Source organism: Leisingera sp. McT4-56 (assembly GCF_020514995.1).
GTDB classification, from domain to species: Bacteria; Pseudomonadota; Alphaproteobacteria; order Rhodobacterales; family Rhodobacteraceae; genus Leisingera; species Leisingera aquaemixtae_A.
The window spans coordinates 169398-222967 of record NZ_JAJALF010000004.1 but is presented as its reverse complement, the minus strand read 5'-3'; the positions used below and the strand labels follow the sequence as shown (position 1 = coordinate 222967).

The following is a 53570-nucleotide window of genomic DNA, read 5'->3' as shown; positions in this document are numbered from 1 at the left end:
CACCAAAGCCCCGGCCTCAGCGCCGGGGCTTTTGTATTTGTAATACGAATGCAGATCTCAAACCTCGCTTTGAGCCCAATTTACTCCTTTCTGCAACGCAGCTATATTACGAATATGAAATGGATTGCCCTTATTTTTGGAATATTACTCATCTTTGCAGCTTGGCTAATCGTCCAAGTCGGCAAAGGCGTGTTATTCACCCATAGCGGTTTCGAAGAATGGGATGACGCATTTTATGCTGCATACAGAGAATGTTGCTTGGCGACAGACTTGCGCACAGCAGCTCCATTTGGCGCACTCGGCTTGGCTATGATATTTTTCGCGGCATGGAAGTTCGTGCGGAATTAGGCGAACCGGTCGCCGTCATCTTACCAAGAAAACAACTTCCGCTCTGTCCGCAATGCGGTTGCGGGAATGATTGGAGCCACGGTACGCGCAATATCTCCGGCGCAAACCCAAGTTAAAAGGGAGCGCCCCCGCCCCCTTTTCACCTTTCCCAAAATACTCACCTGCGCCACAGCCGCCGCCAGCACCCCGCCAGCGGCGGCGCCATGCCAGCGGCGGCTCGCCGGTCAGTACTGATACCCGGGCGTCGAGGCCGACAGCGCCTGCTCCGCCTCATCCATATCCGCCGGGATGCCGTCAAACAGCGGCGTCGACAGATAGCGCTCGCCGGTATCCGGCAGCACCGCCAGCAGCACAGAGCCCTCCGGTGCGGTCTCGGCCACCTTCATCGCCGCCGCCAGGCTGCCGCCGCTGGAAATCCCGGCCAGGATGCCTTCCTCCGCCGCCAGCCGCCGGGACCATTTGATGCTCTCGTCGCCGCTCACCGGCTCCAGCGCATCGAAATAGCCCTTGTCCAGCGCCTCCTGCAGCACCAGCGGGATGAAATCCGGGGTCCAGCCCTGGATCGGGTGCGGGGTGAAGGCCGGATGGGTCGCCGCAGGCTCGCCCTCCTCATTGCGTTCCTGCGCCTGTCCCGACTGCACCAAGGCCGCATTGGAGGGCTCGCTGAGGGTGATCTTCAGATCGGGGCGCGCGCCCTTCAGCACCCGCCCCAGGCCCGAAACCGTGCCGCCGGTGCCATAGCCCAGCACCACATGGTCCAGCCGCTCGCCGTCGAAATCGCCCAGGATCTCCCGCGCAGTGGTGCTCTCGTGGATGTCGGCGTTGTCCTTGGTCTCGAACTGATGCGCCAGGAACCAGCCATTGGCCTCCGCCAGCTCCTTGGCCTTCACCACCATGCCGACCGCCTTGTCTTCCTTGCGGGTCAGCACCACCTTGGCGCCCAGCATCCGCATCAGCTGCCGCCGCTCGACCGAGAAGCCGTCGTGCATGGTGATCACCAGCGGGTAGCCCTTGGCGGCGCAGACCATGGCAAGGCCGATGCCGGTGTTGCCGCTGGTCGCCTCCACCACGGTCTGGCCCGGCTTCAGCCGGCCTTCGCGCTCCGCCGCCTCGATGATGTTCAGCGCCAGCCGGTCCTTCACCGATCCCGCCGGATTGAACGCCTCGAATTTCACATACATGGCCACATGCGCCGGAGCGATATTGTTCAGCCGGATCGCGGGCGTGTTGCCCACCGTCTCCAGGATCGAGCCAAACAGCCGCCCGCGGCCTTCGGTTGTATAAATCATGATCTGTCCCCCAAATCGAAACTGCAGATAACTATCGTGTTCCACAGGAATATGCGCGCCGGCGCAGCCAGGTTCAAGCCAGCCCGGGGCCGCGGGCAGCGATAAGGACCAGCCTCCGCCGCCCATGCCGCAATGCGGAACCGCAGCGGCCACCTGCCGCGCCGCGCAGATCATTTGCCGCCGCCAACACGCTATTAGAAAACAATTTTCCCGGACAGGCCAGGCAGGCCGCACAGAAAAAAGGGGCGCATTCCACGCCCCTTCTTCTTTGCAAAATACGCGTTGCGCCAACGCCGGCGGCGCAGGCCTCAGTCGCTGCTGGTGCCGTTCGGGAACCGCTGGTCCATGTTGACCGAGGGCTGATCGCAGCCCGCCTCGCCGACGATGCGCGCCGGGATTCCTGCCACGGTTTTGCACGGCGGCACCTCTGCCAGCACCACCGAGCCGGCGGCAATCCGGCTGCAATGGCCGACCTTGATATTGCCCAGCACCTTGGCGCCGGCGCCGATCAGCACCCCGTCGCCGATCTTCGGATGCCGGTCCTCTTCCTCCTTGCCGGTGCCGCCCAGCGTCACCGAATGCAGCATCGACACGTTGTCGCCCACCACCGCGGTCTCGCCGATCACGATGGAATGGGCATGGTCGATCATGATCCCCTTGCCGATCACCGCCGCCGGATGGATATCGACGCCGAAGATCTCGGAGATCCGCATCTGGAAGAAATAGGCCAGGTCCCAGTCGCCCTGCTGCCACAGCCAGTGGCCGATGCGGTAGGCCTGAACCGCCTGATACCCCTTGAAGTAGAGGATCGGCTGCAACAGCCGGTGGCAAGCCGGGTCGCGCTCATAGACCGCCATCAGGTCGGCGCGCGAGGCTTCGACGATGCCGGGGTCGGACTCATAGGCTGCATCGACGATCTCCCGCAGGATGGTCATCGACATCTCGTTGGAGCACAGCTTGGCGGAAATCCGGTAGGACAGCGCCTTCTGCAGCGATTTGTGGTGCAGGATACAGGCATGGATCAGCCCGCCCATCAGCGGCTGCGAATCGACAGCGTCCTGGGCTTCCTGGGTAATCCGGTCCCAGACGGGATCCAGCGAGGCGACGGCTTGCTGCGTTTTGAACATGGCGATGCATCCTTTCTCCGCTCAAGATAGCCATCTAAGGTCTTTTTGGGCAAACGCAAACCCGTGATGGGCTATATTTCTGATATGAATGACCCGGATCAGCAGCGCCTGCAGGCACAGATCACCGCCCGGCTGGCAGAGCTTGCGGCAGAGGACGCCCGCGGCGCAGAGGCGCAGGGCGTGGTGGCGCTGGACCAGCAGATGGTGGGACGGCTGTCGCGCATGGACGCCCTGCAGATGCAGGCGATGGCCAAGGCGCAAGCCGCCCGCCGCCAGCTGGAAACCCGGCGCCTGAAGGCCGCGCTGGCCCGCATCGCAGAGGGCGAATACGGCTATTGCGAGGACTGCGGCGAAGACATCGCCCTGAAGCGGCTGGCGCTGGACCCGGCGGCGCTCAAATGCATCTCCTGCGCTTCCGGATAGGCCGGCCTTGAGGTTTTTCGCTTCGGGCTTTGCCGAAACAGCCCGCGCCGCGCGCCTGCGGCGGACGGCGGAGGTGCCGTGCATCCGCAGGTATGGTCAGCCGCTTGGCCGGAAGACAGGCAGCGCCTGATGGTGCAGAGATTTTGCTGAGAGGCGCTTGAGCGCGCATTCTGCGTCCTCAAGACGCCTGCCCAAGTGTATAGCCAGTCTGACAGCCTCAAGGACAAGCCGCGCCGGGGCGCGGGGGCCTGCGGCCCTCCTTGACCCCGCCAGCCTGACGGGTGGATGCCTCCCCGCCCGTCTCCAGCACTACCGACAGTTCCCGCAGCACCAGCCGGGTGCAGCTGAGATAGGCCGCATCATCCAGAAACGGCTCCTCCGCCAATTCGAACCGCCGGGCCGCTGCGCTCAGGCTGCCGTCGCCCCAGCTCCGGTGCAGCCTGCCAAGCACTGCGCAATGCGCTGCCGCCTCCGCCGCACCGCCAAAAATCCGGCGGCAGAGGGAAAGCCGCTGATCCTGCGGCACCCGCAGCAGGGCCCGCGCCACCGCCGACACATCACCGGGCAGCACCGGCTGCCTCATGCCAGCACAACCGTCGCTGCAAGGCCCGCGCCGAACCGGGCAGACCGCTGCGCCACCTCGATCACATCGCCCGCCTGCACCCCGTCCGCCGCCTGCCAAGCGGCCGGATAGCTCCAGGCGGTGCTGGCGGAAACCGCCTCACGCAGCACCGCGGACCCGCGCAGCACCCGGATGCGGTAGGATTCGGTCTCTTCGCCCAGCGGCACCTCCTCCAGGTCCCAGCTGTCGCCCTCGATCCGGGTCCGGCGCACCCACGAGACGCCTGTGTCCTGCCCCAGCCCCCCGTCCAGCCGCAGATGCACCGGCGCATAGGGCCTCAGGCCGATGCCCTCAAAGGCTTCCTGCAGATGCAGGTAGGACGGATCCTCCAGCCCCCGCTGGGCCGGGCCGATCCGGTAGTGCCGCAGCCTGCGGCGCTGCTCCGGCGACAGGTCCATCTGCACCGGCGTGCCGTCCAGCAGCACGACATACGACCCGGCAGGCCAGACCTGCGGCATCAGCGCGTCGCTGCCCAGCTGGCCGCGCAGGCGGCCGCGCAGAAGATAGGTCTGCGGCGCAATCAGCTCCGCCTCGCGGAACTGGAACAGCTCCCAGTTGCCGGCCGTGCCGTCGCCGATGGCCGCGGCATTGGCGCCGTTCAGCACCGCTTCGGCGCTGCGGCTCTCCAGCGTGCCTGAGATCAGCTTTACCTGCAGATCCGCGCCCAGGTCCCAGCGCCCGGGTCCGGCCGCAAACAGCGGCGTCTGCGTGACGCCAATGACCTGCCGCGCTGCAACCACCTGTTCCAGAGCGTAATTCTCATCCGCTTCCGATCCATAGACCGCCACGCTGCCCGGCCAGGCCGCGGCGGTCAGCGCCAGATGCGGCGCATGCGGCACCTCGTCGCCGCGCATCAGCGGCAGGTCCATGAACAACGGCAGCACCGGCCCGGGCGCGGCAAAGGCATTGACCCCCGGCAGCTCCTCCGCCACCGCGGCCAGGTCATAGGTGCCGGGCTCGATCCGCACCGCCTCCAGCATCTGCGCTTCTGCCTGCTCGACCCGGTCGATGCGGTAAAACTGGTCCTTGCCGTCCACCGGCAGCGAGACCACATCCCCCGCACCAAGATGCAGCATCGAGGGCGGCAGCGCGAACCGGACCGTGTCGCGGGAGATCCGCGCCTCTGCCAGCCAGCGGCTGACGGTCTGGCGCGCCTCGGCCCTTGTCAGCGACAGCGGCAGCTCGTTCTGGCTGACGCTGTGCGTTGCCTCATCCGGCAGCACCGCCTCCACCGAGCGCACGGCATGGTCGCCGCCCCACTCGGTGAACCGCAGCCGCACCCTGCCCGCCAGCTCCGCCTCGCTGGCGCGGCTCAGCTCCAGGCTGCTGTCCATCTCATCGCTCACCGCCAGATGCTCCGGCAGCAGCGACGTGCCGCTGCTGCCCTTGCGGGTCCGGAACATCAGGACGCCGCCGCGTTCCACCGCGTCAAACCCGTGCCGCAGCATCAGCGGCTGCAGCACCGCGCGGGCGTCGGCCACATCCGGCACGACATAGCCATGCACCACGCCGTAAAGCTGCGAGACATCAATGTCCTGCAGCCCGGCACGGCGGCACACTTCCTCCACCACCGAGGCCAGCGTGCGCTGCCCGGCCCGCCCGTTCAGCCAGTGGCCGCGCAGGTAGTTTTCGCCGTCGTTCCAGACCTTGCTGCGGCTGGGAAAGGCCGGAAACGGCCGGGCGTCCCAGGCCCAGACATAGGCATTGGCCATGTCCAGCATCGGCCCGCCGTATGCCTCGGAAACCGGATTGTTTTCCGCCGCACCCCAATAGCCCAGAATGGCCCGCAGATACTGGATCTGCATCAGATCGTCCCGCATCCCGTTGGAATGATACGGCAATCTGGATTCTGAGCTTTTCGGGTCCAGGAATTTGTTGGGCTGGTTGGTGCCCTTGTCGATGGCGGCGCAGCCCAGTTCGGTGAACCACACCGGTTTCGACTGCGGCACCCAGGCGGTGGGCGCCTCCTGCCGCACCCCGCCGGTCCGCTCGTGGTGCGGATTGCCCCACCAGCCGCGGATGTCCTTGTAGCGCCACACCCAGGGCTCGCCGTGCGCCCCGTCGGTGATCGGGGTGCGGATCTGCGCCGCCCGCGCGCCGCCGGATCGGTAGTACCAGTCGAACCCCTCGCCGCCCTCCACATTGCCGCGCAGGTAACCAAGGTCATAGATGGCCGGCACGCCCGCCTGCGCATCCAGATGATCCTCGCCGCCGCGCCAGTCGCTCAGCGGCATGTAATTGTCGATGCCGATGAAATCGATGTTGTCGTCCGCCCACAGCGGGTCGAGGTGGAAATACCGGTCGCCCTCCGGCGACTGGTAGCCCCAGTACTCCGACCAGTCGGCGGCATAGCTGATCCTGGTCCCGGCCCCTAGCAGCTGGCGCACCTCTGCCGCCAGCGCCCGCAGCCGGGCCACCGCAGGAAAGCCATTGGCGCCGCGGATCTGGGTCAGCCCCCGCATTTCGGAACTGATGCAGAAGGCCTCGACCCCGCCCGCTACCTTGCACAGCGCCGCATTGTGCAGGATGAAGCGGCTGAGGGTCCATTCCTGCGGGCCGCTGTAGCTGACGCTGCCGCCGCTGACGCTGAAATCGCTGGCCGTGACGCTGCCAAAGAACGCCGCCACCTGCGCATCCGCCGCGGCGGTGCCGTCGGGCGATCCGGGCTGGCCCGGTGCTGCGGACAGGGTGATGCGCCCGCGCCAGGGCAGATGCGGCTGGCCCTCGCCGCCGGTCCAGGGGTCGGGCAGGCTGTTGCCCTCCGCCTGGTCCATCAGGATGAACGGGTAGAACATCACCCGCAGGCCCCGCTTGTGCATCTCCTGGATCGCCTGGATTACCGAGCCGTCGGCCGGCGTGCCGCCGTATTGCGGCGTGCCGTCCTTGGTCAGCACCCGCTCCGCCGCGCTGCGGCTCAGGCCGCTGACGGACCACGGCATGTCTCCCTCGGCGTCCTTGTGCTCCACCTTGGGTTTCAAGCGGCAGCTGCCGCAGCGCAGGTCATTGCCGAACCACGACACGATGAGCGAGGCCGCGCCGCAGCCCGGCAGTTCCTTGCGCAATGCGGTCAAAGAGGTCTTGAGGTCGGACATCCCGGCGTGCGTATGCTCATTGGCGGCCTTGGCATCCCCCGGCCCGCCGGAATAGGTCACGCGGCCGGCAGCCAGCGCGTATTCGCCGGTTCCCGGCATCAGCGCCACGCCCTGCACCAGCTGGCCCAGATCCTCTGCATGGGTGCTGCCGGCGGGCTGTTCGGGGCGCAGCACATCAAAGGAGAACTGCGGCACCCGGTTGCCGAAGCGCGCCAGCGGCACATCCTCCATCACCACGTAAGCCGTGCCGCGGTAGGCTGGCACCTTGCCCGCGCCCTCGACCGCCTCCATCACCGGGTCAGGCAGCTGATCGGCGGTGCCGCGGTAGACGCGCATGTTCAGATCCTTGGGCGACACTTCCTCGCCATCGGCCCAGACCCGCGAGACATGGGCCACCTCCCCCTCGCAGAGCGCAACCGCCAGCGACACGGAGTAGCTGTAGGTGGTCACCTCCGGCTCCGGCGGCCGCGGCCGCCCCTTGCCGCCGCCCCCGCCGCCGGTGGTGGTGGAGGTCTCCAGAAACCGCGAGGACCAGATCACCTGTCCGCCCAGCCGCATCCGGCCATAGACCTGCGCCACCGGCTCTCCTTCGCTGGCCTGGGTCAGCCGGAAACGGTCGACCTTGCCGGTTTCCACGGCTTCGGCGCCGCTGCCCATCAGCCGCTGGTCGATGAGCCGCCCCAGGGTGGCGCCCACCGCCCGGCCGATCACCGCAGAGGACAGGCCCATGACGCTGCCGCCGATTGCGCCGCCAATCGCCGCGCCGGCGGCGGAAAGAACTATGGTTGCCATCAGATCAGCTCCTTGGGGAATTGAAACCGCGCCACGATGCGGCGCTGCCAGGGCGGGCTCAGCAGGCTTTCGACAACCCCGTGGCCGGCATAGGCGTGGATGAAGGCGGGGCCGCAATCAGAAAGGCCCCGCCCGGCAGGCGCCGCCTTCGCGTTTGGCTCCGAAACTCGGGACTGCACCCCCAGATGCTTGGCCACCGATCCTTCGCGCATCCGGAACAGGATCACATCGCCGGCGGCGGCCTCATCCAGCGGCTTCGCCGCCAGATGCCGCGCCGCCGCCTGCCACAGCGCCTCGGCGCCCTGCGGCTCCGACCAGTCCATCGTATAGGCGGGCGGCGCTTCGGGCTCAGCCCCGTAAAGCTCGCGCCACAGGCCTCGGATCAGCCCCAGGCAATCGCATCCCGCGCCCTTGCACGACGCCTGGTGCACATAGGGCGTGCCGATCCAGCCCCTTGCCGCTGCCACCACCCGGCTCATCGCCTGCTGCCCCCGGTGTTGGAGCCCGAGCGGCGCGGCACCGCCATCACCCAGTCCTCGCCGGGGATGTCGGGAAAGCCTTGGAAATTCAGGATATTGTTGAACTTCAGCCGGCAGCTTTCCAGCCGCTTGTCGCAGCCGGCCTCCAGCCGCACCAGATCGCCCGTCGCGACCTGTGCACGGATCGGCTCCCACAGCGAAACCCTGCGCCCCGAGGCGTCGGCCTGATCCGCCTTCACCGCGGCCCACAACCCCTCTGCCGCACCGCTCAGCACCGTCAGGCGGCCATCGCCGAACCAGCCCGGCTCAAACCCCGGCAGCGCGTCCCAGCGGAAATCCTGGCTGCGCACCACCTCTGCCGCTTCCAGCTCCGCGGCATAGCCGGGCGTCTCCAGATCAAAACGGCAAGCAGCATCGCCCAGCACCGCGGTGCAGGGCTTCTGGTAAACCCGCCCCAGCGGCTGGTTCAGCGCCTCAGTGAGCCCGCGCAGCTCTGCCTCAAAGGCGCCGCCGGCGCGGCGGATCTCGCCGATGGAGCCGCGGAACTGCAGCCAGCGCATCGAAACATCCCGCCAGTTGACCAGCCAGCAGCGCACCTCAGCCCCGTCGAACCGGCCCGCTTCGATGTCCTCTTCGTGCACTGCGGCATCGCTCAGAACCCCCAAGGCCTCGGTGTTGTCGACCGACAGGCCGGTGGCCTGTTGCACCGCCCGCGCCGTCAACCCGCTGCCGGGCTGGAACGCGATGCCGTCAAAGGACAGGACGCAGTCGTGGTCGGTGAATCCCAGCACCGCGCCGTCGCGCCGGGTCAGTGCCCAGGCGCGGCAGACGGTGGTGATTCCGGATTGAAGATGGGCGCGCAAATCATTGGAAACACTACTCATACCCGCACCTCCACCACTGGAACCGCGGGCGCCTCGCCGGCCTGAAAAGACGCCACGCTGGTCTGGATGCTGGCAGTGTCAAAGCGCACCGGCACGTCGAATTCAAACCCGGCGCTGATGCTGAGGCCCACCTCCGGCGGATGCGCCAGGATGATGAGGCCGGTGGCGGTGTCCAGCTCGTAATCCACACCTTCGCGCAGCTCGTCCTGCTCGATGCCGACCCGGACGGTACCCGCCACCGGCTTGGCAATCGGGCGCTGGTAGGTGAACTCACCGGACCGGTAGGTCTTGGCGAGCTGGAACGCCACGGTGCTGCCGTCACCCGTTGCGATCACCTGATCGTCGAACGCAACCCCGGCGCTGGGCCGGGCGGATTTGTAATCGCTCCAGTCCTTCCAGCGGAATCCGTAAAGCTGCCCCTGGCGCGCCTCGAAGAAGGCGATCAGCACCTCGATATCCTCCAGCGCACGCAGGCCCAGCCCCGCGTCATAGCGGCGGCGGGAGTGCGCCCAGGGGGTGTTGCGCTCCTCGAAACCATTGGCCAGCGTCACCACATCGGTGCGCCGTTCGGGGCCGCCGACAGAGCCGAAGCTGAGCGAGGCGGGAAAGCGGACTTCGTGAAAATTCATAGTGTTACCCTCCATCCTTAACGGTTGCGCCCGCCGCGGCTCAGCGCCCGCGACAGCTGCGCCGCAATCTGGCTGCGGCTGCGTTCAAAGCCTTTGACGTCGGGGGTGGAGACATTCATCACCACATTGACCGCGCCGCCGCCCTGGCTGCGCACGCCCAGCGAGCCGTCGGCGCCGCGGGTCAGCGGCAGGATCGCCTCCGGCCCGGCCTCGCCCATCAGCCCGGTGGCGCCGCGCATCGGAAACGCCACCGGCCCGGTGACGATGCCGCCCTTGGCAAAAGGCATCACCTTGCCCTGGCTGAAGGCGGCCCCCTGGGCAAAAGGCAGGATGGTTCCGATGAGGCTGCCGATGCCGTCGGAGATCAGCCCGCCCACATGGTTGGTGACCGGTTTCATCGCCGCGTTATAGGTGGTGCGGATCATGCTGTTCCTCAGCGTGTCCATCGCCTCTGACAGGCTGGTGCCATCAAACACCAGATCGTCAAAAGCGCGGCGCAAGCCCTTGGAAAGACTGCGGTCCAGGATCTGCGCGTCGCGGCCTGTCTCGGAAAACCCTTCCTTGACCCGCGCCAGCACCTCGGCAAAGGCGGCGGCCATGCCAGAGGCCCCGTCAAGCGCTTCTCCCAAGGCCTCGCCCTGCAGTTCCAGTTCCGCCATCGCGGATGAGTCAGTCATCTGTTGTCTCCTTGTCCTGCGGGCTTGCCGGGCTGGCGGCGTCCGGGAAGGCCTCCATCAAGGCCGCCAGCCGGTCGCGGCCCAGCGGCTGCGGCGCAGCAGCGTCGCCCAGCATCAGCCGCAGCTCAGCCGGCGTCAGCTGCCAGAAGTCGCGCGGCAACAGTTTCAGCCCTGCGATCCCGGCGCGCATCAGGGCGGGCCAGTCGAGCGCGCTCATGGGCTGTCCGGCACGGCAAAGCTGCGCACCAGAAGTTCCGCCGCCACCCGTGCCGCCTGCATCGGGCCGCCGTCTATGGCGGCGGAGGCGAGGTCCTCGCGGCTGAGCTCATGCCCGCCGCCCTGCAGGCCGGCCGCCAGCAGCGCCAGCACGTCGCGGGCCGAAAACCGGCCCTGCTCGAACCGCTGAACCAGGTCGACAAGCGTGCCTTCCTCCAGCGCGGCCTCAAGCCCTGCCAGCGCGCCCAGCGTCAGCTTCAGCGTGTAAGGCTTTCCATTCACGAGCAATTCTGCCTCGCCTGCCTGCGGGTTCACCATGATCACACCGCCGCAAAGCTGAGCTGGCCGGCGCTGGCGAGCGAGAGTTCATAGGTCGCCTCGCCATTGTGGCTGCCGGCGTATTCCAGCGCGGTCACCTGGAACGGCCCCTGCACGATGCCGAAGTCGGGAATGATCACCTGGAACTCCGGCGTGAGCCCGTCAAAGAACAGCTGCCGCGCGCGTTCGTCCGTCGCCTCGTCGCGGAAGATGCCGGAGCCGGAAATGCTGGCGGAGCGGACGCCGGCGCCGGCCAGCAGTTCGCGCCAGCCGCCCTGGCTTTCGAGGCTGGTAACATCGACGCTTTCGGCGTTGAAGCTGATCCTTGTGGCGCGCAGGCCGGCGATGGTTTCGAACAGGCCGGCGCCGTTCATGTCCACTTTGACCAAGAGGTCCTTGCCGTTTTGAACTGTCATGGGTTTTCTCCAATGCTTTCAGTGCTGCAAGCGTCCCGCCCGGCGGCACGCCGGGCTGCGCCTGCCTGCCCCCCGGCAGGCGCTTTCGCGCCCGCCCTGGCAGCCGCAGCCCTTGTTTTCATGTCTCAAACGTCATCCACCCGCGCCCGGAAGCGCAGGGTGATCTGCCTGCCGCCGGTGCTGAGCCGCTCCGCCTTGGCCCGGTCGAACCAGAGGCCCGTCAGCTGGCCGCGCGGCAGCGGCACTGAGGCGCCGACGAGTGCGTCGCAGACGGCGGCGGCGGCGGATTTGGCGGTGGCAAAACCGGCCATGTCGGTGGTGACGGTGATGAAAAACCGGTGCTCAGCCCCGCCCGCGGATATGTCGGAGCGGTCCAGCACTTCCTCCGACCCCAGGGCCACATAGGTCTGCGGCAAGGGGCCTGTGGGGATGGCGTCATAGATCGCGCTGCCGACCAGTGCGGTGAGGGCCGCATCGCCGGTCAGATGGGTGTAGACGGCGGATTGCAGCCCGCCTGCGATGGCGTAGGTCATGTGCTCACCTCCTCAACCGCGAAACAGGTGAGGTAACGGCCTGCGGGCTCGCTTTCCGCAACCGCATCAATGCGGTAGAGGCGGTTCCCGTCGCGGAAGCGCTGATCAGGGCGCGGGCGGGATGCAAAACCATCCGGGCTGGCGCGCAGGGTGATGCGGTATTTCTGCAAAGACAGGCTGTCGCCGTTCAGACGGCCGCTCAAGGGGTTCACCTCAGCCCAGAGGGTGCCAAGCGCGACCCAGGCTTCCGTGTAGCCGCCGGCGCCGTCGGGGCTGCGCTGGGGGTCCTCCAGCACCAGCTTGCGGGTCAGGTTCGGGGGGCGTTTCATGCCAGGCCTCCCAAGGTCAGCCGCAGGGTGCGGTAGCGTTCGATCAGGCTGGTGACGCCAAAGGGCATGCAGCCGCCATGCAGGCCGGTGTCGGCCCGGTATTCGTAGTAATGCGCCGCCAAGAGCATCACCGCCTGGGCCAGATCGGCGGGCAAACCGCCCCAGTCCGCGGCCATGCCGGCCTGCAGGGTGATCCGTGCCAGGCCGCCCGCGGGAATGGCCGGAAGCAGGCTGGCGGTTGGGCACAGGTGCGGGCGCTGGCTATCGCGCTCCAGATGGTAGGCGGCCGGGTCCAGAACCGTCTCCGCACCGCTGGCGTCGCGGACCATCACCTCTGTCACGTCCTGTACCGGGGCGATGGGGAACACCATCCGGGCACGGTCGCGCCAGTGGCGGATCTCCAGCTCGAAATCGCGTGTAATCAGCGCCTTGCCGGTCCTTCCTTCGATCGCGGCCAGGGCGGCGCGCAGAAAGCCAAACAGCACCTCGTCCTGCAGGCTGTCCTCGCCAAAGCCGGTGCCCAGGCGCAGATGCGCCTTGAACTGGGCCAGCGGCAGGGCGGCCTCGGGCACGGGGGTCACTTCGCTCAGCATCATCATCTCACTCCTGCGGGCCTCCCCCTGAGCCGGCCCGGGTCTGCTGTCCGTTTCCAAGGTTCGGCCGGCACGCACCGTTCCCTGCCGCTCGGACGGAGGGGGAGCAGCTAGACGGCAAGGAAGTATTGGGTGCGTGCCAGCCGGCGGACCGGGCTGCCGGTCCGCCATCAGCGCAAGCGTCAGCTCACGCCGAATTTCATCAGCTTGATCGCGGCAAAGTCGCTGACGTCGCCGCCGACGCGCTTGGTCGCATAGAACAGCACATGCGGCTTGGCGCTGAAGGGATCGCGCAGCACGCGCAGGTCCGGGCGTTCAGCGATGGTGTAGCCGGCGCGGAAGTCGCCGAAGGCGATGGAAAAGCTGTTGGAGGCCGGATCGGGCATGTCCTCGGCGATCAGCACCGGGTAGCCCATCAGGCGCGCAGGCTCCGCCGCGGCCAGCCCGTCGGACCACAGGAAGCGGCCATCGGCGTCCTTCAGCTTCCTGAGCATTCCCGCGGTCTTGGAGTTCATGATGAAGGTGGCATTGGCGCGGTATTCCGCCCCCAGCGCATAGACCAGGTCGATGACCGCATCGCCGTCGCCGACGTCGGCATCGATGCCGGAGGCGATGTAGCCGAGGTTGCCCCAGGTCCAGCTGCCGTTTTCGGCCACAGTGTAGCTGAGGAAGCCGGTGGGCTTGTCGATGCCGTCGCCGTTGATGAAGGCATCGGCCTCGGACCGCGCGAATTTGTCGGCGATGCGTCCGGCCAGCCAGCCCTCGATATCAAAGGCGCTGTCATCGAGCAGCCGCTGCGAGGCCTTGGGCAGCGCGCTGAGTTCGTGCAGCGGGATGGTGATGCGGTCGATCGAGCCGGTGGCGGTTTCTGCTGCGGGGTCCGTTTCGGTCGCCCAGCCGGCGCCCATTTCGCTGTGGTCGATCAGCACGTCATAGGAGGTTGCCTCCACATGCACCACCGAGGCCACCGAACGGATCGAGGCGGAGGCGTTCAGCACCGATTTCACGGTCTCCGCGGTCTGCGGGTCGACCAGGTAGCCGCCGTCGCTGTTGACGGCCGTGGACATTGCCTTGCCGTCCAGTTCGAGGCCGCGCAGGCCGTCGTCGTCGCCGCTGCGCAGGTAGGCGTTGAACGCCTTCTGATGCGGAGCGCCGGCGTCCTGGCTGGCGGCCAGATGGGGGCGGTTCGGAGAGATTGTCTTACGGTCCAGCATGTTCACTCGCTCTTCTGCCTGTTTCAGCCTTGATTGCACGTCGTCCTGAAACCCCTTGAATTCATGAAGAAAGCCGGTAATGGCCTGTTTCACTTCATGCGCCAGGGGCGCTGCATCCCCGGTTTGGGCCGGGAGGTCTTGATTGCTCATGATGAGTGTCCTGTTCTGAGGTCACGGGTGATCTGGCGCAGGCCGTCGGCCAGGGCGCGCAGCGCTTGCGCTTCCGCCTCCAGCGCGGCGGAGGATTTGCCCGCCACCCGCGCGGCCGGCAGCATCGGGAAGGTGACCAGCGACACCTCCCACAGTTCCACCTGGGTCAGATGGCGGGTGCCGTCCGGGGCGCGGGTGGCTTTCAAAGTGCGGTAGCCGATCGAGAGGCCGTCAATGGCGCCTGCCTCGATCAGCGCGGCAGCCTCGGCGCCCTTGGGGGTGGCGGTGAGGATGCGGCCTTTTACATAAAGGCCGCGCGCATCCTCGCGCACCTCGTCCCAGACGCCGATGGGCTGGTGCGGGTCGTGCTGCCACAGCATCTTGACGCTGCGGCCCTGATCGCGGAGCGCCTTGAGCGAGGCGGCATAGGCGCCGCGCTCGACCACATCGCCGCCCTGGTCAGTCTGGCCGAACAGGCTGGCGTAGCCCTTGATCTCGGTTGCGTCCTTCAGCGAGAGATCCTCGCCGAAGCGTGCGAATTTATGTTCCAGCTGGGGTGTTCCCTGCATCATGTCTGCCTCGCAAGTCTTTGGAGTTACGGCAATTGCACCGCCAGGAAGGATTGGAAGGCCTGCGCCAGGATTACCGCGGCGACGCCGTAGACAGTGAGCCAGAGGCGTTTTTCCAGCCGCTCCATCATCTGTTCGATCCGGTCGAGGCGGCGGTTCATGGCCTCATGCTGGATCTGGGCCACCCGCTCATGGGCGGACAGGCGCAATCCCGGTGAACAATCGAATGCGTGCATCGGGTGCTCAGTCATCCTGTCCGCCCTCCGTCTGCGGTGCGGCTGGGGCTTCTGTGGGCAACCCCAGCAGCTGCCGCTTTTCCGCAGGTGTGAGGAAATCCGCGGAAGCGACCCGCCGCCACTGCGCCTCGCGCTCTGCCGCCAATGCGGGCAGCTGGTCGAGGTCGGGCTTCAGTGTCAGCGCGTCGCCGGTCCAGGTGGCCAGCCAGTCACCCAACGCGGCGGTCACCTTGGAGACTAGGGGCAGCACGGTCAGCCGGTAGAAGGCGCGGTTGGCCTCCTGGTAATTGGCGTAGGTCGCATCGCCGGGGATGCCGATCAGCATCGGCGGCACCCCGAAGGCCAGCGCGATTTCGCGGGCGGCGGTGTCCTTGGTCTTCTGGAATTCCATGTCGGAGGGCGAAAACCCCATCGGCTTCCAATCCAGCCCGCCCTCCAGCACCATCGGGCGGCCGGCGTTCTGGGCACCCTGGAAATTTGTTTGAATCTCTTCACTTAGGTGGCGGAATTGATCGTCTGACATCTGGCCCTGGCCGTCGGAGCCGGTCCAGACCAGCGCGCCGGAGGGACGGGCTGCGTTGTCCAAGAGCGCCTTGGACCAGCGGGAGGCGGCGTTGTGAACGTCAATCGCCATTGCCGCCGACTGCAGGGCCGAGAGGCCGTAGTGGTCGTCCTGCGGGTGGAAGCTCTTGATATGGCAGATGGGGGAATTGCCGGGTTCGTTGGCGAAGCGGTGCTTGCGCCCGCCCACCACATAGTCGAAGCCTGCGGGCCAGCCGTCCGGCCCCGGCACCACATTCATCCGGTCGGAGCGCAGCACATGCAGTTCTGCGGGCGCGGCATCCTCTGCCGCGACCATCTCGACATAGGCGTTGCCGGACAGCAGCAGGTGGCCGTAGAGCGCCTCCAGCAGTTCGGCCTGGGTCTGCGCCGGGTTGGGGCGCGCCAGCAGCGCCAGCCAGGGGTGGGTGTCATAGCGCCGGCGGTTGTCCTGCAGCACCAGCGGTACTGCGGCGGCGGCCTCGGCAATGAGACGGATCACCCGGTGCGTGACCGGATTGCCGGCAAAGCCGCTGCGGGTCAGGGAGACGGTGTCGCGCGGGCTCCAGGCGATGCGGCCGGCGCCGTGCCAGGAGACCACGCGGGCGGTCTGGCTGGCCTTCTGTTCCAGGCCCGGATTTTCGGGGCCCGGTTTCCGGGGGTCCGGCGTTGTGCGCCGCAGCAGGTCAAAGACCATTGTCCGCTCCTCAGGTTGTTCCTATCCGGCGCTGGATCCCCTTGGGGCTGCTGCGCCTTTGCTGAGGATCATTGATGCCGGAAAGGCCTGAAGATTTGGCAAGCGGTGCGTACGGTGGGTGCGCAACACCCCACCCCAACCATCTGAATAAAAACAGAAACCGCCCGTTGCGCAGCGGGCGGTTTGCGGAGATCACGAAGGGCAGCGCCGGTCCGCGGGTGGGCGTGAAGCGCCCGCCCCATCGTGCTGGAAGCACGCCTCCGGCATGACGGAGGGCGGACGGGCGCTGCCCGGCCTGCGGCCAGGCGGTTGGTTTTGAGAAGTTCTAGAGCACTCTGACCTGCGGCCTGCGCAGGTTGGCAGCCGGCTGTATGATCAGCTCATGCAGCGCCCAGACCAGCGCATCCACCCGGTCGGGCGAGCCGCTGCCGCGGTAGCCTTGCGGGGTCATCTGGCACATCTGGTCCTCCAGCTCTCCAAGCCCGGGAAGGTGAAACACCCGGCCTTGCTCGTATAGGGCTGCCACCGGTTCGGCGCGGGCGGATTTGCCTTTCTTCGCGTGGAGCGCGCGGAACGGCACCAGCGGGTCGGCCTGGCGCAGCACGGTTTCGACCAATGCGCCGCCCTGGTTGACCTCTGCCACCACCCGCTCGGCGCCAAAGCGGTCGCGGGCGGCGATCACCGCCTGCGCCCAGGCGAGCGGCCCCACGCCCTGCACGGTGCAATCGGCCAGCACATAGGCCTGCCAGTCCTGCGGCGGGCCGTGGGTGACGGCCCCCGCCACCACGATGCCGCAGGCGTCTGAGTTCTTGCCTGCGCTCACCGCCGGGTCGACGGCGACCACCACCCGGTCCAAGGGCGGCGCCTCTGCCACCTGGGCCTCCACCAGTGCTGCAGTGGACCAGAGCGCGCCCTGGATGTCCGACAGCATCACCCCGTCCAGCTCCTGCCGCCCCAGACGGGTGCCTGCGTAGCGCGCCCGCACCTCCGCCAGGAAGGAGGGCGCGAGGTTGGCGCGGTTGGCCTCTGTCGCGGCGTGGGTGGTGACGGTGCTGGGCGAGGCCAGGAGCCGTTTCAGCACGGGCGCGTTGCGCGGTGTGGTGGTGACGCAGACACGCGGGTCCTGGCCCAGCCGCAGCGCGAATTGCAGCATGTCCCAGCTCTCCTGCCCCTTCTTCCACTTGGCCAGCTCATCCGCCCAGGCGGCGTCGAACTGGGGCCCGCGCAACGCTTCATGGTCGTGGGCGGAAAACGCCTGCGCCTCGGCGCCGTTGGGCCAGATCAGCTTGCGCTCCGACGCTTTCCACTTGGGGCGCCGGTCGGGCGGCGAGCAGGCCAGGATGCCGCTGTCGCCGTGGATCATCACGTCGCGCACCTGGTCATAGGTTTCCGCCACCAGCGCGATGCGCCGCGCGGTGCCGGGATCATAGGGGCTGGCCCCTTCGGCCAGCGAGCGGACCCATTCGGCCCCTGCCCGCGTCTTGCCGGCGCCGCGCCCCCCAAGGATCACCCAGGCGCGCCAGCCGCCATCCGGCGGGCGCTGGTGGTCCAGCGCCCAGATATGGAAGAGATGCGGCAGCGCGCAGAGCGATTTGCGGTCCAGCTCATTCAAGAAGAAGTTCAGGAGCGAGGGCGGCACGCAGGCGAGAAAGTCCGCGCTCGACAGCTGCGCGCGCCGCGCCGAGATCGAGTTCGTGTTCGGATTTGAGCATGCGGGCGAATTCGGTGCTTTGTTCTGCAATGACTTTCTCCACTTTCTGGCAATCCCGGATCAGGCCCTCGAGGCGGCTGATCTGGGCGTTGGCGCCGGTGCTCTCATCACCGCCGGTGGTTTCAAGCTGCTCCCGAAGCTCCTCCGCCGCGTTGCGCAGGCGGTGCATGCTCTCCTGCAGGGATCGCAGGAGATCGGCGGTGTAATGCACCTGCCGCTGCAGGACGGCGGCACCGTCCTGTTCTGGTGTCTGGTCTGTCATGATGTGCTCTGCCTCATGCGTTTTTGTCCGCACAAGAGAAAGACAGGACGGCCGCCGGCGGAGGGGTCCGGGGCCGTCCATGTTTCTTCCAGCTGCACCACAACCTATACGAGATTTTGCTGCAAAAGTCAAGGTTTGCAGGGAGGGGTGCGTACGGTGGCTGCGCAACGGGGCTGGCGGGTGATTTGACGCGCGCACATGGCTCAGGCAGAGTCTGGACATGGCACAAACCGTATTGCTCGATGTGTCCGGCGTCCTCTACCAGGGCAGCCGGGCAATTCCAGGGGCCGTGCAGGCCCTGTCGCGGCTGCGGGCTGCCGGGCGGCAGGTGCGCTGCCTCACCAATTCCACCCGGCGGCCGAAGCGGCGCATCGTGGCCAAGCTTCAGGACCTCGGTTTCGACATCCAGCCGGAGGAGGTTTTCACACCGGTCGCCGCCGCACTGGCGTGGCTGGAGCGCACCGGCCACAGCCCGCATTTGCTGGTCCATCCGGCGCTTGAGGAAGAGTTTCGCGGCTGCAAGGACGGCGGCCCGCCCGCGGTGGTCATCGGCGACGCTGGCGAGGCTTTCAGCTATGACAACATGAACCGCGCTTTCCGGGTGCTGCTGGAGGGCGCGCCATTGATTGCGCTGGCGGACAACCGTGTTTTCCTGGACGGGGACGGCCGGCTGAGCCTGGACGCCGGCCCGTTCATCAAGGTGCTGGAATTTGCCGGCGATGCCAAGCCGAAGCTGTTCGGCAAACCCGATCCGGAGTTCTTCCGGGCTGCCGTGGCCAGCACCGGTGCAGAGCCGCAGCAAGCGGCGATGATCGGCGATGATGCGGAAAGCGATGTGGCGGGTGCCTTGGCGGCCGGGCTGGCGGCAGGCTATCTGGTGCGGACCGGAAAGTACCGCAAAGGCGACGAGAGCCGCTGCAAACCGGCGCCGACCGCCACAGTTGCGGATGTGCAAGAAGCAGTGGACCGCCTGCTGGCGCAGGATGGCGAATGATCTGCGCCCCTTGCGGCGGTGGACCTTCCAGCCACAAAAAAGGGCGCCCTGCGGCGCCCTTCCCTTTGTCCGTTGCCTCAGCTTCAGTTGTTCTGCTGCTGGGCTTCGATCTCGCGCCATTTGGCCACGTTCCTGTTGTGCTCGTCCAGCGTCTCGGCAAAGGCATGGCCGCCGGTGCCGTCGGCAACGAAGAACACGTAGTCCGTGGTCTCCGGGTTCACCGCGGCCTCGAGGCTGGCAAGCCCCGGGTTGGCGATGGGCGTCGGCGGCAGGCCCTCGATCACATAGGTGTTCCAGGGGGTGGCCTTGCGCAGCTCGCTCTGGCGCAAACCGCGGCCCAAGACCCCCTCGCCCTTGGTGACGCCATAGATCACCGTCGGGTCGGTCTGCAGGCGCATGCCGCGGTTGAGGCGGTTGGTGAAGACAGAGGCGACCAGGCCGCGTTCCTCGGCGACGCCGGTTTCCTTCTCGATGATCGAGGCAAGGATCAGCATCTCCTCGGGGCTGGTGACAGCGGCGTTTTCGGACCGGCCTTCCCAGGCGGCGTTGATGCGCAGCTGCTGGCGCTCCTGCATCTCGGCCAGCACGGCGGCGCGCTCGGTGCCCGGTGTGACCTCGTAGCTGTCAGGCGCCAGCAGGCCCTCGGCCGGGCGCTCGCCGGGCTCGCCGTCCAGCACGTCCATGGCTTTGAGCGCCTCGACCACCTGCCAGCTGGTCACGCCTTCGGCCAGCGCGATGCGGTAGCGGGTGTCGGCGTCCTGGCGGGTTTCGGTGTACTCAGACGGGGCCTCATCCTCGCCGAGGATGAAATCGGCGATGTCTTCGAACTTGTTGGTCGCCGGGTCCAGTTCGCGGACCAGGGTCTGGGTGCGGGTCACGCCGACGCGGTAGACGATCTCGGTGCCGCAGGTGGAGGCGCCGGAATGGGTGATCTCGTCAACGATCCGCTCCATCGAGGCGCCCGGCTCCACCAGGAAGCTGCCGGCCTTCAGCTGGCCGGTCTTCTCGCTGTACTTGGCGCCGAGGCGGAAGATGGTGGCGGAGGACACCGCTCCTTGCGCCTCGAGGTCGCGGCTGACGCGGGCCATGTTGGAGCCGCGCTCCACCCGCAGGCAGATGGCGGTGTCCAGCGGGCCTTCGGAGGTGTACTGCGACTGGCCCCACAGGATGACGCCGCCCAGCAGGAACAGGGCGGCGATCAGGACCGTCAGCATATTGGAGGCGAGGCTGCGCCACATCACTTGGGTTTCCCGAAGATCACCGAAGCGTTGGTGCCGCCGAAGCCGAAGGAGTTCGACAGCGCCACGTCGATCTTGCGCTCGCGCTTGGCGTTGGGCGCCAGGTCGACCGGGGTTTCGACAGCGGGGTTGTCGAGGTTGATGGTCGGTGGCGCCACCTGGTCGCGGATCGCCAGGATCGAGAAGATCGCCTCAATCGCGCCGGCAGCACCCAGCAGGTGGCCGGTGGCGGATTTGGTCGAGGACATGGTGACATTGGCCGCATGGTTGCCCAGCAGCCGCTCAACCGCGCCCAGTTCGATGGTGTCGGCCATGGTCGAGGTGCCGTGGGCGTTGATGTAGTCGATGGCAGAGGCGTCCAGCCCTGCGTTGGCCAGAGCCGCCTTCATCGAGCGCTCGCCGCCTTCACCGTCCTCGGAAGGCGCGGTGATGTGGTAGGCGTCGCCCGACAGGCCGTAGCCCAGTACCTCGGCATAGATCTTGGCGCCGCGGGCCTTGGCGTGCTCGTAGTCTTCCAGCACCACGATGCCGGCGCCCTCGCCCATGACAAAGCCGTCACGGTCGGCGTCATAGGGGCGCGAGGCCTTGGTGGGGTCGTCAGCGCGTTTGGTGGACAGCGCCTTGCAGGCGTTGAAGCCGGCAATGCCGATCTCGCAGATCGCCGCCTCGGCGCCGCCCGCGATCATCACGTCGGCGTCGCCGGATTTGATCAGCCGGGCCGCGTCGCCGATGGCGTGGGCGCCGGTCGAGCAGGCGGTCACGACGGAGTGGTTCGGGCCCTTGAAGCCGAAGCGGATCGAGACCTGGCCGGAGATCAGGTTGATCAGCGCACCGGGGATGAAGAACGGCGACACCCGGCGGGGGCCTTTTTCCTTGATCATCACCGCGGTGTCGGCGATCGACGACAGCCCGCCGATGCCGGAGCCGATCATCACGCCGGTGCGCAGGCGGCTTTCCTCGTCCTCGGGCGTCCAGCCGGCGTCGCGCACGGCCATGTCGGCGGCAGCGATGCCATAGAGGATGAAGTCGTCAATCTTCTTCTGCTCTTTCTTGATCACCCAGTCATCCGGGTTGAAAGTGCCATCCGCACCGTCGCCGCGCGGAACCTCGCAGGCGTAGGTGGTGGTGACGCCGCTGGCTTCGGCGTCAAACAGGGTGATGGGGCCTGCACCCGACTGGCCGTCCAGCAACCGGGACCAGGTTTCTTCGACTCCGCTGGCCAGCGGGGTAACCAGGCCCAGTCCGGTGACAACTACTCGACGCATTCCTTGCTCTCCTTTGCCTCGGCAATCCGTCTGTCCAAATAGCTTGGAATGGCCCGAAGGTGCAAGAGCGGGCGCGCAGACCGTTTTACGGGACGTAACATGCAAAATTGCAGCAAGTTTTCCCTGCGTGAACGCTTCATTAACTACTCCCCTTCAGGTTGACAGCATCCGAACCAAGAAACTTGGCGGCTGAATTCAGTGCCGCCGGTGCGGGCTGGAGCTCTGGGCCATTTTGCCTCCAGCCCGTTCTTTTTTTGCGCGTCCCCTGCTTCAAGTTCACTATAAGCCCCTCCTTATTGCCGGAACGGTGCCGTCCGGCCCGGTGATGGGACGGCGGTGCCGTGCCTGTGCGCACCGGAAGGGCTGTTTGCCGCGGCAGGTCTTGGCCCGCGCCGGATGCAGCCAGCGGGGCGCAGCACACGGAGTTTTTACAGAAATCTTTAATGGCAGGCTTCCGCGTTAACCTCAGATTCGTTTCTGTAGGCGAGGATTGCCTCCGGAGAGATGTAAGGAAGACCCTGCCATGCGCAAATGGCTGCCGACAGCTGCACTTCTGCTGACAATTTTCCTGCTGCCCGCGCGTGCGGGCGCATCCTGCGCCGTGCATCAGGATCTCTCCGACCTGAACCGGGCTTCGGCCGGGTTCCTGACGTTCCTCGATACCGGCCAGGGCGCCTATCACGTCCAGCAGCTGAACAGCTGGCTCAGCGCGAATCCGCCTGCGCCCTTGCGGCAGCGGATGCGGGCGGTGGGCATCCAGTCCGCCGAGGGCGGCACGCTGAAGCTGATGCAGCAGCATACTGTTCTGCTGCAGATGCTTGCCAGCCAAGGCCGCACGGCAGCGCTGGAAAGCGCCCGCCACATGGGCATGTTCGAGCTGCAGGCGGCCTATGGCACGCTGGTCGAGGCGCTGCCCTGCGACCAGTTCAAGGAAGACGGCTATGGCAGCAAGCTGGTGGCGATCAACGCCAATGATGCCCGCCAGCGCCAGCAGATCATCAATGCGGCAATTGCCTGGGTATCGTTCCTGGTGCTGGGCGGCAGCGTTCTGTATTTCCTGGACCGGATCGGCATCCGCAAGATCCGCCGCACCAAACGCTACCCCTGCGCGGTGCCTTGCGTGCTGCAGGCCGGCGGGCGGACCGTGCAGGCGCATCTGGTGGATCTCAGCCGGGCCGGCGCCAAGGTGCGCCCGGACACCCCCTGCCAAGCTTCCGGACGCGTCCGGCTGTCCTTTGGCGGCCATACGGTGGATGCTCAGGTGCGCTGGAAGACGGCCGATTACATCGGCGTCCAGTTTGTGCAGGAGTTCAATTTCATGCAGCTGCACCGTCTGCTGGAGGCCTTTCCGATGGAGGATGGCGGCCTGCGCGAAGAAGTGCGGCTTGGCCTGTGACGCGCAGCCTGCAGCGCGGCCTGTAAGCCGCCCGCCCTTTACATCGCCCCCCTGCCCCTGACGGCGGCTGGCGCCGCCCGGCACCGCTGACACCCGAACACCCGGATCGCGCCGTTTCCGCTGCGCCGCCCGGCCGCAGCGGGTTTCAATTGCCTTTCCCGATTGCCTCTCTCGCCCGGCCAGGATGCCAGCCTGTCCGGCCCTGACGCTTTTACGGCGAATTAACTGTACGCTTAAGTAGCGTTAATAAGTGCGTACACAGCCTATGATAGATTGAAGGGAATTCAGCCGCCTGTAATAACTAACTGACTGTTCTAGCGAGTTCCGGCATGAAACACTGGCCTATTATTTTCGCCGCGCTTGCGGCGCCGGCAGCCGTCCTCTCCGACACCGGTGCGGCTGCAGCCGCCAGGCCGACCTGCTTGCTGCAATCGGACCTTGTGATGCTGCAGCACGAGGCACGCGGCTTTCTCGAATTTCTGAAATCAGGCGCCGACCCGGCCGAGGCGCGCCACCTGCAGCACTGGCTGGACGATCACCCGGAAGTAGCGCTGAGCATGCAGTTGCGGCGCACCGGGATGGAGGGTTTCGAGCCGATAACCATGCAGCTGATCAGCCAGCAGAAAGGCCTGTTGGAAATCTACCGGCAGCACGGCCTGGCCAAGGCTGGGGCCAGCGCCGAGCGGCTGGAGGCGGCTGCGCTGCTGGAGGAGTTTGCCAGCCGCATCATTCCGCTGCCCTGCGACTTCACTCCGCTGGAAAACCTGAAGGACAGCACCGCAGCCGGCATGGGCCGCATCAAGGGGCTTTCGCAGGAAACCGCCATTGCCAGCTCGTTTCTGGTGGTGGTGCTGGGTGCAGCCGGCGCCTTTCTGGCGGAACGGATTGCCCGCAGGCAGCGGCGGCGGCGGCGGCGGCATCCCTGCTCGCTGCCCTGCACCCTGCAATGCGGCCCGTACCGGCTGCCTGCAAAGCTGGTCGATATCAGCCGGCTGGGCGCCAAGGTGCGCATCTGGGACCGCAGCGGCACCCCGCTGACCGCGATGAGAAGCGAGGTCAAAGCCATGGTGCCGGTGCTTGGGGAGGTTGCCGCGCAGGTTCCCTGGCAGACCAGCGACTATGTTGGCCTGAAATTCACCAGGCCCCTGTCCCAGGAGGACTTGCAGGCCTTGCTGCGATGGTCGCCGAGGACCGCCGTTCAGCCGGCCGCGGCCGCCAAACCTGCTTGACCGCCGGACCTGCGGCCAGGCGCCGGCTCCGCCGTCCTGCTGGTGGCGGCAGAGCCAGCCTAGCCCAGAGGCGGTCCGCAAGCGTCTGCGGGCAGAAGTCCGCAGGCGCTTTCTTTGGCTGCTGGCCTTTTACTGGAATTCAGCAACCGGTTCCGGTTCCGGGCGGGCCACTGCCAGCGCTTCCTCGACCGAGAGTGTCTTGCGGAACAGGGCGCGGCCGACCTGGGCACCGGCGATGTTGTGGATGTACTTCAGCCGCGAGATGTCATCGGCGTTGCGCACCACACCGCTGGCGATCACCGGCAGCTTCACCTTGGACGCGAGGTGCGAGATCAGCCCCATCTGCGCCTCGGTATCGGCAACGTCAGCATCGATGTCGGTGATGATGATGCCGGCAAAGGGAGCGCCCTCGAAAGCCTCCAGATAGGCTTCGGGGGTGAACGCACCTGACTTGCGCCAGCCGTCGGTCATCACCTGGCCCTGCCAGATGTCCACCGCCAGCACGATCTGGTCCGGGTGGTGTTCGGCCAGTTCGCGCACCAGATGCGGGTCGCGGGCCGCCAGGGTGCCGATGACGATGCGCCCGGCGCCCTTGTCGATCCAGTGCTCGACCTGTTCGCGCGAACGCATGCCGCCGCCCAGCTGCACCGGGATGCCGGCGCCGCGGATGATCTTCAGGACCAGCTCTTCGTTGCTGCTGTCGCCTTCAATCGCGTTGAAATCGGTGAGGTGCATCCATTCCGCCCCCGCCGCGGCAAAGCCCTTGGCGGTTTCAACCGGATCCACATGCCAGATCTGCGGTTCCTCCAGGCGGCCTTTTTCGAGGGTTACGCAACGGCCGTTCTGAATTTCCATAGTGGGGTAGATCATCATGGTGCCAGTCTCCTGTGTGTCGCCACTTGCGCTCAGATTAGCACGGATTTTTCCGCGCGATACGCCGTATCATGACCATTTATGGAACAATTGCGGCGTGTTTCCCGGGCGTTGATGATAGCGCAAACGGGAAAGCTGCCGCTGCGCCGCCGGCCGCTGGGAAATCAGGGATTCGCAGCCGCGGCAGGCGCGGGTGCCGGCAAAAGAAAACGGCGCCCTCCGCACAGGAGAGCGCCGTGAATTCCGGTCATCCGGAAGCGTGGCTTAGGACGCTTCGGAGATGAACTTGACCGCGTCGCCGAAGGTCTGGATGGTTTCGGCTGCGTCGTCCGGGATCTCGATGCCGAACTCTTCTTCAAACGCCATCACCAGTTCCACGGTGTCCAGGCTGTCTGCGCCCAGATCGTCGATGAAGGAGGCGTTTTCGGTGACCTTGTCCTCTTCAACACCCAGGTGCTCAACAACGATCTTTTTAACGCGATCTGCGACGTCGCTCATGTCTCTTCCTCGTTTTTCAGGGCACTCTGCCCGGTTCTGCCCTTGCCCGTTCGGGCGGCGTGGTTTTTGCCCGGAGCGGGCGGTGTGATCCCCGCGGGACGGGGACAGTGCGGCGTTTCCATTAGGAAATACCAGCGGATATGGGCCGCCTATAGCATAGACCGCGGCCAAGGCAAACGGTTTCGCTTGGTCGCGGCAGCAGGGGGCGGCCCGCATCGCGTGCCTATGAAGCGTGCAGATGGCGCCGCAATCAAGGGCTTGCAAGCCCAAGACCGGCTTTTTTTGCCATTTCCGCCGATATTCAAGTGCTTGGCGGCGCAGGCTGATGGGGCGGCGCGGGGCCCGGCGCGGCAGGCGCGCAAGAAAATTGCCCCGCAGCCGGGCTGCGGGGCAATTCTGCAGGACCGGATCAGGCCCGGCTCAGATCATTGCCATGCCGCCGTTCACATGCAGGGTGGTGCCGGTGACATAGCCCGCTTCCTGGCTGGCCAGGTACAGCACGGCGGAGGCGATTTCCTTTGATTCCCCCATGCGGCCCGCCGGGATCTGGGTCAGGATCGCGTCCTTCTGGTTGTCGTTCAGCTTGTCGGTCATCGCGGTGGAAATGAAGCCCGGCGCAACCGCATTGACGGTGATGCCGCGGTTGGCGACCTCATAGGCCAGCGATTTGGACATGCCGATCATGCCGGCCTTGGAGGCGGCATAGTTGCCCTGGCCCGGGTTGCCGGTGGCGCCCACCACGGAGGAGATATTGATGATGCGGCCCCAGCGCGCCTTCATCATGCCGCGCAGTACGCCGCGGCACAGCCGCATGGTGGAGGTGAGGTTCACGTTCAGAACGGACTCCCATTCCTCGTCCTTCATCCGCATGAACAGGTTGTCGCGGGTGATGCCCGCGTTGTTGACCAGGATGTCGACAGAGCCCATCGCCTCGGCCGCCTGCTTCGGCAGCGCCTCGACCGCTTCGGCGTCGGAGAGGTTGCAGGGCAGCACATGGGCGCGCTCGCCCAGTTCCGCGGCCAGCGCCTTGAGCGGCTCCTCGCGGGTGCCCGACAGCGCCACAGTAGCGCCGGCGGCGTGCAGGGCGCGGGCGATATCTCCGCCGATGCCGCCCGAGGCGCCGGTGACCAGCGCGTTCTTTCCAGTAAGATCAAACATGATTTGTTGCCCTCTTGGCTTCTTAGTCCCGCAGGACCGGTTTGGTCAGGAGACCGTAGCGGTTCACCTCCGCCTCGGTCATTTCGTGAATGTCGGTGGCCGGAGCGGCCTGGATCGTGAACCAGTAGAAATCGTCGCTGCCCAGCATCCGGGTGGTATAGGCCACATAGGGCGCATGTTCCGGGTGGCTTGGCGGGTATGCGCCGGCCGGTTTGTCGCCGGCCCAGGCGTGCACCCCCAGGATAGCGCCGTCCTCCATGGTGCGCTCCCGGCCCGCCAGGAAGATGTCCACGGCGCCGGAGTAGATTTCACTGGCGGCGGTGACATGGGTATCGAGGCCCAGGTCGCGCACCAGATGCCCCAGCCTGAGGTTGGTCTCGTCATCGGCGGAGCCCGGCATGTCCAGCAGCACCAGCCGTTCGGCTTCCGGGTGGCGGGACATGAACGCGCTGAACTGAGCCAGCGAGCGCGCGTTCAGGGTGCCGTTGACCAGGACATCCCGCCCCTGCAGCTCCAACCGGGTGGTCTGCACCAGGTTTTCGGCAATCCCGCAGCCCCACAGGGCTGCGGCAAGGGCGGGTCCGGCCGCGAGAAACGAGAACCGTCTCCGCAAGGTTTAATTCCCGGCTGCGGCCTTGGCGTCCTCCGGGGTGCCGACCTGGCGGCAGGCCAGGTTGCGGTCGATCTTGCGGATCATGCCCGACAGCGCCTTGCCCGCGCCGATCTCCCAGAATTCGCTGACGCCCTTGGCGGCCATTGCCCGCACGCTTTCGCGCCAGCGCACGGAGCCGGTCACCTGCTCGACCAGCAATGCGCGGATTTCGTCCGGGCCGGTGACGGCGTCGGCGCGCACGTTGGCAATCAGCGGCACCGCCGGAGATTTGATGTCAACACCGGCCAGCGCCTCGGCCATGGCGTCGGCGGCGGGCTGCATCAGGGCGCAGTGGAAGGGGGCGGACACCGGCAGCATCACCGCGCGCTTGGCGCCCTTTTCCTTGGCGATCTCAGCGGCGCGCTCAACCGCCGCCTTGGCGCCGGAGACCACCACCTGGGTGGGGTCGTTGTCGTTGGCGGCCTGGCAGACCTCGCCTTGCGCGGCTTCTTCCGCCACCGCGCGCACGGCGTCGAGGTCAAGACCGAGGATCGCCGCCATCGCGCCCTCGCCCACCGGCACCGCGCTTTGCATCGCGAGGCCGCGGGTGCGCAGCAGGCGGGCGGTGTCGGCAACCGTGATGGCACCGGCAGCCGCCAGCGCGGAATATTCGCCGAGGCTGTGGCCGGCCACGAAGGACGCCTTATCGATGCTGACGCCTTCGGCCTCCAGCGCGCGCATCGCGGCCATCGAGGTGGCCATCAGGGCGGGCTGGGCGTTCTGGGTCAGGGTCAGGGTTTCGATGTCGCCCTCCCAGATCAGCTGGCTCAGGCTTTCCCCGAGTGCGCTGTCCACCTCGTCAAAGATGGCCTTGGCGGCCGGATAGGCCTCGGCCAGCGCCTTGCCCATGCCGATGGTCTGGGCGCCCTGCCCGGGGAACACAAATGCGATCGTCATTGATGACCTCGTCCGTTTTAGCGTTTTGCCTGATGTACCCGCCCTTTCCCTAACGTACAAGCAAAGGCGCACGAAACCTGTGCGCGGGCGGACAGCTCTCGTGCGTTGCAACAGGGGGAGCCGTGGTTAGGTTATGGGCAACCGGATCTTGACCAGGAATAACGCCCATGTCCCGTGGCAACACGTTTTCTTCTTACGGCAGCGTCTCCAAAGGCTTTCACTGGCTGACCGCGCTGCTGATCTTCTCTGCCTTTCCGCTGGGCTATTTCGCAAACCAGCTGGCGCATGAGATCCAGAGCCCCGGCTTTGACGGCAGCCAGGCGGTGATCGCGCGGGCGACGCTGCTGTTCTCCCTGCACAAGACCATCGGGGTGGCGGTATTCCTTACCGCGCTACTGCGGATCCTGTGGGCGCTGGGCCAGCCCAAGCCGGGCCTGCTGCATCCGGACCGCAAGGCCGAGGCGCTGGCGGCGGAAATGGTGCATTGGCTGCTCTATGGCTCGCTGGTGGCGGTGCCGCTCACCGGCTGGATCCACCATGCTGCGACCACCGGCTATGCGCCGATCTGGTGGCCGTTCGGGCAGAGCCTGCCGTTTGTGCCGAAATCGGAAGCGGTGGCAGGTCTGTTCAGCGGGTTGCACTGGCTGCTGGTGTGGACGCTGGCGGCGGCGCTAGGGCTGCATATTGCCGGCGCGCTGAAGCACCATGTGATCGACCGCGATGCCACCCTGCGGCGGATGCTGCCGGGCCGCGCCCGCCTGCCCCAGCCGCCGGCCCAGGCGCACAGCCTGCTGCCGCTGCTGGCAGCACTTGCGGTCTGGGCGGGCGTGCTGGGCGGCGGTTCGGTGTTTGGCATCCTGGGCGGCAAAACACCCGCGGAGACTGGCACCGCGGCCCCGGTGGTTGCCGCAGACCCGGCTGAAGCCGCAGCAGGCAGCTGGACGGTGCAGTCCGGCACGCTGGGCATTTCCGTCACCCAGATGGGCAGCGCGGTTTCCGGCAGCTTCAAAGAGTGGACCGCGGTCATCAATTTCGAGGAACCCGCGGCGCCCGGCCCGGCAGGGGACGTGGAAGTTTCCATCGCCATCCCCTCGCTGGAGCTGGGCAGCGTGACACAGCAGGCAATGGGCGCGGATTACTTTGACAGCGCCAGCTTCCCCACGGCTCTGTTTACGGCGGAGATCGAAAAGCTGGCAGAGGGCTACCAGGCGGTGGGCACGCTGACGATCAAGGATCAGACGGTGCCGGCCACCCTGCCCTTTGAACTGGCGCTGGAGGGGGATACCGCGAAGATGACCGGCGCGCTGACCCTGAACCGACTGGACTTCGGCATCGGCAAGAGCCTGCCGGACGAAAGCTCGCTGGGATTTGCAGTGGAGGTGTCGGTGGAGCTGGAGGCCCGGCGGGCGCAGTGACCCGCCCCGGGGGGGCGCGCTCAGGCGCTCCCGCGCCCGCAGAGGCCCCGGCGGTGCCGGCGCATCCTGTCCGGCTTGGGCCCGGCGCCGCGCTGGCGCGCGGCGCGGTGCCATTGGCCGGCCGCCTTGCGGATGTGTTCAGAAGTCCTTTTCCAGGATCACCACGGCAATGTCCGGCAATCCCGCATCCCGGCCGGGAAACACGCCGCGGCCGGTTTTTTGGAAGCCCCATTTTCTGTAGAAAGGGACCGCATTCAGGGTCGCTTCGATCCGGACATGGCCGCCGCCTGCCGTCAGAGCGTCCTTGAGCGCGCGCTGCATCAGCCCGGCGCCCGCGCCAATGCCCGTGTAGCCGGCGGCGACGAACAGGCGTTTGACCTCTCCCGGGACGCCATGAGAAAATCCGACCGGTGTCTGCCCGGCCTCAGCGATCCAGATCTCACCGCTGGCGCAGTCCGCCAGGTAATCCTCGAGAACCCGGCCTGCCATCCAGCTGTCCACCACTTCTTGCGGGTAAGGTTCAGGCGCCAGGCAGCTGACCGAAGCGCCGACCAGATCAAAAACAGCCGCCGCGTCTTCGCGCCGCGAGCGCCGGTAGCGGAGGTTTCCCCCCTGTGCCCTAGCTAACTTCAAGACATGCTCCCATAGGCCGGGGCGGGTATTGCCCTCCCGGCTTCTTGCATGGTTCCCTTGAAGCTGGCAACAATCCTGAGGTGAATTCCCTGCGGCAAATTCAATTAAGGCGCAGCGATCAGTGGCTGTGCCGGTAGTAGCCGCCGTGGCGGGTGCGATGGCGGTGGATGCCCCGGTAGTGGTGCCGGTGGTGTTTGGCATGATGGCGGCCGCCGTAAGGCTTGTAATAGCTGCGCGGATAGTAGGTGCGCGGGTAATAGCCTTTGTTGTGGCTGTAGTGGCGGTGCTTGCGGTCATCCAGGCTCTTGACGATGATGCCCAGGGCAATCAGCCCGGCAAGGGCGCGGGCCGCATCGCCGCCTGTGTCATGAGCGGCAGCCGGCGCGGTAAATGCCAGGTTGGCTGCGAGGGCCAGGGCCGCAGCGGCTGAAGCGAGATAGCCTAAGCGGAACATGGGTGCCTCCTTTCCGAAGTGGCCGGAGGGGCCGCCATCAGTGTGCGCCTTCAGCCTTGGAAACGCCAGTGAACCCCGGTCACAGTTTGGGGAGGAGTGCGCAGGCGCAAAAGAAAACCGCCGGCCCATCGGGAGCCGGCGGTTGGAACTGCACCCGGGCAGCAGCAGGATCAGTTGTCGGCTTTCATCGCCTCGATCGAGATCTGGATTTGCACTTCGTCGCTGACGAAGGGCGCGAACTGGCCCAGGTTGTAGTCGGAGCGCAGCACGGTGGCGGTGGCATCGAAACCGGCCCAGGGCTTCTTGGCCATCGGGTGCTCGCCTACCTGGTTCAGCTTGGCATCCAGCACCACCGGCTTGGTCACGCCGTTGAGGGTCAGGTCGCCGGTGATCTTGGCGGTGGTGTCGCCGGTCACTTCAATCGCGGTGGATTTGAAGCTGACGGTTTCATCCTCGGTTGCGTCGAAGAAGTCCTTGGTCATGAAGTGGTCGAACCGGGCCTGCCAGCCGGTGAACATCGAATTGAGCGGCATCGAGACCGCAACGCTGGAAGCGGCCGGGTTTTCCTGGTCGAAATGGATCTCACCCTCGAAACCCGAGAACATGCCCCATGTGGTCGAATAGCCAAGGTGGTTGTAGCTGAACAGGATCTGGCTGTGGCTGGCGTCCAGGACGTATTTTTCAGGTGCTTGAACGGCAAAGGCGCTGGTGGCAGCCGCGCCGAACAGGGCGGCGGCAAGCAGGGTCTTTTTCATGGGGAAGGCTCCGTCTGAATGAATGTTATGGCAAAGGATGTGGCATCTGGCCTGCGGATTGGAAGCCCGCAAAAACCAACACTATCTGTGAGCGCGCGAACACAAAACCCGGCTGCGGGCAGCCGGGCTGTGTCTCGCGGGAATGTGATGGGCGTTATGTCAGGATCCGCACCGCGCCGCTGAGCTGGTCGCGCAGCTGGCTGCGCATCGCGGCGGAGCCGATCGGCAGCTCGATCAGCAGGCTGCCGTCGCCTTCGTACATCTGCACTGAGGAGGCGGTGAGCCGCACCCCGCCGAGGCTGCCGTAGCTGCGGCGCAGGACGGTGCGCGGGCGGCCCTGGGCGTCGCGTTTCAGCAGCCGCAGCTCGCGGCGCACCGGGTCAAAGCAGGCTTCCGGGCTGCCCGCCGGCTGATGGGCGGTCATCAGCACCAGCCCGGCCAGCAAGAAGGCAACCGACACGCCGATCCGGATCAGGTTCATTTCCGGGTCCGCGCCGGCGCCCTGCACCAGCCACAGCCCGATAGAGCCGAGGATCATCGCGGCGCCCAGCAGGCGCACCATGACAACCCGCACCCGCCAGTTGGCCTGCAGCCGCAGGCGCAGCGGCATCGCGCCGGCCAGGCCGCCCAGGGCGCCGGCTGCGGAGGTTCTGCCGGCCCGTGCGGTGAATTGATCTGTCGCTGCCATCCGTCTGCTCCTTTCCCAAGCTGCCAAAGCCGCCCTTGCGGCCCGCGGCTCCTGTCCGCGTTAAGGCTTCGTTAAGGAGTGAAGACCTGCATTGGGGCAGCAATGGGGCAGGCTTGCGGTTTTGCCGCGGCGGCCTGTTGCTACCGCCGCAAATCCCCTTTTGCCTTGCTCTTTCGGCGCCAGCCTGTATAGGAGGCCCTGCTTCCGCGACTTCTTCGATCCGCGCAGCCTCTCGTGACCGGGCAGCGGAAGTGTGACATGCCCCGTCTATGAAATGCGCCTAGACACAAACAGGAGTTCGCATGCCACTCTATGAGCATGTCATGATTGCGCGTCAGGACCTGTCCAACTCGCAAGCTGAAGGCCTCATCGAACACTTCGGTGCTGTTCTGTCCGACAACGGCGGCAAGCTGGTCGACCAGGAGTACTGGGGCGTCAAGACCATGGCCTACAAGATCAACAAGAACCGCAAGGGCCACTATGCCTTCCTGAAGACCGACGCACCGTCGGCCGCCGTTCAGGAAATGGAGCGCCTGATGCGTCTGCATGATGACGTGATGCGCGTCCTGACCATCAAGGTCGACGAGCACGCCGAGGGCCCTTCGGTCCAGATGCAGAAGCGCGACGAACGCGACGGCCGTCGCGAGCGCCGCTGATCAACGCTTGAGAAAAGGACGCTAAATCATGGCAGCCAAACCGTTTTTCCGCCGCCGCAAGGTTTGCCCGTTCTCGGGTGAAAATGCGCCGAAGATCGACTACAAAGACACCCGTCTGCTGCAGCGCTACATCTCTGAGCGCGGCAAGATCGTGCCTTCGCGCATCACCGCCGTTTCGGCAAAGAAGCAGCGTGAGCTGGCCCGTGCTATCAAGCGCGCCCGCTTCCTCGCCCTGCTGCCCTACGCCGTGAAGTAAGGAGATAAGCAGATGCAAGTTATCCTTCTTGAGCGCGTTGCAAAGCTGGGCCAGATGGGCGACGTCGTTGACGTGAAGCCCGGGTTCGCCCGCAACTTCCTGCTGCCGCAGGGCAAGGCGAAAACCGCCTCCGAGTCCAACATCGCCGCCTTCGAGGCCCAGAAAGCGCAGCTGGAAGCGCGCAACCTGGAGACCAAGAAAGAGGCCGAGGCTCTGGCAGAGAAGCTGGACGGCCAGCAGTTCATCGTGATTCGCTCCGCATCGGACGCGGGCGCGCTGTACGGCTCCGTCACCCCGCGCGACGCCGCCGAAGCCGCAACCGAAGCAGGTTTCTCGGTCGACAAGAAACAGGTCGCCCTGATCGCACCGATCAAGGAACTGGGCCTGCATTCGGTCGCCGTCAAGCTGCACCCGGAAGTGGAAGTCGAAATCAAGCTGAACGTGGCCCGCTCCGAAGAGGAAGCCGAGCTGCAGGCATCGGGCAAATCGATCCAGGAGCTGGCCGCCGAAGAGGAAGCCGCTGCTGAGTTCGAAATCTCCGAGCTGTTCGACGACATCGGCTCTGCCGCGTCTGACGACGACGAAGCACCTGTTGCCGACGCCGCTGGCGAAGAAACCAACTGATCCTGTTCGGGACAGTGAGACATGGGAAAGGCCGCCCTCCGGGGCGGCCTTTTTCGTTCTGCCGGGCAGCCTTTGAAAAGCTGAGGCAAATTGCGCGCAAATCCCCTGCCCCGGAATAACCATCTGTTTGCCGCATTCGGCCAGAATAATCCGGGAGTGGAGTGAAAAAGGGGGATGCGCCATGCAGGACGCATTGGAGAGTGAGGAGCTGGCCCTGCGCCGGCGGCTGTTGTTCCGGCTGCTGCGCGGCAGCGGGCCGGGCCGGACGGCCGCCCGCGCCGAGACCATTTCGGAGCTGGTGCCGAAGGGGCTGATTGCGCCGGGCGAAAGCCTGTTCCAGCGGCCGCAGGCGGCGGAGCAGAAGCCGGCCTGATCCAGCCCTCAGGCTGCTGCAAGGGCTGCACCGCTGCAGGCTGCAACCCGTTTATCTGAACCCGGCGGATGTCCGCGCCAGCGCCTGTTGAGTGCCTGCTGCCGGTGGTTATAGGGACCGCGAAATTTGGGAAACAGCCGCGGTCCCCTCTGCCCGACATGGTCAGCTGCCCCACAGGCGTGAGGGGCAAACTGCCCTGAGGGTTGTTCTGCCTCAATGCGCAACACCAATATGTAGTGGCCCGCCATATTTAACAAACCTCTAATCATTAAAGTTTGAACTACCCGGCGCGCGGTCTGCGGACCGCTTTGGAACCGGCGGAATCCCCCGCAGCGGATGGCGGTTCCCCGCCGCTTCCCGAAGCCGCGGCACGGGCGCCGTTGCAGCCCGCCGCGATGCGGCTAATCTGCCGGTTGTGAGAAACCGCTTTCGGAGGCCGCATGACGCGCCGCACCACTCTGATCTTGTTTATTGCCGCCGCAGTGCTGTCTGCCTGCGCCAGCACCGCCTCCCCGCCCGAGGTGTCCAGAGCCGCCCCGCCGCTCTACCCCAATGAGACGCCGGAACTGCGCCAGAAGATCAACTACTGGGCAGACCACTACGAGGTCCCGCGCAGCCTGGTGCACCGGCTGGCGGTCCGCGAGAGCACCCACAGGCCCAAGGCGGTGAACCGCCCCTACTACGGGCTTCTGCAGATCCTTCCCGCGACGGCGCGGTCGATGGGCTTCAAAGGCGAGCCTCAGGATCTGCTGGATGCCGATACCAACCTGCAATTTTCCGTGAAATACCTGCGCGGCGCCTGGCTTCTGGCCGATGGCAGCCAGGATATGGCCGTGAAGCATTACTCGCGCGGCTATTACTACGAGGCCAAGCGCCGCGGCATGCTGGTGGAAACCGGCCTGCGCCCGGCGCCTTCTGACAGCTGAAACCTGCCCGTCAGCAGCGCCCCGCAGGGGCGCTGCCCGGCCCAACGGTCCGCGGTGCTGTCCGCAGGACGGCGCCAAGGAAGGGCGGGAGAGCCTGTTTTCCCGACCCAGTCTTTCCTGCCCCTCCTTTCCTGACTGGCATCGCCTGCCTGCAAGGCCGAACGCTTCGCCCCGCAGCGAAGCGTCCTTTCCCGCAGCTTCGCCTGCCTGGGGTATCCAGTCCCAATCAACACTGGAGTCCCTTATGAAAATGCCCGAATTGAAGACCGGCAGGTTTATCCCCGAAGACGGTTTGCGGATCACCGTCCAGGTACCCGAAACCCGCGCACAGAGGATCGTTGATGCGGTTCTGGCCGTCACAGCCCTGAAATACGGCGACTATGATCGCGTGACCTTTCAAGCAGCGGCGGGCAAACAGAGCTTCCGGTCGCTGAGGAGCGGGCGGAACAGGGCGACCGGGGCTGCCGTTCAGGTGCCATGCGTGGAGCTGTCATTTTTCCTGGCCCGCGATGACGCCGGGGCCGCACGGGTTCTGGAAAACATCTACGCCGCACACCCTTACGAGGAGCCCGTGATCTATGTGGCACCCTGCATGCGGACGCTCCATATCCGGGGGCTGGATGAAGACAATCCCAACAGGTTCTGGAACAGCCCGAGCGAGGACTGGGTGCCGGAAGAACACCGTTAGATACGGCAGAACCGGCAGACCGGTGCCCGTCCCGCGCAACGAAAAAGGCCGCCCGAAGGGGCGGCCTTTCCGTAAGTCGACGCGGAAGAAGGATCAGTCCTCTTCCAGCTCCTCAACGGCTTTCTGCAGCTCGTCCTTGGAGATCTCTTTCTCGGTGACTTTGGCCTGTTCGACGATGTGGTCGACAACCTTGTCTTCGAAGATCGGCGCGCGCAGCTGCTGCTGCATCTGGGCGTTCTGCTGGATGAACTCGAAGAACTGGCGTTCCTGGCCCGGGTACTGGCGGGCTTGCTGCATGATCGCCTGGGTCATTTCAGCGTCGGTCACTTCGACCTCGGCTTTCTGGCCCAGCTCGGCCAGCAGCAGGCCCAGGCGGACGCGGCGCTCGGCCAGCTTGGTGTGCTCTTCGGTGGCTTCGATCTCACCGTGGTCGTGGCCGTGCACTTCCGGGTTTTCCTCGTGCCACAGCTGGTGCGCGATCTGCTTGGCTTCGGCGTCGACCAGCGACGGCGGCAGGTCGAAGGAGACCAGCGCGTCCAGCTTGTCCAGCAGCGCGCGCTTCATCACCGCGCGGGCGGCACCGGCGTATTCGGCTTCCAGGCGCTCGGAGATCTGGCCCTTCAGCGCGTCCAGGTCGTCGGCGCCGAATTTCTTGGCCAGCTCGTCGTCGATCTCAGCCGCTTTCGGGGCTTTGACTTCCTTGACGGTGCAGGAGAACACGGCCTCTTTGCCGGCCAGGTGCTCTGCGCCGTATTCCTCGGGGAAGGACACGGTCACGTCTTTTTCTTCACCGGCCTTGGTGCCGACCAGCTGCTCTTCGAAGCCGGGGATGAAGGAATTGGAGCCCAGCACCAGCGGGTAGTCGTCGCCTGCGCCGCCGTCAAAGGCTTCGCCGTCGATCTTGCCGACGAAGTCGATCACGACCTGGTCGCCGTCTTCGGCTGCTGCGCCCTCTTCGCGGGCTTCGAATTCCTTGGCGGTTTCGGCCAGGTTGTTCAGCGCCTCGGTGACGGCCTCTTCTTCAGCCTTCACAACCAGCTTTTCCAGCTCGACGCCGGAGAAGTCGACTTCGGGGATTTCCGGCAGTGCCTCGTAGGACATCTCGACGTTGACGTCGTCGCCTTCTTTCCAGTCTTCGTTGGTCATCTTGACTTCGGGCTGCAGCGCCGGACGGTCGCCGCTGTCCTCGAAATGCTTGTTCATGGCGCCGTCGATGGATTCCTGCATCGCTTCGCCCATCAGGCGCTGGCCGAACTGCTTTTTCAGCAGCGCCATCGGCACCTTGCCCTTGCGGAAACCCTTCATTTCGATTTCCGGCTGGGCTTCGACCAGCTTTTCGTTGACCTTCTCGTCCAGCTCGGCGGCGGTGACGGTGATGGCGTAGCCGCGTTTCAGACCTTCGTTCAGCGTCTCGGTGACCTGCATCCTATTCCCCATAGAGATTCGGGGCCCCTGCGGAGGTGCCCCCAGACAATTTGCGGTCTTCTATTTCCCCCGGCGCCCCGGCGCAAGGGGCATTGCCGGATTGCCGGGCAATCCCGCGGATTTCCGGCCCCCGAAACGAAAAAACACGCCCGCGAAGGGGCGTGTTTCCGGTTCTGCGTCCGAGGGAAAGACGCGTCAGAACTTCCAGCGGGCGCCGGCCAGGATCACATCGGCGTCCTGGTAGGTGGTGGCGCTGGTGTCGTCGTAGGAATAGTCGCGGTAGGCCAGGTAGGTCTCGACGTTCAGCGCGTCGATCTTCTGGACCGCGGCCACGCCCCAGGATTCGGCGCTGTCGCCATCGGTGACCATGTCGGAGCCGTCGTAGTAGTCGACCGAGAAGGAGGTCGAGCCGGCAGAGATCAGGTCCGCGGTGTAGCCCAGCTTGGCATAGGCGTAGGAGCCTGCGATATCGCGCTCGCCCGCAGCCAGGTTCAGCGACAGGCCGGTGGCCTTGTGCAGCACCGCAAAGGAGCCGGAGATGTCGCGGTAGTCTTCCTCGCCGGTCTGTTCGGTCCAGGAGGCGCCGATGCCGGTGTCGATGGCGAAGCCCGCCGCGTCGTCATTGGCCCACCGCACCGCGACGTCATAGCTCTCGCGGTCGTTGGCGTCCTTCAGCACGTCGGTGCCCCAGGAGGTCGACAGGGTGAAACCCGCGAGGTCCGGCGAATCATAGCGGACGCGGCCCAGGCGGCCGCCGTCCAGATCGGCGAAGGCATCGCCGATGTCGACGCTGCTGAGCGCGCCTGCGCCGGTGCGGAAGGCATAGCCGCCCGCCGAGTCGGCGACCGAGTTGGAGGCGCCGAGGCCGGTGCCGGAGAAATCAGCGCCGGTGATGCCGTCGGTCGCCATCGAGCCCTGACCGGCCGAGAAGCGGCCATAGCGCGCGGTGTCGAACTGGAAGTCGACATGGCGGATGTTGGTGCGGTCCCAGCTCAGGTTGTCGCCGGTCGTCAGCTGGCTGACACCGTCAGAGCCGCGGAAGCCGAACGCGGTTTCAAAACGGAACCGCAGGGTGTTCTCGCCGTAAGCCTGCTCCAGCTCGAAGCCGACGCGCGAGTTCGACGCCTCGTTGTCGACCAGCCGGTTGAAGTCCTCTTCGCCGTCGTCAAAGGACTGGTAAGCGGGGTTGAACTGGCCGTACCAGCGGAAGCTGCCGCCGGTGTCATTGGTGTAGGTGGGGCCTGCAAATGCCGGGGCCGCAAGTGCGGCTGCGAGGGAGGCTGCGCCGGCGCGGGCTGCAATCTTGGTTTTCATTTTCTGTCTCCTGTTCCGTCGCTTACGGCCGCTGTCCGGCACAGGCCGGCGCAGGAGCCGAGGGAGCCTCCGTGCGCGCGGCATGAAGTCCGGGTCAGAGGACCGCTGCGACAATTGTGAAAATCTGCTCGTGGCAAAAAATCACCTGCACCCTAGCGCTGGCACGGACCGGGAGATGTGAAGACGATTACGTTTGCGCCCCGCCTGACGCAAAGCAGCTATGCTGCGTGCGCAACCCTGGGCCGGACTTCAGCCGGAGCGGCCGCAGTTGGAGACCTGCGCAGCCCGCTAATGCGAAACGCCCCGGGTTCCCGGAGCGTTTTTTCCGTTTCGAAGCTTGCTCTGCAGGTCAGAACCGCCAGCGCGCGCCCAGCACCCAGGTTGTCAGATCCTGATAGGTCGCAGCGGCATCCTCATATTCATACTCCTGATAGGTCAGGTAGATATCGGTATTTATGCTGTCGACCTTCTGGGCCACGCCGACGCCCCAGCCCTTGGCGCTGGAGCCGGTGACATTGAAGTCCTCGCCGTCGTAGTAATGCACCCCGAGCCCGGTCTTGCCCCAGGGCAGCCAGTTGTCGGTCTCATAGCCGATCTTGGCGTAGTAATAGCTGGGATCGCTGGCCCCCGCCGCATCGTTGTCCCGGCTGCCGCCTGCAACAGTGAAGCTGATGCCGCTGTCCAGCAGCACCGAGGCAGAGCCGATCACGTCGGAGCGTTCATCGCCGGCATCGTCGCGCACCTGGTAGGCCAGCGAGGCGGCGAAATTGGTGGAACCGAACTCCTGCCCGTAGCGCAAGCCAATGTCATAGTAGTCGGCGTCGTCTCCGGACGACAGGATGTTCTGGCCCCAGGCGATGCCGGCAGAGAAGCCGTTCAGGTCCGGGGTGTCATAACGGATGCGGCCGCGGCGGGAGCCGTCGAGGTTATCAAAGGCAGAGGCAACCGCAGGCCCGCTCAGCGCGCCCGCCGTGTCCCGGAACAGGAAGCCCGCGTTGGCGTCCGCGGGATAGGAATAGAGCGCCGTGCCGACATAGGAGAGGTCGGTTTCAGCGGCGCCGTCCGCCACCATGCTGCCCTGCCCGGCGGAGAACTTGCCCCAGCCTCCTTCCAGCCAGAAGTCCACGTGGCGCAGGTCGGCGCGGGTCCAGCCGCTGTAGTCTGAGCCGAACTGGTTGACCTCAGTCGAGTTCGGGAAGCCCAATCCGGTTTCGAACCGGAAGCCGAAAGTATTGGCCCCGATTGGCTGAATCAGCCGCAAGCCGACGCGGGAGCGGGACAGGTCATTGTCGAGCAGGTTGGTTTCGGTCTGCTCGCCATCGTCGACCGAGATGATGGCGGGGTTGAACTGGCCATAGATTTCAACATAGCCGCCGGAATTGTTTTCGTATTTCAGCTCAGCCAGGGCCGGCTGCCCCAGGACGCACAAAGCGGCGCCCGCCGCGGTGGATGTTTTCAGAAGACGTTTCACGGCCATCCCCCTCATTAACAATATACTGATGAACATTTGTGTCGGCCGCTGTTCGCAATCGGCCGGGGCGAAGTATAGCACAGGCGCGGCCAAAGCGGAAAACCTATCCGGCCTCAGGGTTAAACCGGCCAGCAGCCGCCGCGACCGGGAGCTGAAACCGCCTGTGCAAATACGCTGGAAAATGGTGCGGGTGAAGGGACTTGAACCCCCACGCCTTGCGGCGCCAGAACCTAAATCTGGTGCGTCTACCAATTCCGCCACACCCGCACGGCACGAAAGGCGTGCCCCTCGTGTGACGCGCTCAATAGCAAAGCTTGGCGGGGGATGCGAGCGGAAATCGCGCCCCGCAGGCCATTGTGCAAAACGGCAACAATCCGTCCGGAATATCGCAACAATGAGCGGTTTTTCGCGCAAAAAGGCTGGGCCTGGAATCCGGTTGTGCCGTAGTTTGGCAAAAAAAGTCTGAGGCAGACAAAGCGAGCAACAACATGAAACCGTTTGGAAATGCGGCCCTGCGCGCGCAAATGGCGATGCGCGGCCAGGCACAGCCCCGGCGGCTGTTTCAAGGCAGCCAGAACATCAGCCTCTTGCGCGGCACCATCGTGCTGACCCGCGAGGGCGAGCGCGCCGCCGAGGACATCACGGCAGGCGACAGCCTGATCACCCGCACGCAAGGCATGGCCCAGGTAGAGGCGGTGCGGACCCGCCGCGCGATGCTGCAGGCGGTGTGCTTTGCCGCCGGCTCGCTGGGCGACACCCGCGGCGAGGGCGATCTGACCGTGCCCTGGGACCAGCGCATCCTGGTGCGCGACTGGCGCGCCAAGGCAATGTTCGGCCAGCCGCAGGCGGTGGTGCCGGCCTATGAGCTGGTGGACGGCGAATTCATCCGCGACCTCGGTCTGCAGATGATGGATCTGACGGTGCTGGAATTCTCCCGCCCGCATGTGATCTATGCAGGCGGATTGGAACTGGCGGCCGCCGCCGCGCCGCAGGAGGACCTGCGCCCGGCAGCCTGAGGCGGCTTACATTCCCAGCTTTCGGAACACCGCGGGGATCTGCTCCGGCAGGTCCTCGGCAATTAGCCCGGGGCCGAAGTTCAGCGCGCATTCGACGTGGATATAGGCGGCAGTTTCCGCCGCCTGCATCGGAGTAAACCCGCGCGCCATCAGCCCGGTGATGAACCCTGCCAGCACGTCGCCTGATCCGGCGGTGGCCAGCCAGGGCGCGGAGCGCTCGTAATGGGCGGAATTGATCGAGCAGCGCCCGTCCGGTGCGGCGATCACAGTGTCCGGCCCCTTGAACAGCACCACGCAGCCTGCGCGTTTGGCCGCCTCGCGGGTGGCGTCGACCTTGGAATAGGCAGGGCCGGTGGTGGCGGGCGCATTCAGTTTTGCGGCCAAGTCCGGGAACAGCTTGGCAAATTCGCCGCCATGCGGGGTGAGCACGCAATTCTCGTGCAGCACCTCGAACAGCGCTTCCGGCTTCAACTCGAACCGGGTGAGCGCGTCGGCGTCCAGCACGGTGGCGCGTTTTTCCTTCAGCACCGCCATCACTACCGCCTGGGTGTCCGCACCGCGCCCAAGGCCCGGGCCAAGGCAGACCGCGTTGAAGCGTTCATCCTCCAAAAGCTCGCTGACCCCGTGCGCGCCGTCAATCTGGCGCAGCATGATCGCAGTCAGATTGGCGGCGTTTTCAAACATCGCCGAGCGCGGCGAGCCGACGGTGACCAACCCTGCCCCGATCCGCAGCGCGCCGCGGGCCGCCAGCCGCGCCGCGCCGGTCTTGCCATGTCCGCCGGAGAGGACGAGGGCGTGGCCGTGGGCGTATTTGTGGTCTTCCCGGTTTTTCGGCAGCGAGGTTGTCCGCTGGTGGTCACCAACGAGCGTAACAAAACCCTCACCGTCCTTCCCGCCTTCATCCAAACCTGGGAAATCGCCATGCCAGGGCCGGATCACATTGCCAGTTTTCACCCCGCCCAGCCCAATATCCACGGTTCGCAAGTTCCCGCAGTAACCCGGCCCTTCGTCAACGAAATGCCCGATGCGAGGTCTGTGAAAGGTGACTGTAAGCCAGCTCCAATTACCGCCGTATTCCTGGCTCAGAGCGCGTCCGCTGTTCATGCAAAGGCCTGTCGGCGCATCAACCGCTGCCATCCGGCCAAAGGTTCTGCCTTCGGTGTACAGTTTGGTCAGCGGCTCAAGAATGTCGCTGTCCGGCGCACGCGATAACCCGGCGCCAAAGATTGCGTCCACGAAAAGGTGGCCCTCCGCGTTGCCAACGGCGGTTTTGCTCCAGGGCTTCACTGCGCCTGCACCCAATCGCTCGTAATTCGCCTTCGCATCCGGCGGCAGCTTGTCCGGGTCTCCATAAAGGAAAACCTCCACCTCCCAGCCGCGCTCCTTCAAGAGCCGCGCCACCACAAAGCCGTCGCCGCCGTTGTTGCCTGGCCCGCACAGGACCACAGCACGGCGCGGCGTTTCATCTTTCCCCAAATTCTCCGGGGGTCGTTCTTGGTTGCGCCATTGGTCCGAGCGACCAATGGACGACGAGGGGCCGGCCCCGCGCCCTTCTGCCAGTTCCGGCCACTCCTCGAAGATGGCATCGACCACCCCCTGCCCGGCCCGCTCCATCAGTTCCAGCCCGGTCACCTCGCCGGACGTGATGGCGGCCTGTTCGATGGCCCGCATCTGGGCTGCGGTCAGCAGTTCGGTCATGTTTTGCCCTTCCCCGATTCAATTCTGCGCATTTTCCGGGCGCAGTGCTTAATTTTTAGGCAGCCGCGATCAAATCCTGCCCACAATTGCCGCAGCCGCACAGCTCTGCATTGCTGCCTTCATTTAGAAGTGAAATGACACCCCCAACAAGCTTGCGAGGAGCCAAAGCCGATGAAAAAGATCGAAGCCATCATCAAGCCTTTTAAACTCGATGAGGTGAAGGAAGCGTTGCAGGACGTCGGCGTCCAGGGCCTTTCGGTGATCGAGGTCAAGGGCTTTGGCCGCCAGAAGGGCCACACCGAGCTGTACCGCGGCGCCGAATACGTGGTCGACTTCCTGCCCAAGGTGAAGGTCGAGGTGGTGCTGGACGACGATCAGGTCGACCAGGCGATCGAGGCCATTGTCGATGCCGCCAAGACCGACAAGATCGGCGACGGCAAGATCTTTGTCTCGCCCGTCGAGCAAGCGATCCGCATCCGTACCGGCGAGACCGGCCCGGACGCACTGTAACCGAATTCAACGAATATCCTGACATCTAAATCAGAAGGACCGAGGGAATGAGCGCAGACGCAGTTCTCAAGCAACTCAAAGACGAAGACGTCGCCTATGTCGACATCCGTTTCACCGACGTGCGCGGCAAGCTGCAGCACGTGACCGTGGACGTGGACCTGGTGGACGAAGACTTCCTGGAAGAAGGCTTCATGTTCGACGGCTCCTCGATCGCCGGCTGGAAGTCGATCGAAAACTCCGACATGAAACTGATGCCGGACACCACCTCGGCCTATATCGATCCGTTCTACGCCGAGAAGACCCTCTGCATCCATTGCTCCATCGTTGAGCCCGACACCGGCGAGAGCTACGAGCGCGACCCGCGCGGCACCGCACAGAAGGCCGAAGCCTACCTGAAATCCTCCGGCATCGGCGACGTGGCCTACATGGGCCCGGAAGCGGAATTCTTCCTGTTCGACGATGTGCGTTACTCCAACACCATCAACAAGGTGTCCTACGAGGTTGACGCAACCGACGGCTCCTGGAACACCGACGCCGAGTTCGAAATGGGCAACATGGGCCACCGCCCGGGCCTGAAGGGCGGCTACTTCCCGGTGAACCCGACCGACGAAGCGCAGGACCTGCGTTCGGAAATGCTGTCGACCATGAAGCGCCTGGGCATGAAGGTCGACAAGCACCACCACGAAGTGGCCTCCTGCCAGCACGAGCTGGGCCTGATCTTCGACAGCCTGACCAAGCAGGCCGACGAGCTGCAGAAGTACAAATACGTGATCCACAACGTGGCCCACGCCTATGGCAAATCGGCGACCTTCATGCCGAAGCCGATCTATGGCGACAACGGCTCCGGCATGCACGTCAACATGTCGATCTGGAAAGACGGCAAGCCGCTGTTTGCGGGCGACAAGTATGCCGACCTCAGCCAGGAAGCGCTGTATTTCATCGGCGGCGTCCTGAAGCACGCCAAGACCCTGAATGCCTTCACCAACCCGTCCACCAACTCCTACAAGCGCCTGATCCCGGGCTTCGAGGCTCCGGTTCTGCGCGCCTACTCCGCCCGCAACCGCTCCGGCTGTGTGCGTATTCCGTGGACCGAAAGCCCGAAAGCCAAGCGCGTCGAGGCCCGCTTCCCCGATCCGGCGGCAAACCCCTACCTGTGCTTTGCCGCGCTGCTGATGGCCGGCCTGGACGGTATCAAGAACAAGATCGATCCGGGCGAAGCCATGGACAAGAACCTGTACGATCTGCCGGCCGAAGAGCTGGAAGGTATCCCGACCGTCTGCGGCTCGCTGCGCGAAGCCATGGACGCGCTGGCCGCCGACCACGACTTCCTGCTGCAGGGCGACGTGTTCACCAAGGACCAGATCGACGGCTACATCGAGCTGAAGATGGAAGAGGTCCACAAGTACGAGCACACCCCGCACCCGGTGGAATTCGGCATGTACTACAGCTGCTAAGCTGATAGACTAGACACGGAAAGGGCGTCCCTCGGGGCGCCCTTTTCCTTTTTCAGCGTTTAGCGAGGATGGCCCTGGCCGCTGATCGCTCAGGCAGAACAGGACCGGGCGCGTCCGCGGCAGCACCGAAAACCCGCTGAGGCGCGCGGCAAGCCGTCAAGACGCCAGGGTTGTGCCCTGCACCATCGCGGTATCGTAGTACTCGCGGTACTCGTACATACGGCCATTTGCCCAGCGGGTGACGAAGGCAACGGGCGTGTCGAATTCCTTCTCTGTTTCCCTGTGCTTCCAGCGGGTGCGCCCAAGGCCAACAACGGTGTCCCCTTCGGACACTGTTTCGCTGACCTCCCAATTCAGCATTTCAAAGGTGCTCAGCAGCCCGTTCAGGTAGCGTTCGAAGTCCTCGCTGCATTCGCATTGGGCAGTGAACGGAACGCCATGCTGCCCGTTGGCCAAGGAGAAAAGCTTGAAATCCTCATTCACATAATCCCGCCACATCGCCGGGTCGCTCCCCTTGCTCTCATTCCACTTACCCCAAGCCTCATAGAGCAATTCCGCATTTGATTTGGTTTCGTCCGCCATTTCCATCTCCCCCACTCGTCACAAAACTACAGGCACCGCCGCGAGCAGTAGCGGAGCCCCCTTGCCCTTAAGAGTATACCACATTCAGGCGAGTCCCGCATTTTGCGTACACGCAGACCGCCACGACCTTCCCCCCCGAAGCGATGCGCGGATCGCCTCTTGTCTCAGGGTGGACCCTGCTGTATCCCGGCGCGCTCCCGCTGCTGACAGGAGCCTTCCCATGACCGTCCCCAATACCCTTGGCATCGACTTCGGCACCTCCAACTCGGCGGCCGGAATTGCGGTCGCAGGCCGTCCCTGGCTGGTGGAGATGGAGCCGGGCGAGCAGACCCTGCCCACAGCGGTGTTCTTTGAGGAGGGCAGCCGCAGCATGCGGATCGGCCACAGCGCCGCGCGGGCCCTGATCAATGGCGACGAAGGCCGGTTCATGCGGGCGCTGAAAAGCCTGCTGGGCACGCCGCTGCTGCAGGAAGAGCGGCGGCTGGGCGGAGAGCGGCTGAGCTTTGCCACCCTCATCGCGCGCTTCCTGGCAGAAATGAAGGCCCGCGCCGAGGCGGCAACGCATATGCAGTTCACCCATGCGCTGTCGGGGCGGCCGGTGCGGTTTCATTCCAAGGACGAGGACCGTAATGCCCAGGCCGAACGGGACCTGCGCGCCTGCTACCTGGAGGCGGGGTTTCAGGATGTGCTGTTCATGTATGAACCCGAGGCCGCCCTGCGCGCCGCCGCGCCGGCGCCGGGCCTGGGGCTGATTGTCGATATCGGCGGCGGCACCTCCGACTTCACCGCCTTTGAGCAGGATGCCGGCGGGGCAACCCGCATCCTGGCCTCGCACGGCGTCCGGTTGGGCGGCACCGATTTCGACCGGCAGCTGAGCATCCGCCATGTGATGCCTTTGCTGGGCCGCGGCAGCCAGATCCGCAACAGCTTTGGCGGCGGCACCCTGCCCGCGCCGAACCGGCTGTTCAACGATTTGGCGACCTGGCAGATGATCCCGTTCCTTTATGCGCCCGAAAGCCGACGCGCGGCGCGGGATCTGGCCGCCAACGCGGTGGAGCCGGAAAAGCTGGCGCGGCTGGTGGCGGTGCTGGAGGATGAGCTGGGCCATGAGCTGGCCTTTGCCGTGGAGCACGGCAAGATCCGCGCCAATGCAAGCGATGGCGCGGCGCTGATCGACCTCAAGCTGCTGGAGCGCGGGCTGTCGGAGCCGCTGGACGCGGCAGGCATGACGCAGACGCTGGCGGAGCAGACCGCCGCCATCGGCGCCTGCGCGGCAGAGACCCTGGCGCAGGCCGGGATTGCGGCGGACCGGGTCGAGCGGATTGTCCTGGTCGGCGGCTCTTCGCTGCTGGCGGCGGTGCAGGCGGAAATGCGCAGCTTGTGCCCAAATGCCCGGCTGGAAACGGGAAATGCCATGACCGCGGTTGCAGACGGGCTGGCACTTGCCGCGGGCACCGCCTTTGCCTGAGGAAATGGGAACCAATGAAAGCTTTTCCCGTTAGACAAGGGGCGCCAGCACGTTAGGCTGAAAGCCACGAGTCACATTTCGAGAGTTTTCTTCATGCGCCGGCTGATTGCCCCTGCCCTGATTTCCGCCCTGCTTGCCTCCCCTGCCCTTGCCGCCAATTGCGGCAACAGCTCTGCCGGGTTCGACGCCTGGAAGCAGGCGTTCAGCGCCGAGGCCAAGCGCGCGGGCGTGCGCAAGGCAGGGCTGCAGGCACTGGCCAATGCGCAGTATGCCCGCCGCACCATTTCCGCCGACCGCAACCAGAAGAGCTTCAAATACTCGCTGGAGAAATTCATGCAGATCCGCGGCTCTGCCACCATCGTGGCGCAGGGCCGCAAGCGCAAGGCGCGCAATCCGGATTTCTATGCCTCGCTGGAGCGCAAGTACGGCGTGCCCGCGGGGGTGCTGATCGCCATCCACGGGATGGAAACCGCCTTTGGCAATTACATGGGCGACAGCCAGGTGGTCTCAGCCATCGTGACGCTGACCTATGACTGCCGCCGCTCCGATTTCTTCCGCCCGCACGCGCTGGGGGCGCTGAAACTGGTGGATCAGGGCGCCATCACTCCGGCCACGCTGGGCGCCAAGCACGGCGAGTTGGGGCACACCCAGTTCCTGCCGGGCAACGCGCTGGCCTACGGCCAGGACTGGGACGGCAACGGCCGGGTGGATTTCTACAACATGGGGGATGCGCTGGCCTCCACCGCCAATTACCTGCGCCAAAAGGGTTGGAAACCCGGCAAGGGCTACCAGCCGGGCGAACCCAACTACCGCGTGCTGAAGGAATGGAACGCGGCCAGCGTCTATCAGCAGTCGCTGGCCATCATGGGCCGCCAGATCGACGGCTGAACCGGCGCCGCACCGCCCTGTTCAGCAAGTTCCGCGCCCGCCCCTGCGGCGGGCGTTTGCCGTGTCAGAACCGCGCCAAAAACAGTCGGCGCGATTCACGCGGCATTGTAGGCCTTGGGGCATCAATGTGTCCGAAGGCCGCCACAGTTGAGCCGCATTCGATCTATGAAATTGAGGCTTCACCCATATATTTGAATTAAAATTCATAAGGTTAGCCGCCGTCACATTTCGCAGCGGGCAATCGCCGCACTGTCTTTGCAATTGGTCCTCCCCGCCCAACTTTCAACTACTTCAAATTTTATTGTTTCTCTATCGGCACCCTGAATGGAGGATCCGGACAGTGGCAGAGAATGTGCAGTATACAGGCAGGCTGGGGCTGGAAAGCCGCGAGGCCGGGACCCTTTCCGCGGCGGTGAACGCGGTTGTGGACACGCTCGACGATTTCGGCCACCCGGCAGAAAAGATCGAGGCGCGCGCGGAAAACACCGCCAGGCTGCAATGCGATCATTACCTGGTGACGGTACGCCTGCGCCGGGTGCCGCTGCGGCGGGCCAGCAAACTGCCCAGCAGCGTCATGCAGCCGGCAGCCCTGCTGGAGCTCACGCTGTCGCCTGTCTTCCCCGGCTACTGCGACCAGGAAATCTCTGAGCTGCTGCTGGCCGAAACCCTGCGGCGCCTGCTGGCTTCGCTCGAGGCAACCTCGGTCGAGTGGTTGGACTGCGGTGTCGCACTGACCTGCGAGCAGTTCCTGAGCGTCTTCGCCCCCGAGGACCGCATCGCGGAACAGCCGGCGGCTGCGGCCTCTGCCACCGTTGCCCGCCAGCTGGAGCGCACCGCAGCCCCCAAGCCGCGCGGCCGGGATTGCTTCACGCCGGTCGATCAGACCGCAATGGTGCTTGACGCCCATTGCGACCGCGCCTTTCAGGCGGCCCAGGCCCGCAAGGCCGCCGCAGCCGCAGACTCAGCTGCGGCCCGCACACGCGCCGGCAGCCAATTGATGGCCGGACCCCCGAACCGCGGCTGGGGCGGCCAGCTGCGGGCCTCGGCACTGGCCGCATTCAGCCTGACCGGCCCGCGGCGTCTGCGGTTCATCAGCCATCTGCTGCTGCTGACGGCCCTGGTTCTGTATCTGGAGAGCGCCGGCATGGTGCAGGCCGCCCGGCCGCTGATCCCCTAGGCCGGAGTTCCGGCCGGCACCCCGGTCTGCATCCCGTCCGGGGCGCCCCATTGGCGCAGCACGTCTGCGCGCGCGACCACGCGGGTGTGGATGGCAAACACCACCGCGCGGGTTTGAGGCAGCCGAAGAATCATCTGCTTTTCGGTGCGCAGATACCCGGCACGGCTGCCGTGCGATTTGTCCCGCGGCGCAAACTGGCTGCGCGGCTGGAACAGCGCGGGATCCTGGTACCACAGGGCATTGAACCGCCACAGCGGCCGCCCCGCCTGCACCCCGTCAAACAGCCGCTGGACGCGGGCGGCCACGTCGCTGCCGTAGCTGTCCACCGGCTGGTGAATTCCAGTCAGCGGGCGCATGAATTTCTCTGCCAGCGTCCAGCTTGCCGGAAAGCACAGAACCGCACCGGTCAGCACATGCTCTGCCGCGCCTTCCGGTTTCTGCAGCAGGCAGAAATCCTGCTGTGTGAGGCGCCCCAGGGTGCCCAGCGGGTCCTGCCGGTCGACCGCAACTCTCCGCCCGTCAGCCCGCGCCGCAACGGTGACGGCGCCGGGATCAATGCCGTTCAAAGCCAGCTCCAGCAGTTCCTGCGCTGCCGCCATCGCGCCTGGGGCCAGCTGCAGGACCGCCTCCCGCCGGGCGGACAGGAGGTGCTCGCGCTCGGCCATCTGGCCTGCAAAGGCGTCGTCCGCCGCCAGCCAGCCCTCAGCCGGAAGCGGCTGGATGCCGGGGAGCTTTACCTCCGCGAGCGGATTGTAGGGGACGGTTTTCTGCAGAATCGCGGTCATGCCCCAGCGGTAGCACGCTGCGCAGGGGAATCCAGCCGCGACGCCGCATCACGGGTCAGAAACGACAGCCGAATCCGTCGTTTTCGGCAGCGATTCCCCGCGCTGGCAGCGCCACATTGGACAGGACTGTGCAGCAAGGACTTCCCGGCATGAACGAGCATTACCGCGACATCCGCAAAATCGACCCGACCCGCGGCGCCAGACTGGGCGACAACACTCCCAACGACAATGACCGGGTCGAAATCGGCCCGACCCAGCTGGCCTTTGCCGAATGGGCTGAGGCCGGGCTGCAGCTTCCCGACCTGCAGGCGCTGCGCAGCTTCCGCTGGGAACGGCTGACACGGTTCATCAACGACCGCGGCTATGGCGGCCTCTTGGTGTTTGATCCGCTCAACATCCGTTATGCGACCGACAGCACCAACATGCAGCTGTGGAACACCCACAACCCGTTCCGGGCGCTCCTGATCTGCGCCGACGGCTACATGGTGCTGTGGGATTACAAGCAGTCGCCGTTCCTCAGCGAGTTCAACCCGCTGGTGCGGGAGCAGCGCGCCGGTGCCGATCTGTTCTACTTCGACCGCGGCGACAAGATCGACGTGGCGGCTGACAAGTTCTCCAACGAGGTGCGCATCCTGCTGGAAGAGCACAGCGGCAGCAACAAGCGGCTGGCAGTGGACAAGGTGATGCTGCACGGGCTGCGCGCACTTGAGGCGCAGGGGCTTGAGATTTTCCCCGGCGAGGAGCTGACCGAGAAATGCCGCGCGGTGAAAGGCCCGGACGAGATCCTGGCGATGCGCTGCGCCCATCACGCCTGCGAAACCGCAGTGGCGGCGATGGAAAAATACGCCCGCGAGCAGGTGCCCGGCGGCAATATCTCTGAAGACGACGTCTGGGCAGTGCTGCACGCGGAGAACATCCGCCGCGGCGGTGAATGGATCGAAACCCGGCTCTTGGCCTCAGGACCGCGCACCAACCCGTGGTTCCAGGAATGCGGCCCTCGTATCATCCAGAACAACGAAATGATCAGCTTTGACACCGACCTGGTCGGCTCCTACGGGATCTGCATCGACATCTCCCGCAGCTGGTGGATCGGCGATCAGAAGCCGCGGCCCGATATGGTCTATGCCATGCAGCACGGGCTGGAGCACATCCGGCACAACATGGAGATGCTGAAGCCGGGCGTGAACATCCAGGAGCTGTCGCGCGGCTGCCATGTTCTGGACGCGCAGTTCCAGAAGCAGAAATACGGCTGCATGATGCACGGTGTTGGCCTGTGCGACGAGTGGCCGCTGGTTGCCTATCCGGACGCTATGGTCGAGGGCGCCTTCGATTACGAACTGGAGCCGGGCATGGTGCTCTGCGTCGAGGCGCTGGTTTCCCCCGAGGGCGGCGATTTCTCGATCAAGCTGGAGGACCAGGTGCTGATCACCGAGGACGGCTATGAAAACCTGACCTGCTATCCCTTTGACAAGGCGCTGCTGGGCGAGGCCTGAACGCTGCAGCCGGCCCCTTCCGCACGAAGGGGCCGGGACGGCCTGCGGCGGCGCCGGGCGCTTCCGATTAACAATGGAGCTTGAGGAACGGCGCCAGCTTTTCGCGCAGCACCAGAACGCCGGGCGAGTCGGTCACTTCCTCCAGCTGCTTCAGCGGCACCCAGGCCAGGGCGTGGGATTCATCGCTGGGGGCAATCTCCCCCGCCTCTGCTCGAAACAGGTAGCGCACGTCGTAATGCAAATGCGCGCAATCGCGGGCATTGGCCGGGATTTCGTGAATATCGACATCGAATACCTGCGCCGACAGCGGCCTGATCTGCTTGAGTCCGCTTTCCTCGTAAGCTTCCTTCAGCGCCACAAACGGCACATCGGCAATGCCGTCGCAATGGCCGCCCAGCTGGAACCAGCGATTGAGCTTCTTGTGATGGGTCAGCAGCACGCATTGCATGTCCGGTGACAGCACAAAGGCGGAGCCGGTCACGTGGCCGGTTTCCGGGTTGCGGCCAAAGGCCTGCGGCTCCCCCGCGCAGAATTCCGTCAGGCGCTGCCACATGCCGCGGTCCCGCGCGGTTTGCGGGCTGTAACATCCAATGCCTCTCAGGGCGCTGCTGCTCATCTGCCTTCACCTTCCCGTTACGTTCCGGCCCGTTGCCTTGTTCAGGACCAAATGAGCGCTCAATCTATGCGGAACACGCAACAAAGGCCACGCCCATGCCCACGGAACGGATTTCCTTCACCGGCCACGCCGGAAACACCCTCGCTGCCCGCCTCGACCTGCCGGAGGGGCCGGTGCTGGCCACAGCGCTGTTTGCCCATTGCTTCACCTGCTCCAAGGACATTCCGGCAGCGCGGCGGATCGCCGGGCGGCTGGCGGCGATGGGAATAGCGGTCCTGCGGTTTGATTTCACCGGGCTGGGGCATTCCGAGGGGGAGTTCGAGAACACCACCTTCAGCTCCAATGTGGCGGATTTGATCAAGGCGGCGCAGTACCTGGCAGCGCGCAACATGGCACCGGCGCTGCTGATCGGCCATTCACTGGGCGGTGCTGCGGTGCTGCGGGCGCGGGCGGGCATCCCGTCGGTCAAGGGGGTGGTGACGCTCGGGGCGCCGTTTGATCCGGGCCATGTCTCGCACCATTTCGATGCCGCTCTGCCGGAAATCGAGGCCAAGGGCCGCGCCGAGGTTTGCCTGGGCGGGCGGCCGTTTGTGATCGGCAAGGAGTTTGTCGACGACATCCATGCCGAGGCGCTGGCGCCTGCGATTGCGGAACTGAAGGCGGCGCTGCTGGTGCTGCATGCGCCGCGCGATGAGACCGTGAGCATCGACAATGCCGCGTCGATCTTCACCGCCGCTAAACACCCCAAGAGCTTTGTCACCCTGGATGACGCCGACCACCTGATCTCCCGCGCGGCAGACGCCGAGTACGCGGCAGAAGTCATCGCCGCCTGGGCCGGGCGCTATGTCAAAATGACCCCACCCGCGCCGCCGCCCGGCGCGCCGGAGGGCATCCTGCGGGTAACGGAGGCGGATCCGTCGGGCTTTTTGCAGGACGTGCAGTCCGGCCCCTACCACCACGCATTTGCCGATGAGCCGCTGGCCTATGGCGGCACCAACCGCGGCATGTCACCATACGGGTTTGTCGCCGCGGGCCTGGGCGCCTGCACCTCGATGACGCTCAGGATGTATGCGCGCCGCAAGGGCTGGCCGCTGGAGGGGATCAGCGTCGATGTGAGCCACGACAAGGTGCATGCGCAGGACGCGCTTCCCTCGGGGCCTGCCAAGATCGACCAGTTCACCCGGGTGGTGCGCCTCTGCGGCCCCTTGAGCGAAGAACAGCGCGCGCGGCTTCTTGAAATCGCCGACAAATGCCCGGTGCACCGGACGCTGGAAAGCGGCGCCAAAGTGGTGACCCGGCTGGAGGCGGCGGAGCAGCCCGCGATCTGACACACCGGGCCTCCGGAAGTGCTCCCGCGCCCGGCCCAACTGCGTCAGGCCTTAGCCAGAAGACCGCAGCGCGGGCGGGCGAGCCCGACTGCTGCGGAATTTGCGCCACATCAAAGTCCCGCCACACAATCCCGATCATGCTATATCCACGCCCGGCCGCCGCCGGGCATGGGAGGAGAGACATGGGACTTTTCGCGAAACTCGGGCGCAGCAGCGATCTGGTGCAGGGCATGGCCAGCCGTCTGGGCATCGACTATGGCGGCATCGTCGCCGCGGACCCGCAGGCGCAGGGCCAGAAATACATGCGCGCGGTCCTGCGCTGCAGCACCTGCCGCAATCAGGACGGCTGCAGTGAATTGCAGCAAGAGGTGACCGAGCTGGCCGAGGCGCCATCCTACTGCCGCAACGCGCAGTTGCTGGCGCATATGCGGGAGAGCTGACCGCCGCCTTCCCCGGTGTCTGCGTCCGCTGCAAGTCAAACCGGCTTGCGGCGCACAGGGCTTTTATGGCTGCTCACTCTTCCGTCTCAGC

59 protein-coding genes and 1 tRNA gene (1 of these 60 only partly in view) are annotated in these 53570 nt (G+C 65.6%); 20 read left to right on the top strand and 40 right to left on the bottom strand.

Annotated elements, in window-relative coordinates:
• Positions 1-572: 572 nt before the first annotated feature.
• Positions 573-1637: a cysteine synthase A gene (gene cysK / locus LHL23_RS08115; protein WP_226429458.1), complete on the bottom strand. Its 1065-nt coding sequence runs from the start codon at positions 1635-1637 to the stop codon at positions 573-575.
• Positions 1638-1945: 308 nt separating this feature from the next.
• Positions 1946-2764: a serine O-acetyltransferase gene (gene cysE / locus LHL23_RS08110; protein ID WP_222475927.1), complete on the bottom strand. Its 819-nt coding sequence runs from the start codon at positions 2762-2764 to the stop codon at positions 1946-1948.
• 66 nt (positions 2765-2830) lie between these two features.
• On the opposite strand from cysE, the gene LHL23_RS08105 reads away from it, so the two are divergent.
• Positions 2831-3187: a TraR/DksA family transcriptional regulator gene (locus LHL23_RS08105; protein WP_226429457.1), complete on the top strand. Its 357-nt coding sequence runs from the start codon at positions 2831-2833 to the stop codon at positions 3185-3187.
• 217 nt (positions 3188-3404) lie between these two features.
• Here the strand turns inward: LHL23_RS08105 and LHL23_RS08100 are convergent, their stop codons facing one another.
• From LHL23_RS08100 to LHL23_RS08015, 18 genes are all read right to left on the bottom strand, one after another.
• Positions 3405-3770 (bottom strand): DUF7742 family protein, encoded by a 366-nt coding sequence (locus tag LHL23_RS08100; protein ID WP_226429456.1) that lies wholly within the window; start codon positions 3768-3770, stop codon positions 3405-3407.
• On the bottom strand, positions 3767-7693 hold the full coding sequence (locus LHL23_RS08095) for a baseplate multidomain protein megatron (protein WP_226429455.1): 3927 nt from the start codon (positions 7691-7693) through the stop codon (positions 3767-3769). Before LHL23_RS08095 ends, LHL23_RS08100 begins: the two co-directional genes overlap by 4 nt.
• Positions 7693-8172 carry an NlpC/P60 family protein gene (locus LHL23_RS08090; RefSeq protein WP_226429454.1) on the bottom strand — a complete coding sequence of 160 codons (480 nt, stop codon included), beginning with the start codon at positions 8170-8172 and terminating at the stop codon, positions 7693-7695. Before LHL23_RS08090 ends, LHL23_RS08095 begins: the two co-directional genes overlap by 1 nt.
• Positions 8169-9056, bottom strand: coding sequence for a DUF2163 domain-containing protein (locus tag LHL23_RS08085; RefSeq protein ID WP_226429453.1), 888 nt, complete (start codon positions 9054-9056; stop codon positions 8169-8171). The genes LHL23_RS08090 and LHL23_RS08085 overlap by 4 nt, the downstream gene beginning before the upstream one ends.
• Positions 9053-9685 carry a DUF2460 domain-containing protein gene (locus tag LHL23_RS08080; protein ID WP_226429452.1) on the bottom strand — a complete coding sequence of 211 codons (633 nt, stop codon included), beginning with the start codon at positions 9683-9685 and terminating at the stop codon, positions 9053-9055. The genes LHL23_RS08085 and LHL23_RS08080 overlap by 4 nt, the downstream gene beginning before the upstream one ends.
• Positions 9686-9702: 17 nt before the next feature.
• Positions 9703-10362, bottom strand: coding sequence for a phage tail tape measure protein (locus LHL23_RS08075; protein ID WP_226429451.1), 660 nt, complete (start codon positions 10360-10362; stop codon positions 9703-9705).
• The gene (locus LHL23_RS08070; RefSeq protein ID WP_226429450.1) at positions 10355-10579 is read right to left on the bottom strand and encodes a rcc01693 family protein; all 225 of its coding nucleotides are present in this window, start codon (positions 10577-10579) and stop codon (positions 10355-10357) included. Before LHL23_RS08070 ends, LHL23_RS08075 begins: the two co-directional genes overlap by 8 nt.
• Positions 10576-10896 carry a gene transfer agent family protein gene (locus tag LHL23_RS08065; RefSeq protein WP_226429449.1) on the bottom strand — a complete coding sequence of 107 codons (321 nt, stop codon included), beginning with the start codon at positions 10894-10896 and terminating at the stop codon, positions 10576-10578. The genes LHL23_RS08070 and LHL23_RS08065 overlap by 4 nt, the downstream gene beginning before the upstream one ends.
• Positions 10897-10898: 2 nt before the next feature.
• The gene (locus tag LHL23_RS08060; RefSeq protein WP_039170035.1) at positions 10899-11312 is read right to left on the bottom strand and encodes a phage major tail protein, TP901-1 family; all 414 of its coding nucleotides are present in this window, start codon (positions 11310-11312) and stop codon (positions 10899-10901) included.
• Positions 11313-11437: 125 nt separating this feature from the next.
• Entirely contained in the window at positions 11438-11845 is a 408-nt protein-coding gene (locus LHL23_RS08055) for a DUF3168 domain-containing protein (protein ID WP_226429448.1), read from the bottom strand.
• Complete coding sequence (locus LHL23_RS08050; protein ID WP_226429447.1) at positions 11842-12174, bottom strand: head-tail adaptor protein; 333 nt, start codon at positions 12172-12174, stop codon at positions 11842-11844. Before LHL23_RS08050 ends, LHL23_RS08055 begins: the two co-directional genes overlap by 4 nt.
• Complete coding sequence (locus LHL23_RS08045) at positions 12171-12770, bottom strand: head-tail connector protein (RefSeq protein WP_226429446.1); 600 nt, start codon at positions 12768-12770, stop codon at positions 12171-12173. The genes LHL23_RS08050 and LHL23_RS08045 overlap by 4 nt, the downstream gene beginning before the upstream one ends.
• Positions 12771-12949: 179 nt before the next feature.
• A complete protein-coding gene (locus LHL23_RS08040) occupies positions 12950-14131 on the bottom strand; it encodes a phage major capsid protein (RefSeq protein WP_226429445.1) in 1182 nt (393 codons plus the stop codon).
• Positions 14128-14703, bottom strand: a complete 576-nt coding sequence (locus LHL23_RS08035) for an HK97 family phage prohead protease (RefSeq protein WP_226429444.1) — start codon at positions 14701-14703, stop codon at positions 14128-14130. The genes LHL23_RS08040 and LHL23_RS08035 overlap by 4 nt, the downstream gene beginning before the upstream one ends.
• Before the next feature lie 23 nt (positions 14704-14726).
• On the bottom strand, positions 14727-14951 hold the full coding sequence (locus LHL23_RS08030; protein WP_222475949.1) for a GTA head formation protein, RCAP_rcc01685 family: 225 nt from the start codon (positions 14949-14951) through the stop codon (positions 14727-14729).
• On the bottom strand, positions 14944-16173 hold the full coding sequence (locus tag LHL23_RS08025) for a phage portal protein (RefSeq protein ID WP_226429443.1): 1230 nt from the start codon (positions 16171-16173) through the stop codon (positions 14944-14946). The genes LHL23_RS08030 and LHL23_RS08025 overlap by 8 nt, the downstream gene beginning before the upstream one ends.
• A 325-nt stretch (positions 16174-16498) precedes the next feature.
• Positions 16499-17785 carry a DNA-packaging protein gene (locus tag LHL23_RS08020; RefSeq protein ID WP_226429442.1) on the bottom strand — a complete coding sequence of 429 codons (1287 nt, stop codon included), beginning with the start codon at positions 17783-17785 and terminating at the stop codon, positions 16499-16501.
• The gene (locus tag LHL23_RS08015; protein ID WP_222475953.1) at positions 17778-18146 is read right to left on the bottom strand and encodes a hypothetical protein; all 369 of its coding nucleotides are present in this window, start codon (positions 18144-18146) and stop codon (positions 17778-17780) included. The genes LHL23_RS08020 and LHL23_RS08015 overlap by 8 nt, the downstream gene beginning before the upstream one ends.
• A 220-nt stretch (positions 18147-18366) precedes the next feature.
• Here LHL23_RS08015 and LHL23_RS08010 point away from each other — a divergent pair, with 220 nt between their 5' ends.
• On the top strand, positions 18367-19140 hold the full coding sequence (locus LHL23_RS08010; protein ID WP_226429441.1) for a TIGR01458 family HAD-type hydrolase: 774 nt from the start codon (positions 18367-18369) through the stop codon (positions 19138-19140).
• Between the two features lie 83 nt (positions 19141-19223).
• Here the strand turns inward: LHL23_RS08010 and mltG are convergent, their stop codons facing one another.
• Together mltG and fabF are read right to left on the bottom strand one after the other, a co-directional pair.
• Complete coding sequence (mltG, locus tag LHL23_RS08005) at positions 19224-20378, bottom strand: endolytic transglycosylase MltG (protein WP_226429470.1); 1155 nt, start codon at positions 20376-20378, stop codon at positions 19224-19226.
• On the bottom strand, positions 20378-21643 hold the full coding sequence (gene fabF, locus LHL23_RS08000; protein ID WP_222475955.1) for a beta-ketoacyl-ACP synthase II: 1266 nt from the start codon (positions 21641-21643) through the stop codon (positions 20378-20380). Before fabF ends, mltG begins: the two co-directional genes overlap by 1 nt.
• 523 nt (positions 21644-22166) lie before the next feature.
• Here fabF and LHL23_RS07995 point away from each other — a divergent pair.
• Positions 22167-23039: a PilZ domain-containing protein gene (locus LHL23_RS07995; protein WP_226429440.1), complete on the top strand. Its 873-nt coding sequence runs from the start codon at positions 22167-22169 to the stop codon at positions 23037-23039.
• Between the two features lie 329 nt (positions 23040-23368).
• Positions 23369-24268, top strand: coding sequence for a PilZ domain-containing protein (locus LHL23_RS07990; protein ID WP_226429439.1), 900 nt, complete (start codon positions 23369-23371; stop codon positions 24266-24268).
• Between the two features lie 129 nt (positions 24269-24397).
• On the opposite strand, the gene LHL23_RS07985 is transcribed toward LHL23_RS07990, so the two are convergent.
• From LHL23_RS07985 to fabD, 5 genes are all read right to left on the bottom strand, one after another.
• Complete coding sequence (locus LHL23_RS07985) at positions 24398-25141, bottom strand: 1-(5-phosphoribosyl)-5-[(5-phosphoribosylamino)methylideneamino]imidazole-4-carboxamide isomerase (protein ID WP_222475958.1); 744 nt, start codon at positions 25139-25141, stop codon at positions 24398-24400.
• 264 nt (positions 25142-25405) lie between these two features.
• Positions 25406-25639, bottom strand: coding sequence for an acyl carrier protein (locus LHL23_RS07980; RefSeq protein ID WP_005982462.1), 234 nt, complete (start codon positions 25637-25639; stop codon positions 25406-25408).
• A gap of 420 nt (positions 25640-26059) precedes the next feature.
• Positions 26060-26797: a 3-oxoacyl-ACP reductase FabG gene (fabG, locus tag LHL23_RS07975; protein ID WP_222475960.1), complete on the bottom strand. Its 738-nt coding sequence runs from the start codon at positions 26795-26797 to the stop codon at positions 26060-26062.
• Positions 26798-26819: 22 nt separating this feature from the next.
• Positions 26820-27410 carry an alpha/beta hydrolase gene (locus LHL23_RS07970; RefSeq protein WP_226429438.1) on the bottom strand — a complete coding sequence of 197 codons (591 nt, stop codon included), beginning with the start codon at positions 27408-27410 and terminating at the stop codon, positions 26820-26822.
• Between the two features lie 3 nt (positions 27411-27413).
• Positions 27414-28346 (bottom strand): ACP S-malonyltransferase, encoded by a 933-nt coding sequence (fabD, locus tag LHL23_RS07965; RefSeq protein WP_226429437.1) that lies wholly within the window; start codon positions 28344-28346, stop codon positions 27414-27416.
• A 167-nt stretch (positions 28347-28513) separates the two neighbouring features.
• Between fabD and LHL23_RS07960 the strand changes: the two genes are divergently transcribed.
• Positions 28514-29761: a cytochrome b/b6 domain-containing protein gene (locus tag LHL23_RS07960; RefSeq protein WP_226429436.1), complete on the top strand. Its 1248-nt coding sequence runs from the start codon at positions 28514-28516 to the stop codon at positions 29759-29761.
• A 138-nt stretch (positions 29762-29899) separates the two neighbouring features.
• Here LHL23_RS07960 and LHL23_RS07955 read toward each other — a convergent pair whose 3' ends face one another.
• From LHL23_RS07955 to LHL23_RS07940, 4 genes are all read right to left on the bottom strand, one after another.
• Complete coding sequence (locus LHL23_RS07955; RefSeq protein ID WP_226429435.1) at positions 29900-30394, bottom strand: GNAT family N-acetyltransferase; 495 nt, start codon at positions 30392-30394, stop codon at positions 29900-29902.
• A gap of 118 nt (positions 30395-30512) precedes the next feature.
• The gene (locus LHL23_RS07950) at positions 30513-30848 is read right to left on the bottom strand and encodes a hypothetical protein (protein WP_226429434.1); all 336 of its coding nucleotides are present in this window, start codon (positions 30846-30848) and stop codon (positions 30513-30515) included.
• Between the two features lie 170 nt (positions 30849-31018).
• On the bottom strand, positions 31019-31603 hold the full coding sequence (locus LHL23_RS07945) for a YceI family protein (protein WP_226429433.1): 585 nt from the start codon (positions 31601-31603) through the stop codon (positions 31019-31021).
• A gap of 154 nt (positions 31604-31757) precedes the next feature.
• On the bottom strand, positions 31758-32291 hold the full coding sequence (locus LHL23_RS07940) for a hypothetical protein (protein WP_226429432.1): 534 nt from the start codon (positions 32289-32291) through the stop codon (positions 31758-31760).
• A 302-nt stretch (positions 32292-32593) separates the two neighbouring features.
• Here LHL23_RS07940 and rpsF point away from each other — a divergent pair, with 302 nt between their 5' ends.
• From rpsF to LHL23_RS07910, 6 genes are all read left to right on the top strand, one after another.
• Positions 32594-32947 carry a 30S ribosomal protein S6 gene (gene rpsF, locus LHL23_RS07935; RefSeq protein WP_222475974.1) on the top strand — a complete coding sequence of 118 codons (354 nt, stop codon included), beginning with the start codon at positions 32594-32596 and terminating at the stop codon, positions 32945-32947.
• Between the two features lie 28 nt (positions 32948-32975).
• A complete protein-coding gene (gene rpsR / locus LHL23_RS07930) occupies positions 32976-33203 on the top strand; it encodes a 30S ribosomal protein S18 (protein WP_005608650.1) in 228 nt (75 codons plus the stop codon).
• A 12-nt stretch (positions 33204-33215) separates the two neighbouring features.
• The gene (gene rplI, locus LHL23_RS07925; RefSeq protein WP_222475977.1) at positions 33216-33827 is read left to right on the top strand and encodes a 50S ribosomal protein L9; all 612 of its coding nucleotides are present in this window, start codon (positions 33216-33218) and stop codon (positions 33825-33827) included.
• Positions 33828-34008: 181 nt separating this feature from the next.
• Complete coding sequence (locus LHL23_RS07920; RefSeq protein WP_222475979.1) at positions 34009-34200, top strand: hypothetical protein; 192 nt, start codon at positions 34009-34011, stop codon at positions 34198-34200.
• A gap of 440 nt (positions 34201-34640) precedes the next feature.
• On the top strand, positions 34641-35126 hold the full coding sequence (locus tag LHL23_RS07915; RefSeq protein WP_222475981.1) for a lytic transglycosylase domain-containing protein: 486 nt from the start codon (positions 34641-34643) through the stop codon (positions 35124-35126).
• 244 nt (positions 35127-35370) lie between these two features.
• Positions 35371-35814, top strand: a complete 444-nt coding sequence (locus LHL23_RS07910; RefSeq protein ID WP_226429431.1) for a hypothetical protein — start codon at positions 35371-35373, stop codon at positions 35812-35814.
• 93 nt (positions 35815-35907) lie between these two features.
• Here LHL23_RS07910 and tig read toward each other — a convergent pair whose 3' ends face one another.
• The 4 genes from tig to LHL23_RS07890 form a co-directional block, all read right to left on the bottom strand.
• On the bottom strand, positions 35908-37239 hold the full coding sequence (gene tig, locus LHL23_RS07905) for a trigger factor (RefSeq protein WP_226429430.1): 1332 nt from the start codon (positions 37237-37239) through the stop codon (positions 35908-35910).
• Positions 37240-37434: 195 nt separating this feature from the next.
• Entirely contained in the window at positions 37435-38553 is a 1119-nt protein-coding gene (locus tag LHL23_RS07900) for a porin (protein ID WP_226429429.1), read from the bottom strand.
• 349 nt (positions 38554-38902) lie between these two features.
• Positions 38903-40030 carry a porin gene (locus LHL23_RS07895; protein WP_222475986.1) on the bottom strand — a complete coding sequence of 376 codons (1128 nt, stop codon included), beginning with the start codon at positions 40028-40030 and terminating at the stop codon, positions 38903-38905.
• Between the two features lie 176 nt (positions 40031-40206).
• Positions 40207-40291 (bottom strand) — tRNA-Leu (locus tag LHL23_RS07890).
• Positions 40292-40512: 221 nt separating this feature from the next.
• Between LHL23_RS07890 and LHL23_RS07885 the strand changes: the two genes are divergently transcribed.
• A complete protein-coding gene (locus tag LHL23_RS07885; protein ID WP_226429428.1) occupies positions 40513-41040 on the top strand; it encodes a Hint domain-containing protein in 528 nt (175 codons plus the stop codon).
• A gap of 6 nt (positions 41041-41046) precedes the next feature.
• On the opposite strand, the gene LHL23_RS07880 is transcribed toward LHL23_RS07885, so the two are convergent.
• On the bottom strand, positions 41047-42738 hold the full coding sequence (locus LHL23_RS07880) for an NAD(P)H-hydrate dehydratase (RefSeq protein ID WP_226429427.1): 1692 nt from the start codon (positions 42736-42738) through the stop codon (positions 41047-41049).
• Between the two features lie 171 nt (positions 42739-42909).
• Between LHL23_RS07880 and LHL23_RS07875 the strand changes: the two genes are divergently transcribed.
• Both LHL23_RS07875 and glnA read left to right on the top strand, forming a co-directional pair.
• Positions 42910-43248 (top strand): P-II family nitrogen regulator, encoded by a 339-nt coding sequence (locus LHL23_RS07875; protein ID WP_008554830.1) that lies wholly within the window; start codon positions 42910-42912, stop codon positions 43246-43248.
• 47 nt (positions 43249-43295) lie between these two features.
• The gene (gene glnA, locus LHL23_RS07870; protein WP_226429426.1) at positions 43296-44702 is read left to right on the top strand and encodes a type I glutamate--ammonia ligase; all 1407 of its coding nucleotides are present in this window, start codon (positions 43296-43298) and stop codon (positions 44700-44702) included.
• A 156-nt stretch (positions 44703-44858) separates the two neighbouring features.
• Here glnA and LHL23_RS07865 read toward each other — a convergent pair whose 3' ends face one another.
• Entirely contained in the window at positions 44859-45284 is a 426-nt protein-coding gene (locus LHL23_RS07865) for a nuclear transport factor 2 family protein (RefSeq protein WP_226429425.1), read from the bottom strand.
• Between the two features lie 220 nt (positions 45285-45504).
• Between LHL23_RS07865 and LHL23_RS07860 the strand changes: the two genes are divergently transcribed.
• The 3 genes from LHL23_RS07860 (at position 45505) to LHL23_RS07850 (ending at position 48817) form a co-directional block, all read left to right on the top strand.
• Complete coding sequence (locus LHL23_RS07860; protein WP_226429424.1) at positions 45505-46752, top strand: Hsp70 family protein; 1248 nt, start codon at positions 45505-45507, stop codon at positions 46750-46752.
• A 93-nt stretch (positions 46753-46845) separates the two neighbouring features.
• Positions 46846-47640 carry a lytic murein transglycosylase gene (locus LHL23_RS07855; RefSeq protein ID WP_222475996.1) on the top strand — a complete coding sequence of 265 codons (795 nt, stop codon included), beginning with the start codon at positions 46846-46848 and terminating at the stop codon, positions 47638-47640.
• Positions 47641-47980: 340 nt separating this feature from the next.
• Positions 47981-48817, top strand: coding sequence for a hypothetical protein (locus tag LHL23_RS07850; RefSeq protein ID WP_222475997.1), 837 nt, complete (start codon positions 47981-47983; stop codon positions 48815-48817).
• Here LHL23_RS07850 and LHL23_RS07845 read toward each other — a convergent pair.
• Positions 48814-49602, bottom strand: coding sequence for a heme-dependent oxidative N-demethylase family protein (locus LHL23_RS07845; protein ID WP_226429423.1), 789 nt, complete (start codon positions 49600-49602; stop codon positions 48814-48816). The two genes, LHL23_RS07850 and LHL23_RS07845, sit on opposite strands and share 4 nt — an antisense overlap.
• Positions 49603-49751: 149 nt before the next feature.
• Between LHL23_RS07845 and dddP the strand changes: the two genes are divergently transcribed.
• The gene (gene dddP, locus LHL23_RS07840) at positions 49752-51095 is read left to right on the top strand and encodes a dimethylsulfonioproprionate lyase DddP (protein WP_226429422.1); all 1344 of its coding nucleotides are present in this window, start codon (positions 49752-49754) and stop codon (positions 51093-51095) included.
• A 67-nt stretch (positions 51096-51162) separates the two neighbouring features.
• Here the strand turns inward: dddP and LHL23_RS07835 are convergent, their stop codons facing one another.
• Entirely contained in the window at positions 51163-51711 is a 549-nt protein-coding gene (locus tag LHL23_RS07835) for an NUDIX hydrolase (RefSeq protein WP_226429421.1), read from the bottom strand.
• A gap of 95 nt (positions 51712-51806) precedes the next feature.
• Here LHL23_RS07835 and LHL23_RS07830 point away from each other — a divergent pair, with 95 nt between their 5' ends.
• Both LHL23_RS07830 and LHL23_RS07825 read left to right on the top strand, forming a co-directional pair.
• A complete protein-coding gene (locus LHL23_RS07830) occupies positions 51807-53039 on the top strand; it encodes a bifunctional alpha/beta hydrolase/OsmC family protein (protein WP_226429420.1) in 1233 nt (410 codons plus the stop codon).
• Positions 53040-53221: 182 nt separating this feature from the next.
• The gene (locus LHL23_RS07825) at positions 53222-53479 is read left to right on the top strand and encodes a DUF6455 family protein (RefSeq protein WP_222476003.1); all 258 of its coding nucleotides are present in this window, start codon (positions 53222-53224) and stop codon (positions 53477-53479) included.
• Between the two features lie 73 nt (positions 53480-53552).
• Here LHL23_RS07825 and LHL23_RS07820 read toward each other — a convergent pair whose 3' ends face one another.
• Positions 53553-53570 carry the 3' end of a hypothetical protein gene (locus LHL23_RS07820; protein WP_226429419.1) on the bottom strand. It continues 330 nt past the right edge of the window, so the window shows 18 of its 348 coding nt (coding positions 331-348); its start codon lies off the right edge, out of view; its stop codon occupies positions 53553-53555.

Bases quoted from the DNA above. Each gene is read 5' to 3' on its own strand.
- cysK (WP_226429458.1), bottom strand. From the start codon at position 1,637: ATGATTTATACAACCGAAGGCCGCGGGCGGCTGTTTGGCTCGATCCTG.
- cysE (WP_222475927.1), bottom strand. From the start codon at position 2,764: ATGTTCAAAACGCAGCAAGCCGTCGCCTCGCTGGATCCCGTCTGGGAC.
- LHL23_RS08105 (WP_226429457.1), top strand. From the start codon at position 2,831: ATGGGCTATATTTCTGATATGAATGACCCGGATCAGCAGCGCCTGCAG.
- LHL23_RS08100 (WP_226429456.1), bottom strand. From the start codon at position 3,770: ATGAGGCAGCCGGTGCTGCCCGGTGATGTGTCGGCGGTGGCGCGGGCC.
- LHL23_RS08095 (WP_226429455.1), bottom strand. From the start codon at position 7,693: ATGGCAACCATAGTTCTTTCCGCCGCCGGCGCGGCGATTGGCGGCGCA.
- LHL23_RS08090 (WP_226429454.1), bottom strand. From the start codon at position 8,172: ATGAGCCGGGTGGTGGCAGCGGCAAGGGGCTGGATCGGCACGCCCTAT.
- LHL23_RS08085 (WP_226429453.1), bottom strand. From the start codon at position 9,056: ATGAGTAGTGTTTCCAATGATTTGCGCGCCCATCTTCAATCCGGAATC.
- LHL23_RS08080 (WP_226429452.1), bottom strand. From the start codon at position 9,685: ATGAATTTTCACGAAGTCCGCTTTCCCGCCTCGCTCAGCTTCGGCTCT.
- LHL23_RS08075 (WP_226429451.1), bottom strand. From the start codon at position 10,362: ATGACTGACTCATCCGCGATGGCGGAACTGGAACTGCAGGGCGAGGCC.
- LHL23_RS08070 (WP_226429450.1), bottom strand. From the start codon at position 10,579: ATGAGCGCGCTCGACTGGCCCGCCCTGATGCGCGCCGGGATCGCAGGG.
- LHL23_RS08065 (WP_226429449.1), bottom strand. From the start codon at position 10,896: ATGGTGAACCCGCAGGCAGGCGAGGCAGAATTGCTCGTGAATGGAAAG.
- LHL23_RS08060 (WP_039170035.1), bottom strand. From the start codon at position 11,312: ATGACAGTTCAAAACGGCAAGGACCTCTTGGTCAAAGTGGACATGAAC.
- LHL23_RS08055 (WP_226429448.1), bottom strand. From the start codon at position 11,845: ATGACCTACGCCATCGCAGGCGGGCTGCAATCCGCCGTCTACACCCAT.
- LHL23_RS08050 (WP_226429447.1), bottom strand. From the start codon at position 12,174: ATGAAACGCCCCCCGAACCTGACCCGCAAGCTGGTGCTGGAGGACCCC.
- LHL23_RS08045 (WP_226429446.1), bottom strand. From the start codon at position 12,770: ATGATGCTGAGCGAAGTGACCCCCGTGCCCGAGGCCGCCCTGCCGCTG.
- LHL23_RS08040 (WP_226429445.1), bottom strand. From the start codon at position 14,131: ATGAGCAATCAAGACCTCCCGGCCCAAACCGGGGATGCAGCGCCCCTG.
- LHL23_RS08035 (WP_226429444.1), bottom strand. From the start codon at position 14,703: ATGATGCAGGGAACACCCCAGCTGGAACATAAATTCGCACGCTTCGGC.
- LHL23_RS08030 (WP_222475949.1), bottom strand. From the start codon at position 14,951: ATGACTGAGCACCCGATGCACGCATTCGATTGTTCACCGGGATTGCGC.
- LHL23_RS08025 (WP_226429443.1), bottom strand. From the start codon at position 16,173: ATGGTCTTTGACCTGCTGCGGCGCACAACGCCGGACCCCCGGAAACCG.
- LHL23_RS08015 (WP_222475953.1), bottom strand. From the start codon at position 18,146: ATGACAGACCAGACACCAGAACAGGACGGTGCCGCCGTCCTGCAGCGG.
- LHL23_RS08010 (WP_226429441.1), top strand. From the start codon at position 18,367: ATGGCACAAACCGTATTGCTCGATGTGTCCGGCGTCCTCTACCAGGGC.
- mltG (WP_226429470.1), bottom strand. From the start codon at position 20,378: ATGTGGCGCAGCCTCGCCTCCAATATGCTGACGGTCCTGATCGCCGCC.
- fabF (WP_222475955.1), bottom strand. From the start codon at position 21,643: ATGCGTCGAGTAGTTGTCACCGGACTGGGCCTGGTTACCCCGCTGGCC.
- LHL23_RS07995 (WP_226429440.1), top strand. From the start codon at position 22,167: ATGCGCAAATGGCTGCCGACAGCTGCACTTCTGCTGACAATTTTCCTG.
- LHL23_RS07990 (WP_226429439.1), top strand. From the start codon at position 23,369: ATGAAACACTGGCCTATTATTTTCGCCGCGCTTGCGGCGCCGGCAGCC.
- LHL23_RS07985 (WP_222475958.1), bottom strand. From the start codon at position 25,141: ATGATGATCTACCCCACTATGGAAATTCAGAACGGCCGTTGCGTAACC.
- LHL23_RS07980 (WP_005982462.1), bottom strand. From the start codon at position 25,639: ATGAGCGACGTCGCAGATCGCGTTAAAAAGATCGTTGTTGAGCACCTG.
- fabG (WP_222475960.1), bottom strand. From the start codon at position 26,797: ATGTTTGATCTTACTGGAAAGAACGCGCTGGTCACCGGCGCCTCGGGC.
- fabD (WP_226429437.1), bottom strand. From the start codon at position 28,346: ATGACGATCGCATTTGTGTTCCCCGGGCAGGGCGCCCAGACCATCGGC.
- LHL23_RS07960 (WP_226429436.1), top strand. From the start codon at position 28,514: ATGTCCCGTGGCAACACGTTTTCTTCTTACGGCAGCGTCTCCAAAGGC.
- LHL23_RS07950 (WP_226429434.1), bottom strand. From the start codon at position 30,848: ATGTTCCGCTTAGGCTATCTCGCTTCAGCCGCTGCGGCCCTGGCCCTC.
- LHL23_RS07945 (WP_226429433.1), bottom strand. From the start codon at position 31,603: ATGAAAAAGACCCTGCTTGCCGCCGCCCTGTTCGGCGCGGCTGCCACC.
- LHL23_RS07940 (WP_226429432.1), bottom strand. From the start codon at position 32,291: ATGGCAGCGACAGATCAATTCACCGCACGGGCCGGCAGAACCTCCGCA.
- rpsF (WP_222475974.1), top strand. From the start codon at position 32,594: ATGCCACTCTATGAGCATGTCATGATTGCGCGTCAGGACCTGTCCAAC.
- rpsR (WP_005608650.1), top strand. From the start codon at position 32,976: ATGGCAGCCAAACCGTTTTTCCGCCGCCGCAAGGTTTGCCCGTTCTCG.
- rplI (WP_222475977.1), top strand. From the start codon at position 33,216: ATGCAAGTTATCCTTCTTGAGCGCGTTGCAAAGCTGGGCCAGATGGGC.
- LHL23_RS07920 (WP_222475979.1), top strand. From the start codon at position 34,009: ATGCAGGACGCATTGGAGAGTGAGGAGCTGGCCCTGCGCCGGCGGCTG.
- LHL23_RS07915 (WP_222475981.1), top strand. From the start codon at position 34,641: ATGACGCGCCGCACCACTCTGATCTTGTTTATTGCCGCCGCAGTGCTG.
- LHL23_RS07910 (WP_226429431.1), top strand. From the start codon at position 35,371: ATGAAAATGCCCGAATTGAAGACCGGCAGGTTTATCCCCGAAGACGGT.
- tig (WP_226429430.1), bottom strand. From the start codon at position 37,239: ATGCAGGTCACCGAGACGCTGAACGAAGGTCTGAAACGCGGCTACGCC.
- LHL23_RS07900 (WP_226429429.1), bottom strand. From the start codon at position 38,553: ATGAAAACCAAGATTGCAGCCCGCGCCGGCGCAGCCTCCCTCGCAGCC.
- LHL23_RS07895 (WP_222475986.1), bottom strand. From the start codon at position 40,030: ATGGCCGTGAAACGTCTTCTGAAAACATCCACCGCGGCGGGCGCCGCT.
- LHL23_RS07885 (WP_226429428.1), top strand. From the start codon at position 40,513: ATGAAACCGTTTGGAAATGCGGCCCTGCGCGCGCAAATGGCGATGCGC.
- LHL23_RS07880 (WP_226429427.1), bottom strand. From the start codon at position 42,738: ATGACCGAACTGCTGACCGCAGCCCAGATGCGGGCCATCGAACAGGCC.
- LHL23_RS07875 (WP_008554830.1), top strand. From the start codon at position 42,910: ATGAAAAAGATCGAAGCCATCATCAAGCCTTTTAAACTCGATGAGGTG.
- glnA (WP_226429426.1), top strand. From the start codon at position 43,296: ATGAGCGCAGACGCAGTTCTCAAGCAACTCAAAGACGAAGACGTCGCC.
- LHL23_RS07865 (WP_226429425.1), bottom strand. From the start codon at position 45,284: ATGGCGGACGAAACCAAATCAAATGCGGAATTGCTCTATGAGGCTTGG.
- LHL23_RS07860 (WP_226429424.1), top strand. From the start codon at position 45,505: ATGACCGTCCCCAATACCCTTGGCATCGACTTCGGCACCTCCAACTCG.
- LHL23_RS07855 (WP_222475996.1), top strand. From the start codon at position 46,846: ATGCGCCGGCTGATTGCCCCTGCCCTGATTTCCGCCCTGCTTGCCTCC.
- LHL23_RS07845 (WP_226429423.1), bottom strand. From the start codon at position 49,602: ATGACCGCGATTCTGCAGAAAACCGTCCCCTACAATCCGCTCGCGGAG.
- dddP (WP_226429422.1), top strand. From the start codon at position 49,752: ATGAACGAGCATTACCGCGACATCCGCAAAATCGACCCGACCCGCGGC.
- LHL23_RS07835 (WP_226429421.1), bottom strand. From the start codon at position 51,711: ATGAGCAGCAGCGCCCTGAGAGGCATTGGATGTTACAGCCCGCAAACC.
- LHL23_RS07830 (WP_226429420.1), top strand. From the start codon at position 51,807: ATGCCCACGGAACGGATTTCCTTCACCGGCCACGCCGGAAACACCCTC.
- LHL23_RS07825 (WP_222476003.1), top strand. From the start codon at position 53,222: ATGGGACTTTTCGCGAAACTCGGGCGCAGCAGCGATCTGGTGCAGGGC.